Source organism: Roseivivax sp. GX 12232 (genome assembly GCF_021272185.1).
Lineage (GTDB): Bacteria > Pseudomonadota > Alphaproteobacteria > Rhodobacterales > Rhodobacteraceae > Roseivivax.
Genome location: NZ_JAJSEC010000005.1, coordinates 1 through 57,671, shown reverse-complemented (window position 1 = coordinate 57,671; position 57,671 = coordinate 1). Strand labels below are relative to the sequence as shown.

Genomic DNA, 57,671 nt, shown 5'->3' with positions numbered 1-57,671 from the left:
CCGGAATGGTGATCCCGCCGAGGTCAATGTTCTGGTAACGCAGCGCCACCGCCTGCAGAAGCCCGAAGAGCAGGCAGGCCATGAGCGCGTACCAGGGCCGCCACTTGGCGAAGATCAGCGCCGCCAGCGCGATGTAGCCCCGCCCCGCCGTCATGTCCTTCACGAAGCCCGCCTGCAGGCCGGTCGCCAGGTAAGAGCCCGCCAGCCCGCAGAGGAGCCCGCAGATCACGATCGCCGCGTAGCGCAGCCCGATGACCGAGACCCCGGCGGTGTCCACCGCCTCGGGCGCCTCGCCCACGGCGCGGAGCCGAAGCCCGAAGCGGGTGCGGAACAGCACCCAGTAGGTCGCAGGTACGCAGAGGAAGGCGACATAGACCAGGATCGAATGGCCCGAGATCAGCTCGGCGTAGATCGGCCCCAGCACCGGCACCGCGCGCAGGCTTTCCGCGAAGGGCAGGGTGATCGCCTCCCAGCGGCCGCCCGACATCAGCGACGGCGTGCGCCCGCCCTGGCTGAACCAGTCCTGCGCGATCAGCACCGTCAGGCCCGCCGCCAGGAAGTTCAGCGCCACGCCCGAGATCAGCTGGTTGCCCCGGAAGGTGATCGAGGCCAGCCCGTGCAGCCCCGAGAGCAGCATCGAGGAGACGATGCCCGCCAGGAGCCCCATCCAGACCGAGCCGGTGAGCGCGGCGATGGCGGCCGAGAAGAAGGCGGCGATCAGCATCTTGCCCTCGAGCCCGATGTCGATGACGCCCGAGCGTTCCGAGAAGAGCCCCGCGAGGCAGGCCAGGAGCAGCGGCGTGGCCAGGCGGACGGTCGAGTCGAGGACCTGGAGAAGGGTTGCGAAATCCATCAGGCGCGCTCCTTCCGGAAGGCGAGGAAGATCCGTTCAAGCGGCATCCGCACCATGTTGTCGAGCGCCCCGGTGAACAGGATCACCAGGGCCTGGATGACCACGATCAGCTCGCGCGGGATATTGGTCCAGAGCGCCAGCTCCGCGCCGCCCTGGTAGAGGAAGCCGAAGAGGATCGCCGCCAGGAACACCCCGATCGGGTGGTTGCGGCCCATGAGCGCCACGGCGATGCCGATGAAGCCCGCGCCCTCGGTGGCGTTCATCACCAGGCGTTCGGCCTCGCCCATGGCGGTGTTCACCGCCATCAGACCGGCCAGCCCGCCCGAGATCAGCATGGCCACCACGACGATCTTCACCGGCGAGATGCCGGCGTAGCGCGCAGCGCTTTCGGAATGGCCAAGCGCGCGGATCTCGTAGCCGAGCCGGGTGCGCCAGATCAGGAGCCAGACCAGCAGGCAGGCGAGGATCGCCACGAAGAAGGTTACATTGCCCGGCGCGCCGCGGAAGAGCGGCACCGCCTCGGTGGCGAACATGTCCTGGAAGGTCGGCAGATGCGTCGCGGGCGGGAAGACCGGCGAGGCCGGGTCCATCTGGCCCGCGGGCTTCAGAAGGTTCACCAGCACGTAGTTCAGCAGCGCCGCGGCGATGAAGTTGAACATGATCGTGGTGATCACGATGTGGCTGCCGCGCTTGGCCTGCAGATAGGCCGGGATCAGCGCCCAGAGCGCCCCGAAGGCCGCCGCTCCAAGGGCGGCGCCCACCAGCGCCAGCGACCAATGCGGCCAGGGGATGTAAAGGCAGATCAGCGCCACGCCGAGCCCGCCGACCGTGGCCTGCCCCTCGCCGCCGATGTTGAAGAGCTTGGCGTGGAAGGCGACCGAGACCGCGAGCCCGGTGAAGATGAAGTTGGTGGCGTAATAGAGCGTGTAGCCCCAGCCCGCCGAGCGCATCAGCGCGCCTTCGACCATGAGGTTGAAGGCCTCGACCGGGTTCTCGCCGATGGCGAGGATCACCAGCGCCGAGAGCAGCGCGGCCAGCAGGAGCGAGAAGAGCGGGACGAGGACCGCGTCGGCCCAGGCGGGCATCCTATCCATGACGGGCACCTCCGGCCTCGGGGCGGCGGGGTGACAGAGGGAAGGCTTGGGCGGGGGCCGCGGCACGCGGGCCCGCGTGGACGCCCGGAGGGGCGGGGTGTCTCTGTCGCAAGGGTAGGCTCATCTCGGTTCCCGATCGTTCAGAAGCGCGGAGGGGCTGCGGGGTCTCTCTCATTCGCCCGCCGCGCGGTGTTCCTTTTCGTCGAGGCTCTTGTCGACCGCGGCGATGGCATCGCCGCCCGGGTCCTCGGTCACGCCCGCCATGAGCAGGCCCAGCTCGCGCTGGTCGGTCTCTTCGGGGCTGCGTTCGCCCATGATCTGGCCGTCGAACATCACCGCGATGCGGTCCGACAGGGCGAAGATCTCGTCGAGCTCGACCGAGACCAGCAGGATCGCCTTGCCGAGGTCGCGCAGGCGCACGATTTCCTGGTGGATGAACTCGATCGCGCCGATGTCGACGCCGCGCGTCGGCTGGCCGATCAGCAGCACGTCGGGGTTGCGCTCGATCTCGCGCGCTAGGACGATCTTCTGCTGGTTGCCGCCCGAGAAGCTCTTGGCGGCGAGGTTCGGGTCCGGCGGGCGGACGTCGAAGCGCTCCATCTTGCCGGCGGCCTCGGCGCGGATCGCGGCATTGTTCATCAAGGCGCCGTTCTGGATCGCCGGGTCGTGGTGATAGCCGAAGACGGTGTTCTCCCAGGCGGTATAGGGCATGATCAGCCCTTCGCGCTGGCGGTCCTCGGGGACATGGCCGATGCCCGCCGCCCGGCGCGCGCGCCCGTCGGAGCCGGGGCCCCGGAGCGGCAGCGGCGCGCCGTTCAGCAGCACCTCGCCCTCGCCCTCGCGGTAGCCGCCGAGCACCTCGAGAAGCTCCGACTGGCCGTTGCCGGCGACGCCCGCGATGCCGAGGATCTCGCCCGCGCGCAGATCGAGGGAGATGCCGCGCAGCCGCTCCACCCCGTCGGCGTCGACGTGGCGCAGGTTCTTGACCGAAAGGACCGCCTCCTTGGGCTGGGCCGGGGCCTTGTCGACCCGTAGCAGCACCTTGCGGCCGACCATCAGCTCGGCCAGCTCCTGGGGGTTGGTCTCGGCGGTCTTCACGGTCGCGGTCATCTCGCCGCGGCGCATCACCGACACGGTGTCGGTGACCTCCATGATTTCGCGCAGCTTGTGGGTGATCAGGATGATCGTCTTCCCCTCAGCGCGCAGGTTGTCGAGGATGCGGAAGAGGTGGTCGGCCTCGGCCGGCGTCAGCACGCCGGTGGGCTCGTCGAGGATCAGGATGTCGGCCTGGCGGTAGAGCGCCTTCAGGATCTCGACCCGCTGCTGGTGGCCGACCGAGAGCGACTCGACCGGCATGTCGGGATCGACCGAGAGGCCGTATTCCTCGGAGAGGCGCTTGAGCACGCCGCGCGCCTTCGACAGCGAGGGCTTCAGGAGCCCGCCGTCCTCGGCGCCGAGGATGACGTTTTCCAGGACGGTGAAATTCTGCACCAGCTTGAAGTGCTGGAAGACCATGCCGATGCCCGCAGCGATGGCCGCCTGGCTGTCGGGGATCTCGGTTTTTTGGCCCTTGACGAAGATCTCGCCGCGGTCGGCCTTGTAGAAGCCGTAGAGGATCGACATCAGCGTCGATTTCCCGGCGCCGTTTTCGCCGATGATGCCGTGGATCGTGCCCGGCATCACCCGGATCGAGATATCCTTGTTGGCCTGGACGGGGCCGAAGGCCTTGGAGATGCCTTTCAGCTCGATGGCGGGAGCGGTGTCGGACATTTAGGGCAAGCCCCGGTCTGGTCTTTCGGAAGGGATCAGGGGCCGCGCTGGGCGGCCCCTGGGCAAAAAGCGGCGGTCAGCCGCCCACAGGTCGCGTCGGTGGGCTCAGAATTCGAGCGCCGGGCAGCTGTCGTCCGAGGTGTAGTCATGCACCGAGAGATCGCCGGCGATGATCTGCGCCTTGGCCTCTTCGACCGCGGCCTGCATGTCCTCGGTGATCAGCTCGGCGTTGTTCTCGTCCATGGCGTAGCCCACGCCGTCCTCGGCCAGCGTCAGGACCTCGACGCCGGTCTCGAGCTCGGGGCCGGCTTCCATGGATTCGAAGACCGCCACGTCGACGCGCTTGAGCATCGAGGTCAGCACTTCGCCGGGGTGCAGGTAGTTCTGGTTGCTGTCCACGCCGATCGACAGGATGCCCTCGTCGGCGGCGGTCTGCAGCACGCCGAGGCCGGTGCCGCCGGCCGCGGCGAAGACCACGTCGGAGCCCTGGCTGATCTGCGCCTGGGTCAGCTCGGAGCCCTTCACCGGGTCGTTCCAGGCCGCCGGCGTCGTGCCGGTCATGTTCGAGATCACGGTGGCGTCGGGGTTCACCGCCTTCACGCCCTGGGCGTAGCCGCAGGCGAACTTGCGGATCAGCGGGATGTCCATGCCGCCGACGAAGCTGACCGTGCCCGTCTCCGAGGCCATGGCCGCCAGCATGCCGACCAGGTAGGAGCCCTGGTGCTCGGCGAAGAGGATCGACTTCACGTTCGGGAAGGCCTCGGGGTCGACGAAGCCGTCGATGGTCACGAACTTGGTGTCGGGGTAGTCGCCGGCCACGTTGGAGATCGGCGTCGACATCGAGAAGCCGGTGGTCACGATCGGGTTGAAGCCGGCCTCGGCGAAGCGCCGCAGCGCCTGTTCACGCTGTGCCTCGGACTGCAGCTCGATGTCCCGATAGGAGCCGCCGGTCTCTTCGGCCCAGCGTTCGGCGCCGTTGTAGCCGGCCTCGTTGAACGACTTGTCGAACTTGCCGCCGAGGTCGTAGATCAGCGCCGGATCGGCCAGCGCGGCACCGGCCGTCAGGGCCAGCGCGGCGGCGCTGCCGAGAATGGATTTCATCAGGGTCATGTAGCTCTCCCAGTTGTGGCGCGGCGCGCTTCTTTGCCCCGCGGGGTCCGCGCGCCGTTGGATCGAGATGATCGCTGCAAGTAGGCCGAAGGTGGGAACGGGCGTCAACCGCTTTTCCGTGGCGCTTCGGGGGATCGCGCAACGTCACATATCAGGGCCCGGCGCGAGGTCGCGCGCCATGACCACGGCATCCGCCGTGCTGCCGTCGGGCAGGTGGTAATAGCCGCGTCTGAGCCCGGCCTCGGCATAGCCGCCCCGGGCGTAGAAGGCGCGCGCCGGGGCGTTGGGGGCGGCGACCTCGAGGAAGGCGCGGGTGCAGCCCCGGGCCTCGGCGCGGGCGTGGAAGTCCTTGAGGAGTGCACCGGCGAGGCCCTGCCGCTGGGCCTCGGGCGCGACGGCCAGCGCCAGGATCTCGGCCTCTCCGGCCAGCGCGCGCGCCAGGAGGAAGCCGGGGGCCGCGTCGCTCGGCGTCACCAGAAGCGCGCCGGGGCTCTCGCAGCTCGCCGCGATCTGGTCGGCGCGCCAGGGGGCCTGGTGGCGGTAGGCCGCCGCCATGATCTGCGCGAGCCGCTCGGGCGTCATGTCAGGATGACGGGGCCCGCCTCGCGCGAAGGCGCCGCATCGGCGGGGCGGACGTAGAGCGGGGCTGCCCGCGGGCCCGGCGCGCCCGTCGCGGCGCGCTGCGCGGCGATCCGGGCGAGCTCGGCGATGGCTTCGGGCCATGTCAGCTGCGCGTCATGGGCCGCGTGGCCCGCGCCCCAGGCGCGGGCGAGGGGCTCCGCCTCGGGGCCGAGCAGCGTCGCACCGGGTTCGGGCGGCGCCCGGCCCTCGCGCTCATAGAGCGGCGCGCCCTCGGGCAGACCGTTGCGGTAATCCTGCCAGTAGCGTCCGTCGCGGGGGCCCGGCAGATGCACCGCCAGAGCGCCCATCTCGGGCGCCCCGGCCAGCCCGCGCAAGACGTCGAAGCCCGAAACCCCGATCGCGTCGATCCCGCGCGCCAGCGCCAGCCCGCGCGCGGCGGCGACGGAAATGCGGATGCCGGTGAAATTGCCCGGCCCGGTGCCGACCCCCAGCGCGTCGAGGTCGCCCCAGCCGAGGCCCGCCTCGGTCAGCACTTCTTCGAGCAGCGGCATCAGCCGTTCGGCCTGGCCGCGGGCCATCTCATCGAAGGCCATGGCCCGGATCTGACCGCCCGACAGCAAAGCGGCCGCGCAATGCGCGGCCGATGTGTCGAAGGCAAGGAGGGTCGGGTCAGACCCCAACGGGGCGCACCTCGGTGACCTCGGGGATGTAGTGCCGCAGCAGGTTCTCGATGCCCATCTTCAGGGTGAGCGTCGAGGAGGGGCAGCCGGCGCAGGCGCCCTGCATGTGCAGGTAGACGACGCCGCGCTCGAAGCCGTGGAAGGTGATGTCGCCACCGTCCTGGGCCACGGCCGGGCGCACGCGGGTGTCGAGCAGGTCCTTGATCTGGCCGACGATCTCGGCGTCCTCGCCGTCATGCTCGGCATGGCCGGAGCCCTGCTGCATGGCCTCGTCCTTGAGGACCGGCTGGCCGGACTGGAAATGCTCCATGATGGCGCCGAGCACGGCGGGCTTGATGTGGTCCCATTCGACCGCGTCGCCCTTGGTCACGGTGACGAAATCATTGCCGAAGAACACGCCCTTGACGCCGTCCACGCCGAAGAGGCGGCTGGCCAGCGGGCTGTCGCCCGCGCCCTCGGGCGAGGGGAAATCCGCGGTGCCGGCCTCGAGCACGGTCTGGCCCGGCAGGAACTTGAGCGTCGCGGGATTCGGGGTCGATTCGGTCTGGATGAACATGGGCGGAGCCTTTCGTTCGAGTTGACCTTCTATATGCGGATTGGCCGCGCGAGGGTCAAGGTTTGGAACGGTTCTAAAGTTGGGGGTGGGGTGGGCAGATGCCGCTTGGATCGCCCGGGAGGCCCGGGCACCGCCCGGACCAAGCCAGCCAGGTGCACACTCCAGGGCGCGGCCGCGCCAACACCACCTCGAAACACGCCCACAATCCTCCTGCATAGCGCCCCACCCGCCACAAGCCCCCTCTCACCCCTCGCACCAGAGGGCGCGCACCGGACCGGGGGCCGGCGCTGCTGCCCTTCGAGCGAGGCGCTTTATCCATGCAAGGTCAGGACTAGGGGCGATCTATGCGCGCCACTCGTAGGAGCGCCGGCCCAAGGGGCCGGTCCGGCGCGCGCCCGGCACCTTCGGTGCTATTCGGGCGCAGGAGGGCGCTTGTCGGGGCCGGGGTGCGGCGGGTCTCAGGTCCGGGCCTTTTGCGGCGCAGGATGTGGTCTTCGGGTGAATTGGATTAAGAACGGTGGATTGGAATAGAATGAGTGGAAGGTGCCCGGTTGATTGCGCGGCGCGTTTTCTATGATCCGGCTTGCGCAGGTTTTAAGGTCCCGCTCGCGCAGGCTCTGAGCCCATAGGCCCACCACCCGCGCGGCCTCCGCGGCCAATACCCCACAAACCGCCCAAGCCCGGCCCGCGCCGCCCCTCAAGTAATCCCCTCCAGCTCCTCCTTCGAGAGGTCCCCCGGCACGATGGTGATCGGCACCGGCAGGCTGCCGGAGTTGCGGGTGAGCTGGGTCACCAGCGGCCCGGGCCCGCCCTTGCCGGAGCCCGCCCCCAGCACCAGCACGCCGATCTGCGGGTCGTCCTGCACCTGGGCGATGATCTGCGGCACCGGCTCGCCCTCGCGGATCACCAGTTCGGGCTCGATGCCCTGGCGGTCGCGCATCCACTTGGCGAAGACCTCGAAATGCGCCTCGATGCGCTCGCGGGCCTCCTCGCGCATGATGTCGCCGACGCCGACCCAATGCGAGAAGTCCTCGGGCGTGATCACCGAGAGGATCGTCACCCCGCCGCCGGTGTGCGCGGCGCGCATGGCGGCGAAGCGCATGGCGTTGAGGCATTCGCGGCTGTCGTCGAGCACGACCAGGAACTTGCGCATCGCGATCTCCCCCCTTCGCCGGGATCATGGCAGGGGGGCGCAGGCGGGGCAAGCGCGGGCGGAAAGGATGCCCTCAGGGTTGTGGCAGGGCAGGCGGGCGGGTGTCTGGGCAGGGCGCTGGGGGCGCGTGCCTTTAGTCGAGACGGCGGCAAAGCCTGCCGCCGATCCTGCCCGAAAGCCGCCGCGCCTCTCCTCAGAAAGGCCGCGGCCTCAAAGGCCCCTCAGCCCCTCACGAAGACCCAGCCTCACACCCCAGCCGAGGCCGCCCAGTCCCAGTAGATGTCGCGCGCGCGCCGGGTCACCGGGCCGAACTCGTATTGCACGTCCTCGAAGGCCGAGACCGGGGTCACCTTGTTGAGGTTGCCGGTCAGGAAGACCTCGTCGGCGGCCTCGAAATCGGCGAAGCTCAGCACCGTCTCTACGACCTCGACGCCATCGGCGCGCAGGTTCTCGATGTGGCGCGCGCGAGTGATGCCCGACAGGAAGGTGCCGTTCGGGATCGGCGTGAAGACCACCCCGTCCTTGACCATGAAGACATTGGAGGTCGCGGTCTCGGCGACATTGCCCATGGCGTCGCCCACCAGCGCATTGGTGAAGCCGCGCGCGTTGACCTCGGCCAGCATCCGCGAGTTGTTGGGGTAAAGGCAGCCCGCCTTGGCGTTGACCACGTTGTCCTCGAGCACCGGGCGGCGGAAGCGGGTGCGCCCGAGCGTCACCGTCTCGTCGCGGCCGAGCATCGGGAACTCCTCGAGGCAGAGCGCGAAGCCGGTCTCGGCCTTGCCGATCTTCGGCATGATCGCCGAGGGCTCGGAGTTCAGCGACCAGTACATCGGGCGGATGTAGACCTGCGCCTCGCGCGGGAAGGCCTTCAGCCCCTCGCGGGCGATCTCGAGGATCTCGGCGTCGCTGTGGGTCGGCTCGATCATCAGCGCCCGGGCGGAATGGTTGATCCGCGCGCAGTGCTTGTCGAGGTCCGGCGCCATGCCGTCGACGAAGCGCGCCCCGTCGAAGACGGTGGAGCCCAGCCAGGCGCCGTGGTCGGCGGCGCGCATCACCGCGACATCGCCCTGCTGCCAAGTGCCGTTGAAATAGGTGCGGATGTTGCGGCCCGTCGCCATGGCGGTCTCCTTCGTCGCGTCTCGGTCGGCTGGTCCCGTCGATAACGCCGGGGCGGGGGAAAGGCCAGACGGTCGGGGCGGGCCCGGTTGCGGGCCTCATATCGCACCCACCAAGACCGCCCGTTCCGCCGAGCCGCTCAGCCCGCCTCGGCCAGGAGCGCCTCGAGGTCGAGCGGCGCGTTCACCATGGCCAGCCCCCCGTCGCCGTCGCGCGGCCAGTCCTCGGGCGCGCGGTCGCGGTAGATCTCGATGCCGTTGCCGTCGGGATCGGAGAAATAGACCGCCTCGGAGACCCCGTGATCGGCGGCCCCTTCGATCTCGACGCCATACGCGTGGGCGCGCTTCAGCGCCGCGCCCAGGCTCGCGCGGTCGGGAAAGAGGAAGGCGGTGTGGAACAGCCCCGGCTGGCGCTTCGGCCCCGGCGTGGTGCCGCGGCTCATCCAGGTGTTGAGCCCGAGGTGGTGGTGATAGCCCCCGGCCGAGAGAAAGGCCGCCTCATCGCCGAAATACTGCGTGACCTCGAGCCCGATCACCGCCCGGTAGAAGGCGACGGACCGTGCCAGGTCCGAGACCTTCAGGTGGACATGGCCGATGCGGGTGTCGGGCGGGGCGCTGGACATTGGGGCTCTCCTTCGCGGGCTTGCCCTTCCAAGCTAAGCCTCGGGCGCCCACGCCGAACAGGCCGTTTCAGGCAGAGGATTTGTGCGAATTTGCCAAGGCTTCCGCGAAGGGCGCCAGGAGCGCCACGAGGTCGAGCCGCGCGCCGAGCCGCGCTGACAGGAGGTAGAGCCCCATGGCCTTGCGCTGGAGAAACAGCGCGTCGACCGGCGGGATCACCGCGAAATCGCGGTCGCGGGCCAGCGCCTCGCCCGCCTCGGCGAGCCGCGCCGCCAGCCGTTCGGAGCGGAAGTCGAAGGGTCCAGGCGCGCGCAGCGGCGCGGCGGCGATCTCCATGAGGTCGAGCACCTGCGCGGTCTGCGTCTCTTCGGTGTCGGCGCTGAGGTAGCCCACCCGCACCGCCGCCTGCCGCATCTCCGCGCGCCCGCCCGAAAGCACCGCGGTCAGAAGCGCGCGGAAATCCGCGATGCGCTCGGGCGCGAAATCCCGCACCGCGCCGAAGTCCAGAAGCAGGATCTCGCCCGTTTCCGGGTCGTAGCGGTAGTTGCCGAAGTTCGGGTCGGTCTGCATGGCGCCCAGCTCGAAGAGCTCGCGCAGCGCCAGGGTCAGGAGCCGCGCGGCGAGCCCGTCGCGGGTCGCCTGGTCGGCCTCGAAGGCGCTCTCTATCGGCCAGCCGCCGACGTCGTCCATGGCGAGGATGTCCGTGGTGCAGAAGGCCTCCTCGAGCCCCGGGACCCGCAGCCCCGGTTCCTCCGCGAGCCAATCACCGAAGCGGGCGAGCGCCCGGGCCTCGCGGGTGTAATCGGCCTCCTCGTGCAGCTGCTGGCGCGCCTCTTCGAGAAGCGGCGACAGGTCGAGGCCGCGCGGCAGCAGCCCCGACCAGCGCAAGAGGCTGCCGAGGTTGCGGATGTCGCTGTCGATCGAGGCGCGGATGCCGGGGTATTGCACCTTGATCGCCAACCGGCGGCCCGCGCGGGTCTCGGCGCGGTGCACCTGGCCGATCGAGGCGGCGGCGATCGGGCGCACGTCGAAGCGCCGGAAGCGGCGCTGGAAGTCGGCGCCCCAGTTCTCGGTCAGGACCTGCTTGAGCTGGGCGGGCGGCATGTAATGCGCCTCGGCCCGGAGCCGGGCGAGGATCTCGGCAAGCTCGGGCGGGAGCACTTCGCCCGCCTCCATGGAGAGGAGCTGGCCCAGCTTCATCGCCGCGCCGCGCATCTTGGAGAGCTCCTCGGCCAGCCGCGTCGCATTGGCGGGGCTGAGCACGAGGTCCGAAAGGCCCGGCCGCTGCCCGCTGGCATAGGCCCGCGCGCCATCGGCGGCCGCGCGGGAGAGGACCCCCGTCGCCAGCCGGCCCATGCGGCCCATCCGGGCCAGGCGGCCCGAGGGCACCGGGACCGCGCGGGGATCACGCTCGCTCATGGCGCGGGAGGTAGGGCGCAAGGCAGGGTGGGCGAGAGGGGCGAAGGCGGGGTGCGGCGTGGGGTCGCTTGGGGGGAGGAGGGGGACTGCGTGGGCGGGCGTTTTGTCCGGGGGCGGTCCTTCGCGCGGGCGGTTTGCTTTTGGGGCCTTCCGCGCGCTTGGGCACGTCCTAGCGCCCGAACGCGGGGCCCCCGGCGAGGCACAAGCCAAGCCCAACGGCAAAACACACCGCCCAGACCCAGCCCCCACGCCCCTCCGCCCTCTCACCCCTCGCACCAGAGGGCGCGCGCCGGACCGGGGGCCGGCGCTGCTGACCTCCGAGCGAGGCGCTTTATGGCAGCAAGGTCAGGGCTAGCGATGATCGGTGCACACCACCCACAAGAGCGCCGGCCCAAGGGGCCGGTCCGGCGCGCGCCCGGCACCTTCGGTGCTATTCGGGCGCAAGGAGGCGGGACGTGGAAGGGGAGGGGCCTGCGCTGGTTAGATGGTGTTTGCCGCGCCTTGGGATCGGGGGGCTGATTTCCGGCGGTCTCGTGGGCTTGGCCAAGACACGGTGCGTCGCAGGACTGTATGAGATCCGGCAGCTTCGCGCGCTTGGTCAAACCTTCGTCCTGCAAGGTCATTTGGTCTGACTTCCTGCAAGGTCATGTCGCCTGTTACTCGGCAGCCGCGCGCCCAGAGCGATACCTCTCCGGTTCACGATCATCCGTGCCCCCAACCCCCCACCTTTTCCACTGGCCCCGCCCACTCCCGCGCGGCTAGAGACACCCGCATGGATCAAGCGGACGACACATTCGAGCAGGAGGCGCTCGCCGCCGGTGCAAAGCGCGTGGCGGGGGTGGACGAAGTGGGCCGGGGGCCGCTCGCGGGCCCGGTGGTCGCGGCGGCGGTGGTCTTCGACCCCGCGCGGCTGCCGGAGGGGCTCGCCGACAGCAAGCGGCTCACCGCCAAGCGCCGCGAGGCCCTGGCGCTGGCCCTGCGCGAGACCGCCGAGCTCGGCATCGGCATGGCGAGCGTCGACGAGATCGACGAGATCAACATCCTGCGCGCCTCGCATCTGGCCATGCTGCGCGCCGTCGCGGCGCTGCCCGCGCCGCCCGAGGCGCTGCTGATCGACGGCAACATGATCCCCGAGGGCTGCCCGCATCCGGCCCGGGCCATCGTCAAGGGCGACGCCCGCTCGGTCAGCATCGCCGCCGCCTCGATCCTGGCGAAATCCGCGCGCGACGCGCTCATGCGGGATTTGGCGCAACAGTTTCCGGGCTACGGCTGGGAGACCAACGCGGGCTACCCGTCGAAAAGCCACAAGGCGGCGCTGCAAAATCTCGGTGTGACCCCACACCATAGGAAGTCCTTCGCGCCGGTCCACAAGATCTTGTGGCAAGGCAAAAAGGCAAGCCTCTGATTCAAAAAAGAAATTGACCGCGAATCGGGTTTGAATCAGTCTTTGTCCATCCATTTGAGAGCGCCTAAGCGCCGGTTTATTGGGGCAGAGAAAATGACGAAGATGACCGATCTGAAGAGCGCCCCGGCGCTCCCTCTCAACACGATTCTGGACGGCGATTGCATTGAGAGGATGCAAAGCCTGCCCGAGGCCTCGGTCGATCTGATCTTCGCCGACCCGCCGTACAACCTGCAGCTCCGCGGCGAGCTGCACCGTCCCGACAACAGCCGCGTCGACGCGGTCGACGACCATTGGGACCAGTTCCAGAGCTTCCAGGCCTATGACGCCTTCACCCGCGCCTGGCTGAAGGCCGCGCGGCGGCTTCTGAAGCCCAACGGCGCGATCTGGGTGATCGGCTCCTACCACAACATCTTCCGCGTCGGCGCGGCGCTGCAGGACGAGGGCTACTGGATCCTGAACGACGTGGTCTGGCGCAAGGCCAACCCGATGCCGAACTTCCGCGGCAAGCGCTTCACCAATGCCCATGAGACGATGATCTGGGCCTCGAAGGGTGAAGGCGCGAAATACACCTTCAACTACGAGGCGCTGAAGGCCCTGAACGACGGCGTGCAGATGCGCTCGGACTGGGTGCTGCCGATCTGCTCGGGCGGCGAGCGGCTGAAGACCGCCTCGGGCGAGAAGGCGCATCCGACGCAGAAGCCGGAGTCGCTCCTGCACCGGGTGCTGGTCGGGGCGACGAACCCCGGCGACGTGGTGCTCGACCCCTTCTTCGGCACCGGGACGACCGGCGCGGTGGCCAAGATGCTCGGCCGCGACTGGATCGGCATCGAGCGCGAGGCCGCCTACCGCGAGGTCGCCGAGGCGCGCATCGCCTCGGTGCGGAAATACGACAAGGCGGCGCTCGAGACGACGCGGGCCAAGCGCGCCGAGCCGCGCGTGCCCTTCGGCACCATCGTGGAGCGCGGGCTGTTGCGCCCCGGCGAGACGCTGGTCTCGCCCTCGGGCAAGAGCGCCCGGGTGCGCGCCGACGGGACGCTGGTCGGGCTCGACGTGAAGGGCTCGATCCACCAGGTCGGCGCCCATCTCGAGGGCGCGCCCTCCTGCAACGGCTGGACCTACTGGCACTTCAAGAAGGACGGCAAGACCGTGCCCATCGACGTCCTGCGCCAGCAGATCCGCGCGGAGATGGCCGAGAAGGGCTGAGGCCCCTCGGCGGGCGGCTAACCGGCGGTCGAGGCCGCCGATGCCCGCCGCACCGGTTCACCGAATGGCTTACCGCCTGCCCGTCGTGCCTGGCGCGGCGGGCCACTGACCCCGCCCGCCTTCGTGCCGGCGGGGCTTTTTGGTTCTCGGGTGAAGGGGCTGGGCTCGGGCCCTGGCCACAGCGCCCGGCCACAGCCTTGCACCCCGCGCAACCCCGGTTTCGCCTTGCCCTTCCCGCGCCCCCGCGTTCTGGTCGGCCCGGAAAGGAGCGGGCATGGACATTCGCGGCATTCTCATGGGGCTCGCCTTCGCGGCGATGTGGTCCTCGGCCTTCACCTCGGCGCGGGTCATCGTGCAGGCGGCGCCGCCGCTGACGACGCTGGCGCTGCGCTTCCTGATCTCCGGGATCATCGCCGTGGGCATCGCCCGGGCGCTGGGCCAGAGCTGGCGGCTGACCGCGGTGCAATGGCGCGCGGTCCTGGTCTTCGGGCTCTGCCAGAACGCCATCTACCTGGGCCTCAACTTCGTCGCCATGCAGGAAGTCCAGGCTTCGCTGGCGGCGATCATCGCCTCGGCCATGCCGCTGATCGTGGCGCTGCTCTCCTGGGCGGTGCTGCGCGAGCGGCTGCCGGCGCTGGGCATCGCGGGGCTCGTCGCGGGGGTCTTTGGTGTGACGCTGATCATGGGCGCGCGGCTCTCGGGCGGGGCGGATCTTTTCGGCGTGGCGCTCTGCGTGCTGGCGGCGCTGTCGCTCGCCGTGGCGACGCTCATGGTGCGCAACGCCACCTCGCGCGGCAATGTGCTCATGGTGGTCGGCCTGCAGATGTTCGTGGGCGCGGGCGCGCTGGTGCTGCCGGCGGCCTGGCTCGAGACCTGGGAGGTCACCTGGTCCCCGGCGCTGGTGGTGGCCTTCTGGTACACGGTGCTGGTGCCGGGGGTGCTGGCGACGCTGGTCTGGTTCCTGCTGGTCGACCGGATCGGCGCGACCAAGGCGGCGACCTTCCACTTCCTCAACCCCTTCTTCGGCGTGGTCATCGCCTGGGCGCTCCTGAACGAGGCGCTGACGCTCTGGGATGCGCTGGGCGTGGTGGTGATCGCCGGGGGCATCCTGGCCGTGCAACTCGCCCGGGCGAAGAAGGCGGGGTAGGGGACGCTAGGGCTTCTGCCTCAGGAAGCGCCACAGAGGGCCCGCGCCGGTCCGGCGGGCTGGCGCTGCTCGGTCTGAGGTCCGCGGTTTATCTTGCAAGGTCAGGACGAGTTCGACCCCTCGCTCCAGCGTTGAAAGAGCGCCAGTCCGACGGGGCCGGACCGGCGCGGGCCCGGCACCTTCGGTGCTGTTCGGGCCAAGAAGGGGGCGTTGGGCTGTGATGGCGGGCGCGGGGCGGTCTGTGGGCTGACTGGGCGGGGTGCTCTTGGAGTGTCACCCGAACTGTTCCAGGGACTGATATGTCAGGGTGACTTGAGGGCTTTGAGCATCCGTCGGGCTGCCTTGCCCTTCGATTCCACGAAAAGCCAACCGAGGGCCCGCGCCGGTCCGGCGGGCTGGCGCTGCTCGGTTTGGGGTCTGCGGTTTATCTTGCAAGGTCGGGAAGACCTCGCCCCCTCGCTCCAGCGTTGAAAGAGCGCCAGTCCGGGCGGGCCGGACCGGCGCGGGCCCGGCACCTTCGGTGCTATTCGGGCCAAGGAGAGGGCGCCACTCAAAAGAAAAAACCCCCGCGGTTCTCACCACGGGGGGCTCTCAGTCCAAGTGTGGGGCGGCTCCCGCCGGCTCCGGCGGTTTGCGATCTTGACGCCCGCGCCCCTCGGGCGGACTTGCGGTCGGGCGGCCCCGCGGCCTGTGCCGCGAAGACGCCCTAACCATGTCTCAGGCCACCAGCTTCGGGGCTTCCTGGCCCTTTCCCATGAAGGTGTCGTGCAGGATCTTCACGCAGGCGTCGCGGTCCTCGCGGTCGACGACGAACTGGGCGTCCACCGTGCGCGTGGTCTGATGCGCCGAGATGACGTCGATCTTGCCCTCGCGCAGCGCGGCGAGGCCGCGTTCCAGTACGTGCAGCCCGCGCAGGTCCCGGCCGATCACCGAGGCGATGGCGGTCGAGCGGATGTTGATGTCGGAGTTCGGATAGGCCTCCGACAGCTCGTTCTCGACCGAGCGCATGGCGCTCAGGGGCGCGTCCACGTAGTGCGTGATGGTATTGGCGTTCGAGGTTTTCGACACGATCCGCAGCCCGTGCTTGGTCAGCACCTGCAGCGTCTTGGCGTCGTAGCCCTTCACGCCGACCATGTCCTGCTCGAAGAGCTCGAGCGCGAAGACATCGACGCCGCAGACGATCTCGGCCACGCCCTTCTCGGCTTCGGCCTCGTCGATCAGCGTGCCGGGGTCATGCGGCTCGAAGGCATTGGTCACGCGCAGCGGCACCTCGGCCTGGCGCAGCGCCTTGGCGGCGGTCGGATGGATTGCCTCCATGCCCATGTTCGAGAGCTGGTCGGCCACGTCGTAGTTGGTGTGACCGAGCTTGCGCACGTTGTCCTCGCCGACGAGCTTGGGGTCGGCGGAGGAGAGGTGGAACTCCTTGTGGATGATCGCCTCGCGCGCCTTGGTCAGCGCCGCGATCTGGCTGAAGGTCACCTCGGAATAGCCGCGGTCGAACTTGTTCATCAGCCCTTCGGCGCATTGCGCGTAGCCGGTCACGATCGGCATCTCGCTGTCCACGTCCACATCGGTCAGCCCGTCGAGGATGCGCTCGTCGAGCGTCATCTCGCGCTCGTCGCGCCAGCCCGAGAGGTCCACGAAACGCGCGTTGATGCCGTGGCGGCGCAGCAGGAGCGAGGTGACATAGGCGGAATGCGCCTCACCCAGCCCCGAAAGCAGCTCGCGCGTCACCTGCATGTGCTGCGACAGGCGGAAATGCCCGTAGGAGCACAGCCGGTGCAGGTCGATCAGGCAGTTGCGCGCGCCCTCGATCCGCTCGCGGACGAAATCGTTGGCGTCGCTCTTGTCGGCGGCGTGGTCGAGCAGCGCGTCATGCGCCTCGCGCATCGCACGGTCCACCTTGGAGAGCGCGCCCATCCAGCCGTGCTCCTCGGTGTTCTCGGCGAACTGGGCGTAGACGCCCGCCTCGCCGGTCTTCTTGTGCTCGAGCAGCTGGTTGGTGATCCCGCCGAAGGCCGAGACCACGAAGATCCGGCCGTAATCCGGCGCATCCACCTTGAACAGCGGCTGCAGGAGCTCGTCGATCCGCGACATGGAGGTGCCGCCGATCTTCTCGACCGTGTGGTTCTTGAAATCGATGGAAGTCATCTGATGCCTCGAAATGGTTTAGGCCACCTCGTCCGGCGCGGCGTAGGAGCCATCCTCGCGATGAACCTCCTTGCCCGTCACCGGCGGGTTGAAACAGCAGGCGAAGGCGAAATCCTCTTCGCAGCGCAGGGTGTGCTTGTCGTGCTTGTCCAGCGCGTACATCACGCCCGGGGAGATCTCGTGGACCTCGCCGGTGGCGAGATCCTCGATCGTGCCCTTGCCCTTGATGCAGTAGACGCTCTCGAAGTGGTTCTTGTAGTGGAACGTGTGCTCCGAGCCGGCCTTGATGTGGGTGATGTGGAAGGAGAACCCCATCTGGTCGTCCGCCAGCAGCATCCGGACCGAGGTCCACTGGGCGTCGGACACCGCGCGGTCGGTGCCGAAGAGCTTGTTTTCGTCGCGAATGATCATACTGGTTACTCCGCTGCGATCTTGGTTTCGCCCGCCGCGTCGCGCGCGGCCTCGAGCAGGATGTCGAGCCCTTTCTGCAGGGTCTCGTTCGGCACGTTGAGCGCGACCAGCACCTTCACGACCTCGTCGTCGGCGCCGGAGGTCTCGATGATGAGGCCTTTCTCGAAGGCGCGGGCGCAGATGTCCGAGGCCAGCTCGCCGCCGCCCACGTCGACACCCTGCATCATGCCGCGGCCCTTGAGGCGCGCACCCGGGATCAGGTCGGCCACGGCCTGCAGACCGCTGGTCAGCAGCAGGGCCTTTTCCTGGATCTCCGACTGGAAGGCGTCGTCTTTCCAGTACTTCTCGAGCGCCACCCGGCCGGTCACGAAGGCATGGGTGTTGCCGCGGAAAGTGCCGTTGTGCTCGGCCGGCTTCCAGATGTCATGCGCCGACTTGATCAAGAGGCAGGCGAAGGGCAGGCCGAAGCCCGAGAGCGATTTCGCCTGGGTGATCATGTCGGGCTCGATGTCCATTCCCTCGAAGGAGAAATAGGTGCCCGAACGGCCGCAGCCGGACTGGATGTCGTCGATGATGATCATCGCGCCATGCTCGCGGGCGAGACGGGCGATGCCCTCGATCCATTCCTTGGAGGCGGCGTTCAGGCCGCCTTCGCCCTGGATCGGCTCGAAGATGAAGGCCGCGGGCTTGTCGACGCCCGAGGAGGTGTTGTTCAGCATCATCTCGATCTGGCTGAGCGTGTCGACGTCGTCGCCGAAGGCACCGTCGTAGGGCAGATGCGTCACGCCGCAGAGGCCGCCGCAGGAGTTGCCCGCGCCGGCGCGCTTGCCGGCGTTGCCGGTCAGCGAGAGCGCGCCCATGGTCATGCCGTGGAAGCCGTTGGTGAAGGAGATGATGTTGCGGCGGCCGGTGACCTTGCGGGCCAGCTTCATCGCCGCCTCGACGGCGTTGGTGCCGGTCGGGCCGGTCATCATGATCTTGTAGTCGTCCATGCCGCGCGGCTTGAGGATCAGGTCCTCGTAGGCCTCGAGCCACTTGGCCTTCTCGACCGAATACATGTCGAGGCCATGCGCGATACCGTCATCGGCGATATGCGCGACGAGCGCCTCTTTCATGTCGGGGTCGTTGTGGCCGTAGTTCAGCGAGGAACAGCCGGCGAGGAAGTCGATGTAGGTCTTGCCTTCGGTGTCGGTCATTTCCGAGCCCACGGCCTTGGTGAAGACCGTGTCGAAGTTGCGGCAGTAGGAGCGCGCCTCGGATTCGCGGCGTGCGAAGATGTCTTTCTTCGGGGTGGACATAGCTCGTCCTTTCGCTTGGGAGAGAGTCAGTTCGGTCGCGAGGATGCGCGCGGTTCAGGCCGCGTTCTGCGTGATCGCCTCGCGGAAGGTGATCGTGACCATGTGTTCGGTCGCGTGCTCACCGTTGAAGTGGGTGTCGCGGGTGAAATGCGCCTCGGATTCGAGGATCGCGTTGTTCTTGTTCGCGAACTTGGTGAAGAGGGCCCAGGACGCCTCGTTGTCGAGCGTGATGGTGGTCTTCATCCGCTTGCAGTCGGAGGCTTCCTCGCGCGCCATCAGCGCCGAGAGCATCCGCGTGCCGAGCCCGATGCCACGGGCCTTCGCGGAGACCGCGACCTGCCAGACGAACATCGAATCCGGGTCCTGCGGGGTGATATAGGCGGAGATCCAGCCGACGATGTCGCCGTCCAGCTCGGCCACCACGCAGGTGTCACGGAAGTGGTCTGCCTGCAGGAGGTTGGCATACATCGAGTTCTCGTCGAGCGGCTTGCACTCGCGGATGAGCTCCCATATCGCGGCGCCGTCCTCGCGGACGGGCTTGCGGAAGGTCACGGTGCCCTTGGTCTCGGTGTCTTGCAGTCTCTGCACGGGTCTGGCCCTCTGGTCTTTCGTCATTTGCTTAGTGTGGCTAAATATAGAGGGCCTGCCTCATACTTCAACCTGCTAAGTAATTTTCTTCGGAGGGCGCTGCGCACCCCTGTCGGACAGGCCAAAGCTGGCGTAGGGCAGCAAAAAATCGAGCTAAAAAGCGCCCGCGGAGCGATCACAAACCCGTGATAATAGGTTTTTTCAAAGATTGTCGGCGAAATCATCTTGTGGCAAAGCATAGTAAGCCTAACTAATTGTCATGTTCGATGAACCGGCAATGCAAACTATCGCGGGGCGCTGCACCTTGCTTGGACGCAAGGACAGGGGCCGCGGGACGAAGACGGAACTGACGATGGACCGCACCGACACGAGTCTCGTTGCTCTCAGGCGCATTCTGCGTGCGACCGAGCTTTACGGTCGCGACCTCGCGCGCGACGTGGGGCTGACCGCGGTGCAGCTCAGGGTCCTGCAGATTGTCGCCGAGAAGGGCAATTGCCATCCCTCCGAGATCGCCACGCGCATGGGCGTCAGCCAGGCGACGATCTCGGTCATCATCAAGAAGCTCGAGGCGCTGGGCGTCCTGGCCCGGCACCAGTCGGTCGGCGACCGCCGCCAGATCGACCTGACGGTGACGCCCGAGGGCGCCGAGCGGCTGACCTCCGCGCCGGACGCGCTGCAGCAGCGCTACGTGCAGAAGTTCGAGGCGATGCCCGACTGGGAGCAGTCGATGATCGTCTCGGTGCTGGAGCGCGTGGCGAACATGCTGGACGACGGCGAATACGACGCCTCGCCGGTGCTGGCCATGGGCGAGATCGCCCGGCACGACACCGCGCCGGCGCGGCGGAAGATCGCGAATAGCTGAGGGGTTTGCGGTGGGCCGCTGCGGGGCGCTGAGCGGGCAGGGGGAGCTTTGCCGCTGACAGGCCGCGTATCGCTGCGCGCTGACGCCGCAAGCCACACAGCCGAACATCAAACCAATCTCTGATAGCTGAGCGCAGAGGATGCGCGCCGAGAATGCCCGCCGCATCATGCGAGCACCGCGAGGCTTCGAGCTCCTTTTGCGCGACCACCCCCCTTGTGCGCGACCACCCCATCGAACAACGGCAACCACCCAAGCGCGGAGGGCGCGCGCCGGACCGGGGGCCGGCGCTGCCGACCTCCGAGCTATGCGCTTTATCCACGCAAGATCAGGGCTAGAGAACCGCTATGCGCGCCATCCCCAGGAGCGCCGGCCCAAGGTGCCGGTCCGGCGCGCGCCCGGCATCTGCGATGCTATTCGGGCGCAAGAGTGGCGTGGGTGGTTGCTGGATTTAAGAAGGGCCGAGCGGGTGGTGCTGTCTGCCGCGGGTCGTTTCCGCTCCTTTGGGCGCAAGGTGACGGCCTTCGGGCGCAGGGTTAGGGTCTTCCCGGGACGGGCAGGGGGGAGGGAGCAGGCCGCGCAGGTCTGGCAGATCGGGTAGGCGGCGGGCCGTGCAAGTCCGGCCTATCGCTCCCGCTATTCAGTCTGCTTCCGGCCCTCACCCCGACCAGTCCAAACCAACCCCAGCCCCCTCAATAATCCCGCTCGTAATACAGCCCCACGCCGGTGTTCCCGGTCGAGGACACCGTCCCCCGCGCGGTCACCGAGTCGGTGATCTCGAGGTTCAGGTTCACCTCGGTCTCCCCGGTGCTGTTCACCGTCACGTCGGTATAGGCGTTCTCGCCAATGTATTTCCCGACGCTGACCGCGGTGGAGCCGTCCTCGGAGGTCTGCAGGTCGAGGTTGTCGAGCCCGGTATTGGCCCGCAGCGTCTCGGTGATGCCGGGGCCCCCGCCCGAAAGCGTGTTGATCGCCGCGGCGATGCGCAGGGCCTGGAAGGCCGAAATCTCGGACAGGTCGCGGCCGAAGAGCAGCAGCGCCAGCACCTCTTCCTGCGGGCGGTCGGGCGTCGAGGCGAAGCTGACTTCGGGGTCCGAGGCCGCGCCCTCGATCGTCACGCTGATCTGGGTGTCGCCGCTCTGGGTCAGCGCCACAACCCGCACGAAGGGATTGAAGTCGCCCTCGAGCGAGACCGTCGCCTCGTCCAGCTCGATGCGCTGGCCCAGGATGTCGAGCCGCCCGCGGATCAGCTCGAAGCGGCCCTGCGGCACGACGTTTTGCGTGGTGCCGCCGACGCGCAGCTCGCCGCCGACCTCGGCGTCGAGCCCGCGGCCACGGATGAAGATCCGGCTCGGGGCCGAGATCACCAGGTCGAGCCCGTAGTTCAGCCCGCCGCCGCTCTGGGTCTGTTCCTCGGGGCGTTCCACGAGGCCCGCGCGTTCCAGCGTGCGGCGCACCTCGGGGTTGGCGTTGCGGTGCTCGATCGGGAAGTCGAGCGTCTGGATGCCGCCGCCCGAGGGGATGCGCACCTCGGTCTGGTCCAGCTCCACCCGGCCCGAGAGCGTCGCGGTCGAGGCCAGCGGACCGCTCAGGCGCAGCCTGCCGTCGAGGTCGGTCTGGTAGAGGCCCGGATCGGCGGCCACCACGTCGTCGAGGATGACGCTCAGATCGCCGTTGAAGGGCGCCGAGAGCGTCACCGGGCCGGTCACCCGGATATCGCCACCCGAGGAAACATCGCTCCGAAGGTCAATCTCGGCCCGGCCGCCGCCCAGGCGGATGTCGGCGTTGATGTCCTCGAGCGCGAGGTTCTGCGCGGGCACGGTGAACTGCGCGCCGCGGGTGCTGACAAGGCCCGAGACGGCCTCGAGCCCCGGTGCGCCGTTCACGCTGAGGTCGAAATTGGCGGTGCCGCCCACGAGGTTCGGCGCGAGGAAGGGATTGGCCAGCCCCAGCGGCGCGGCCCCGGTCACGTCCAGGTCGACCCGCGAGGCATCGGGCGCCAGGCTGCCCGAGACATTGGCCCGCGTGTCGCCCGGCGCGGTCAGCGCCGCGTCCACGCGCCAGTCGCCGCCCGAGGTCTCGGCGCTGCCGCGCGCGGTGGCCGGGCCGGTGAAATCGGGCACGAAGAGGCCGAGGTTCGCCAGCGCCAGGTCGTAGTCGATGCGCCCGCCATCGGCGCCATAGGTGCCGCTGGCATTGGCCTCGAGCTGCGGCGTGTCGAGATCCAGCCGCTCGATGCGGAAGTTGCCCTCGGCGGTGCGCCCGCCGGTGAAGGACAGATCCGTCACCCCGCCGCGCAGGAGCTGGTCGACCGGCGCGATGCCGGTGGCGAGGCTCGTCGCATCGGCGTCGAGCGTCAGATCGGCGGCCCCGGTCGTGAGGTCGTAACTCCCCGAGGCCTGCGCCTCGATCGCGCCGGACAGTGCCTGCCCGGTCAGCCCCGCATAGGGGCGCAGCGTGTTCACCCGCAGCGCCAGCTCGCCCATGACCGACTGCGGCACCAGGTCCTCGACCCGCGCGGTGCCGTCGAGATCGGCCACAAGCCCGCCCGGCCCGTCGGCGTCGAGCGTGAGGTCCCAGTCCTCGCCCCGCTGCCGCGCGCTGCCGCGCAGGGTCGCGGCGCCGGACATGGCGGGCAGCACGTCGCCCAGCTCGCTCAGCCGCAGGTCGAGGTCGAAGGCACTGTCGCTCTCGCGGTAGGCGCCCTCGGCGCTGGCGGTGATGCGCTCGCCCGCGATGCGCAGCTCCCGCAGAAGGATCGCCGCCTCGGAATAGGTGCCGTCGACGCTGAAGCGCGTGCGCCCTTCGAGCAGCCGGTCGGCCTCGGCCACGCCGGTCAGCGGGTCGGTCACCGCGCCCGAGGCGTTGAGGCTGAAGACCGTCTCGGTCAGATCGGCGCTGCCCTCGGCGGTCAGCTCCGCGGCGCCGCCCAGCTCGCGCCCGGCGATCCGGGAATAGGCCGAAAGGTCGTCCACATCGGCGGTCAGGCTGCCGCCCAGCGTGGTGAGCTGCCCCTCGACCAGCTTCAGCGCCGCGTCGACGACCGCCTCGGCGCCGCCGGGCCCCGCGAGGTCGCCGCTGATCTGCCAGTCCTCGCCGGCGTTGCGCGCGGTGCCGTCGAATTCCAGCGGACCGCTCAGCTCGGGCAGGATCTCGGAAATCTCGGCGATGCGCAGCGCCAGCTCGGCGTTGCCGGTCGCGCCGCCGAGCCGCCCGTTGGCCTCGAGGCTGGCCTCGGGCGCCGAAAGGTCCAGCGCGCGGATCAGGATGCCCGCCTCGTCGCGCCGGGCGCTGAGGCTGAGCGCGGTCTCCCCGTCAAGCAGCCGGTCGGCCTCGGGGATGCCGGTCACGAGGTCGGTGACCCGGGCGTCGAGATCGGCGTCGAAAGCGCCCGAGATCGGCTCGACCCGGCCTTCGACGCTGGCCCGCGCGCCGCCCGACAGCTCGCGCCCGGCCAGCGCGGAGAAGCGCGCGATATCGTCGGTCTCGACGTCGAGCGCGCCTTCGATGGCGATGTTCAGATCGTCGGTCAGCCCCGAGATGTCGAGCGCGCCCGCCAGCGCCAGCCCGGCGCCGTCGAGGTCGATCTCGGTCAGCCGCAGGGGCTCGTTCTCCTGGTAGGAGAAGCGCACCAGCCCCGAGAGCGTACTGCCCACGGCCTCGGCCAGCGAGGGATCGGCGAAGGCCAGCGCCTCGGCGCCCAGGTCGAAGCGCCCCTCGACCCGGCCGATGGCGCTGCCGTCGCCGCGCGCCAGCGTGCCGTCGCCGTCAAGGCGCAGGGCCTCCGCGGCCAGCGTCGGGCGGTCGAGTCCCGCGACCTGGATGTCGGCGCGCCAGCTTTCGCCCGCCTCGGCGTCGTATTGCACGTTCAGCTCGGCGCGGTCGACGCGGGTGACCTCGCCGGGGATCGGCAGCTGGATCGGCTGGCCGTCGCGCCCGGCGATGTCGCCGGTCAGGTCGATCAGGCGGGGCCATTTGTCGGGACCCAGCGCGATCTGCCCGTCGATGTTGATCGCCTCGGAGGCCAGCGACAGCGTGTCGATGTTGAGCGCGCCGCTTTCCAAGCTCTCGCCCGCCACCGCGAGGCTGAGGTCGGCGCCGAAGAAGGCGCGGTTCTCGGGCGTCAGGAGCGGGCGGATGTCGCCGGCCAGATCGACGGTGAAGCCGGTGCCCGGGGCCTCGCCCTCGAGCGCGCGCACCGCGACCCGACCCGAGAGCCGGTCCTGGCCTTCGGTGGCAAGCTGCAGGTCGGCGGCGAAATCCGACAGCGGGCCTTCGCCCTCGACCGAAAGCGCCAGCGCGGGCTCGCCCGGCAAGCCGATCAGCCCGGCGACGATGCCGCCTTCGGGCTCGTCCAGCGCGAGGTCGACCGAGAGGGTGTTGCTCTCGTTGGCGTAGGAGCCCTCGAGGGAGATCTCGCCCCCGCGGTCGAGCCTATCGACCGAGAGCGCCACCTCGCCTTCGCCGCCCGCGAGGCTTGCCGAGCCCTCGAGCGCGATGACCGCCGCGGTGCCCATGACCTCCGCGCCGAGTTCGACCCGCTCGGCGGCGATCCGTCCGATCTCGACCGAGACGGGCAGCTCGGGCAGGGAAAAGGGCTTGGCCTCGGCCTCGGGCAGCTCTTCGGCCGCCTCGCCGCCCTGGGGCAGGCGCGGCATGAGGATTTCCTCGGCCACCAGCTCCTCGACCGAGACCCGCCCGCGCAGAAGTGCCGCGCGGTTCCAGTCCAGCTCGACCCCGCGCAGGGTCAGCCAGGGGCCCTGGGCGTCCGAGATGATCAGCTCTTCCAGCGAGGCCACCGAGGAGAGCGCCCCCTCGAAGCCCACGATGTCGACGTTGAAGCCTTCGCCCGAGAGGTTGTCCTCGATCAGCGCCTCGAGGCGTCCGCGGTCGTCGGAGCCCTGGGCCATGAGCGGGGCAGGGGCGGCCAGGCCGAAGCCCGTCGCTGTGGCAAGGGTGAGGGCGGTCAGATGTCTCAAAAGGCTTGTCCGATCCCGATGTAGAATTGCACGCCGTCGCCGGTCTCTCCGCCGGCGGGGCCGGCCACGTCGAAGCGGATCGGGCCGATCCCGGTCTGGTAGCGCACGCCGATGCCGGCGCCCGCGTGCCATTGGCCCGAGCCGTCATAGGCGCTTTCCGCGCCGATGTAGCCGGTGTCGTAGAAGCCCACGAGGCCGAGGTTCTCGGTCACGTCGCGGCGGTATTCGGCCGAGAGGCCGAGGAAGCTGCGCCCGCCGATCTCGTCGCCGCCGCCAAGGTCCACGGTCAGCGAGCGGAAGGGCTGGCCGCGCACGGTGCCGCCGCCGCCCGAGGTATAGAGGAAGTCCGGCGGCGCGTCGGTCAGCTCGGGCCCGACCACCGAGCCGAGCTGGATGCGCAGCGCCGCGACATTGGGGTCGTCTTCGCCGAAGCCCCAGTAGCCGCGGGCGTCGATGTCGAACTTCACGCCGTTGTCGGTGCTGTTCAGCCCCAGGAAGGGCGTCGCCGAGGCGGTGACGTAATAGCCGCTCTTGGGGTTCAGCTCGTTCGAGCGGGTGTCATAGGTCAGCGTCCCGGGCAGGGTCAGCAGCAGGAACTCGCGGGTGCCGAGGTCGTCCTCGGTCTCGGAGTAGCGAAGCCCCAGGCCCAGTTCCGAGGTCAGCCGGTCCGACAGCCGCCGGGTCGCGCCGACGCCGAACTCGGCGCGGTTGGAGAGATAGGTCGGCTCGTCCTCGCGCGACAGCGAGGCGCGGATGTAGCCGTCGGTCTCGGCGCCGTAGACCGCCGGGATGTCGAGCCGCCCGGCGATGGAATAGTCGAGCCCGCTTTCGGCGCTGCCGATGTTGGAAATGTCGCCGTCGAAGCGCAGCCGCTCGGCGCCGCCGAAGATGTTGCGGTGCAGCCAGAAGGCGGTGAGCGCGCCGCCCTCCTGGGTCGAGAGCTCGGCGCCGAAGCCGATGCGGCGGGGTTTGCGGTCGCTGACCGCGAGCCGCATGTCGAGCCTGCCGTCGGCGCCGGGCGTCTCGGCCTCGGTCATGGTGACCGAGGAGAAGGCCCCGGTGCGGCGCAGCCGGTTGACCACCCGCTCGACGTCGTCGGGATCGAAGCGCGCGCCCTCGGGGAAGCCCGCGATGCGCCGGATCGCGGCCTGGCGCACGTTGCTGTCGGTGGTGACGACCATCCGCCCGAAGTTGAGCCGCGGGCCGGGGTCGATGCCCACCGCCACGTCGAGCCGGGCGATGTCGTGGAAGGCCACCGCGCGCTGGCTTTCGGTCCGCGCCTTGGCGTGGCCGCGCTGGCGCCAGCTTTCGATCGTGGCCGAGACCGCCTCGCGGATGACGCCGGTCTCGGCGGGCTGGCCGGGCGCGAAGCCCTCGGGCAGCTCGGTGCGGCTGTTGGTCGGGCTGATCTCTGCCTCGCGGAAGCGGAACTGCGGGCCGGTGTCGATGCGGATCACCGCCCGCGAGAAGCCCTGCGGCAGGTTCAGGAGCGCCAGCTCCGAGGCCTCCTGGCCGTCGAGCGCGATGCCCACGGTGCCGCTGTAATAGCCCGCGTCGTAGAGCGCCTGCACGGCGGTGCTGTAATCGGCCAGCGCCGCGGCGGCCACGTCCTGGGGCGCCTCGATGCCTTCGGAGACCGCGACGGTCAGGCGCGAGAGGTTGGAGATCGCCGTCTCGATCCGGGTCTCGACCTCCTCTGAGGGGCCCTCGACGCGGATCTCGACCTCCTCGAGCGCCGCCGCCGGCAGCGTCCAGAGCATCAGCCCCAGCCCCGAGACCGCGGCGCGTTTCACCCAATCCTGCACCAAGAGCACTCTCCCCCTCTGGGCCGGTCTGGCCCGGAATCGTCCCGAAGCCTATCGGCGCGGGCTCCGGGCTTCCAGCCTCGGGACCCGGCTCAGCGATCACATCTGGCTATGTGTCGCAGGGCAAGCTGGGGTTGGGAGGGGGCGCGGCAAGGGCGCGCGGCGTGGGAAAGTGACGCGGGGGGAGGTTGGGAGCGTGGTTTGAGGAGTGCTTGGTTACGAGCGATGGGGAAGGAGCTTGGGGCGAGCTGAGGGGTCCGGGAAAGGGGCGCTGGCTGGCTACGTGATGTCTTTATGTGGCGTCTGCGCTGTGGCTTTGAGTAGCGGCCGCGTGAAGGCATTGGGTAGAGACACTGGCCAAGGCTGACTAAGGACGCCGAAACAGAAGCATCGTGCGGGGCACACAAAGACCCCTTGCCCGAACCCATTCTACCTCCGAATAGAGCGCAACCTTCCCCAAAGCGCCCTTCTTGCGCCCGAATAGCACCGAAGGTGCCGGGCGCGCGCCGGACCGGCCCGATGGGCCGGCGCTCCTTGGGACGGCGTGCTCAGCTATCCTCTCGTCCTGACTTTGCGTGGATAAAGCGCGCAGCTCTGAGGTCGGCAGCGCCGGCCCCCGGTCCGGCGCGCGCCCTGGGTTCGGGAGGGGTGAGAGGGCGGCACAGCGGCAGGGGTCCGCGATCTCGGAAGCACCGACACCGGGCCAGTTGCGGCGCGCCAGCGGGTGGCTCGTTCAGGAACCAGGAGACCTGAGCTAGGAAGTCGAACCTCAGCCGATGCCCGCAGCAAAACTCAGCCGATGTCCGCTGCGAACCTCAGCCGATGCGCCAGCTGATGCCCCCAGCTGAGCGCACCGACCACCCCCAAACGCGCCCCAACCCCTTACGCCAGCAACCGCCGCGCGATGACCTGGGCCTGGATCTCCGCCGCGCCTTCGAAGATGTTCAGGATCCGCGCGTCGCAGAGGATGCGGCTGATCGCGTATTCCAGCGCGAAGCCGTTGCCGCCGTGGATCTGCAGCGCGTTGTCGGCCGCCGCCCAGGCGACCCGCGCGCCGAGGAGCTTCGCCATGCCGGCCTCGAGGTCGCAGCGCCGGCCCTCGTCCTTTTCCCGCGCGGAGAAATAGGTCAGCTGCCGCGCCACCATGATCTCCACCGCCATCATCGCGAGCTTCGAGGCGACGCGCGGGAAGGCCACCAGCGGCTTGCCGAACTGCTTGCGGTCCTCGGCGTAGCCCATGCCCTCGTCGAGCGCCGATTGCGCCACGCCGATGGCGCGGGCGGCGGTCTGGATGCGGGCGCTCTCGAAGGTCTCCATGAGCTGCTTGAAGCCGCGGCCCTCCTCGCCGCCGAGAAGGTTCTCTCCGGCCACGCGGAAGTCGTCGAAGTTGACGGTGTATTCCTTCATGCCGCGGTAGCCGAGCACCTCGATCTCGCCGCCCGAGATGCCCGGATCGACAAAGGGCGCCTCGTCGGTGCCGGGGGTCTTCTCGGCCAGGAACATCGACAGGCCGCGGTAATCGTCGGTGCCCGGGACCGAACGCGCCAGCACGGTCATCACATGGGTGCGGGCGGCATGGGTGATCCAGGTCTTGTTGCCGTTCAGCACCCAGTCGCCCTTGTCGTCCTTCTGCGCCTTGGTGCGCAGGCTGCCGAGGTCGGAGCCGGTGTTGGGCTCGGTGAAGACCGCGGTGGGCAGGATCTCGCCCGAGGCGAGGCCCGGCAGCCATTTCTCCTTCTGCGCGGGCGTGCCCCCGGCGATCACCAGCTCGGCGGCGATCTCCGAGCGGGTGCCGAGCGAGCCCACGCCGATATAGCCGCGCGACAGCTCTTCGGAGACCACGCACATCGAGGCCTTGGAGAGGCCCAGCCCGCCGAACTCCTCGGGGATGGTGAGCCCGAAGACGCCCATCTCGGAGAGCTCCTCGATCACCTCCATCGGGATCAGCGCGTCCTTGAGGTGCCAGTCGTGGGCATGAGGCGCGATCTTGTCGAGCGTGTAGCGGCGGAACTGCTCGCGGATCATCTCGAGCTCCTCGTCGAGCCCGGTCTTGCCCACGGTGATCTCGGCGTTGCGCTCGCGCATGAGCTGCACCAGCCGCTCGCGCGCGGCCTGGGTGTTGCCGCCCTGGGTCAGCGCCATGACCGGCTCTGCCATGAGGACGCGCATGTCCTCTTGCGACAGCCCGATGTCCTGCAGGCGCACCACCTCGCCCTGGTTCATCTGGATGCCACCGTAGATCTGCCAGAGGTATTCGCCGAAGGCGATCTGGTGGATCAGCGCCTCGACCTCGCCGAAGGCGCCCTCGGCGTCGAGCTTCTCGGCCCAGGCCTGCATCTGGCGCAGCGCCTCGACGTAGGTGGCGAGCCAGGCGAGCCCATGGGCGGCGGTCTGGTGTGCCTCGATCCGCGCGCCGGAGACACGCTCGCCCTCGGTGACAAGCGCGCGCAGCCGCTCGGTGGCCAGGCCCAGCACCTCCTCGGCGGGCGCCAGGGCGGCGCCGGTCAGCGCGAGAAGATCGGGCAGGGTGCTGCCCGCGGAGAGTGTCGGATCCTGACCGTCATGTGCCATGCTGCGCATCCCTTTCTGACTTCGGCCCCCGGCATAACCTCTTCGCAGGTGCAGCGCAACAAAGATACACGGGGATACCGCAAGTTGTTCAAATGTTGCGCAGCCGATTCCGCTGGTTGCCGCGCGCCTCTCTGGTAACACAGGGCCCATGGAGAGCTTCGTGGACCTTTTGTCACCCCTGGCCTGGGCGGGCGCGCTGGCCGTCACCCTGTTCGCCGGATTCGTCAAAGGCGTGGTCGGATTCGCCATGCCGATGATCATGATCTCGGGCCTCGGCTCGGTCCTGGCGCCCGAGCTGGCGCTGGCGGCGCTGATCCTGCCGACCTTGGTGTCGAACGGCATGCAGGCGCTGCGGCAGGGTCCCGCGGCGGCCTGGCAGTCGACCCGGAAGTTCCGCATCTTCCTGATCGTGGGCGGGGTGATGCTGGTGGCCTCGGCGCAGCTGGTGACGGTGATGCCGGTGGCGCTGATGCTGGCGCTGATCGGGGTGCCCATCGTGGCCTTCGCGCTGGCGCAGATCGCGGGCTGGGACGGGCGGCTGCCCGCCGGGCCCTCGCGCCGCTTCGAGGTGGGCATCGGCGCCTTCGCGGGCTTCATCGGCGGGTTCTCGGGGGTCTGGGGGCCGCCGACGGTGGCCTATCTCATGGCGCTCAACACCGAGAAGACCGAACAGATCCGCGTGCAGGGCGTGATCTACGGGCTGGGCGCGGTGCTGCTGACCGTGGCGCATATGGGCTCGGGCGTCTTGAACGCACAGACCGTCTGGCTGTCGCTGGCGATGATCCCGGCGGCGGTGGCGGGCATGTGGCTCGGCGGGCGGGTGCAGGACCGGTTCGACCAGCGGCTGTTCCGCCGGGCGACGCTCTGGGTGCTGCTGATCGCGGGGCTGAACCTGTTGCGCCGGGCGTTCTTCGCCTGAGGCAGGCCGGTCGGGGCCGCCCCTGCAACCTCTCGCGCGCTCAGGACAGAGGCAGCCCGCCGCAGACCGCCGCGATTTCGGGCGCCAGATCCGCCGGGACCACCTGGAAGCGCGCCTCGTAGAGCAGCTCTCCCTCCCGTTCGGCGCGGATGATCCAGAGGCCGGGCACCCGCTCCTCGGGCAGATCGAAGGTATAGGCGTTGATCGAGGTGCCGCTGCCGCCAAGCTCGGTCACATAGGCCTGGCGGGTATGGCCGCTTTCGCGGAAGGGCGGATGTTCGAGCGACAGGATCACCCCGTCGTAAAGCTGCCCGTCGATCGCGCTGCTTTTCACCCCGAAGCTCACGTCCGGCACGGCGGGCACGACGTCGGTCCGCCACTGGAACTCGGGCATGACGTCGAAAAGCTCGATCTTGCCCGCGGCGGTGCCGGGTGCGGCCACCTCTCCGACCGAAGGCACGTCGCAGAAGACGCCCTGTTCGATGGCAAAGCGCGCGGGGTCATAGGCCACCTCGGCCGCGAGGGGCGCGGGCAGGGGCGCAAGGCAGAGGCAGAGAAGGGCGGGGCGCATGGCAGTAATGGTGCGGCGCGCGGCGGGGCTGTCAATTGCCCGGGGGCTCAAAAGCGCGACACCCCGGCGGGGGCCGCCGGGGTGCCTGGGATCCGTCGAGAGACGTGGGCCTCAGCCGATCGCCACGGCTTTCACGTCGTCGTCGATGTAGGGCAGGTATTGCGCGAAGTTGTCGGCGAACATCTGCACCAGCTTCTCGGCCTGGGCGTCATAGGCGGCCTTGTCGTCCCAGGTGCGGCGCGGGTCGAGCAGGAGCTCGGCCACGCCCTCGACCTTGACCGGGACCTCGAAGCCGAAGTTCGGATCCTTGCGGTATTCGGCCGAGGAGAGTCGCCCCTCGAGCGCGGCCGACAGCAGCGACCGGGTCGCCTTGATCGGCATCCGCGAGCCCTGGCCGTAGGCGCCGCCGGTCCAGCCGGTGTTGACCAGCCAGCAGGTGGCGCCGTGCTTGGCGATCTTGTCGCGCAGGAGGTTGCCGTAGACCTCGGGGCGGCGCGGCATGAAGGGCGCGCCGAAGCAGGTCGAGAAGGTCGGCTGCGGCTCGGTCACACCCCGCTCGGTGCCGGCGACCTTGGCGGTGAAGCCCGACAGGAAGTGATACATCGCCTGCGCCGGCGTCAGCCGCGCGATCGGCGGCAGCACCCCGAAGGCGTCGCAGGTCAGCATGATGATGTTCTTCGGATGCCCGCCAAGCGCCGAGCTCGAGGCGTTGGAGATATACTCCAGCGGGTAGGCGCAGCGCATGTTGGCGGTCAGGCTGTCGTCGTCGAAATCCAGCTCCAGCGTCTCGGGATCGTGGATCATGTTCTCGATCACGGTGCCGAACTTGGTGGTGGTGGCGTAGATCTCGGGCTCGGCCTCGGCCGAGAGGTTGATCGTCTTGGCGTAGCAGCCGCCCTCGAAGTTGAAGGTGCCGCGCTCGGACCAGCCGTGTTCGTCGTCGCCGATCAGGATGCGGTCGGGGTCGGCCGAGAGCGTGGTCTTGCCGGTGCCCGAAAGCCCGAAGAAGATCGCCGTGTCCACCGGGTTGCCCTTGGCGTGGTTGGCCGAGCAATGCATCGGCATCACGCCCTTCTCGGGCAGCAGGTGGTTGAGCAGGGTGAAGACCGACTTCTTGTTCTCGCCGGCGTATTCGGTGTTGGCGATCAGGATCAGCTTGCGGTCGAAGTTCAGCGCGATCACCGTCTCGGAGCGGCAGCCGTGTTTCTTCGGGTCGGCCTTGAAGCTCGGGCAGTTGATGATGGTGAAATCGGCGGTGAAATCGTCGAGGCTCTCGGCGTCGGGACGGCGCAGCATGTGGCGGATGAACAGCCCGTGCCAGGCCAGTTCGGTGACCACCCGCACGTTGAGCTGATGCGTCGGATCGGCGCCGCCGAAGAGGTCCTGCACGAAGTATTCGCCGTCCTTCATGTGGGCGATCATGTCGTCGTAGAGCGCGTCGAAGCCCTCGGGCGACATGGCGGCGTTGTTCTCCCACCAGATCGCGTCCTCGACCGAGGGCGTGCGCACCACGTGCTTGTCCTTGGGCGAGCGGCCGGTGAACTTGCCGGTGGTGACCAGGAAGGCGCCGCCGCGGCCCAGGGTGCCCTCGCCACGGCGCAGCGCGGCGTCGATCAGGGCGGGCTCGAGCTGGTTGTAATAGACGTTGCCGAGACCTTCGATCCCCTGGTCCTCGAGGCGAAAGTTCGGGTTGACCCGTCCAGATGTCATGGCTTGGCTCCTCCGGCCATCTGCTGCGTGATGCATGGCGAGGCGCGCCGGCAGCGGCGCGCAGCCGGACGTCGGAGCGCCCGGTACAGATCGCATAACACGCGGTTTTCCGGGCCGGAAAGGTGCCAAAGTGTCCGTTAGCGCAACCAAAAGCGGTTTAGCGCAATCATCTTGCGCGGCCATCCACCCATCCTGGCAAACCGTGGCCATTAAGCCGCGCGTTACGAAAATTGCGGTGAAATTGTGACGGTGCCCGGGGTGATTCGCAGATTGGAATTGTTCCGCCGACCGGCGGTGCGCATAATGCGCAGAAAAAACGTGAGCAGTACAAGGATGTCTCCGATGAACAAGATCGCTCTTGTGGACGACGACCGCAACATCCTGACCTCGGTGTCGATGACGCTCGAGGCCGAGGGGTTCGAGGTCGAAACCTACAACGACGGGCAGCAGGCGCTCGACGCATTCAACAAGAAGATGCCCGACATGGCCGTCTTCGACATCAAGATGCCCCGCATGGACGGCATGGACCTGCTGCAGCGGGTGCGCCAGAAGTCCAAGATGCCGGTCATCTTCCTGACCTCCAAGGACGACGAGATCGACGAGGTGCTGGGCCTGCGCATGGGCGCGGACGACTACGTGAAGAAGCCCTTCTCGCAACGGCTGCTGGTCGAGCGCATCCGCGCGCTCCTGCGCCGCCAGGAGGCGCTGGCCACCAACACCGTCGGCGAGACCGAGGAAACCAAGCTGATGACCCGCGGGTCGCTGACCATGGACCCGCTGCGCCACTCGGTGACCTGGAAGGACCGCGACGTCTCGCTGACCGTGACCGAGTTCCTGCTGCTGCAGGCGCTGGCGCAGCGTCCGGGCTTCGTGAAGTCGCGCGACCAGCTGATGGACGTGGCCTATGACGACCAGGTCTATGTCGACGACCGCACCATCGACAGCCACATCAAGCGGCTCAGAAAGAAGATGCGCTCGGTCGACGATGATTTCTCCGCGATCGAAACGCTCTATGGTATCGGATACCGCTACAACGAAGAGTGACGCCTTATGGCGCTTGCCGAGCGTATAAATGCGGACGAGGAGTCGCGCGACCAGGGCCGGCACGACGATGAAGTCGTGCTGGGCGACGACTGGGTTGCGCCCGACGCCAACGTCGAGAAGGAGCTGCAGGAAAGCCGCGCGCGCCGCGGCCTTTTCGCGCTGAACCGGTCGCCCCTGACGCGGAAGATCATCATCTTCAACCTGATCGCGTTGAACATCCTCGTCGCGGGCATCCTCTATCTCAATTCCTCGCGCGACACGCTGGCGATCCAGCGCGCCTCGGCGATGGAATCCGAGGTCGAGCTGGTCGCCGATGTCTTCGAGGTGCAGCTCGCCGCCACAGGCACCGACGGCGCAGAGGCGCCGGGCATCGACGTCTCCGACACGCTCGCCGGGCTCGACCTGCGCGAGGGCGCGCGGCTCTTCGTCTTCGACACCGAACGCTTCCTGATCGGCGAGGCGCAGGGCAGCCTGCCGCTCAGCAACGCGCTGGCCGCCGAAAGCGCGCAGGAAAAGCCCACGGTGATCTCGGATTTCCTGGGCCGGGTCTGGCAGGCCATGGCCGGGGTCTTCAACATCCTCTCGGGCGATCCCGCCATCACCGAGGAGGACCGCGTCCGCCAGCTCATCGAGGCGCGCGGCCAGGACGGCACCCATGTGGTGCAGACCACCTCGGCGCAGGGCGAGACGCTCTTTACCGCGCTGACCCCGATCCAGAGCGGCGGGCAGGTGATCGGCACTTTGGGCCTCGTGTCCACCGCGCAGGAGATCGACACCGCGGTGCGGCTCGAACGCGACCGCGTGCTGCAGATGTTCGTGATCGCCACGCTGGTCTCGATCGGGCTCAGCCTGGTGCTGGCCTCGACCATCGCCAACCCGATCTCGGACCTTGCCGCCGCCGCCGAGATCGGCCGCGACCGCAACCGCCGCAGCGCCCAGCCGGGCCGCATCCGCATTCCCGACCTGACCGCCCGTCCCGACGAGATCGGGCGGCTCTCGGGCGCGCTGCGCGGCATGGTCGGCGCGCTCTACGACCGGATCGACAGCAACGAACAATTCGCCGCCGACGTCGCCCACGAGATCAAGAACCCGCTCGCCTCGCTGCGCTCGGCCATCGGCTCGCTCCGCATCGTCAAGAAGGACGAACACCGCGACAAGCTGCTCGACGTGATCGAGCATGACGTGCGCCGCCTCGACCGGCTGGTCTCGGACATCTCCAACGCCTCGCGGCTCGACAGCGAGCTGGTGAAAGAGGAAGAGCAGCAGTTCGACCTCCTGGAGATGGTCGGCAACTTGACCCAATACCTGGGCGAGGACGCGCGCCGGAAGGGGATCGAGTTCATCACAGACCTGCCGCCGCGGCCCATCGCGATTCACGGGCTCGAGGCGCGGCTGGCGCAGGTCTTCGTGAACCTGATCACCAATGCGATCTCCTTCTGCGAGGATGGCGACGCGATCCGTGTCTGGGCCCGCAAGCGTGACAACCGCGTGCTGGTCGTGGTCGAGGACACCGGGCCGGGCATCCCCGACCAGGCGCTCTCGAAGATCTTCAAGCGCTTCTACTCGCAGCGCCCCGAAGGCGACTTCGGCAACAACTCGGGCCTCGGGCTCGCGATCTCCAAGCAGATCGTAGAGGCCCATGGCGGCGTGATCTGGGCCGAGAACATTCGCCCGACCGAGGCCGACATCAGCTCCGAACCCCTGGGGGCGCGCTTCGTGGTCGGCCTGCCGATCTGAGGAGGTCGCCATGTGCGCCAGCCCGACCCCGGGCGCCCCGGACCAAGGCGACGCCGCTCAGGTGGTGCATGGCTCGGCCGTCGCTTTCGACGGGCGGGCCTGCCTGATCCTCGGCCCCTCGGGCAGCGGCAAGTCGGCCCTGGCGCTGGAGCTCTTGGCGCTGGGCGCGGGGCTCATCGCCGACGACCGGGTGATCCTGCGCCGCGACGGCCACGCGCTTCGAGCCGAGGCGCCCGCGGCCATCGCAGGGCTGATCGAGGCGCGGGGCGTCGGCCTCTTGAACGCCCCCGCCGCGCCGCCCGCGGCCCTGGCGCTGGTGGTCGACCTCGGCACGCCCGAGACCGACCGCCTGCCGCCCTTCCGCGAGCGCCACATCGCGGGCGTCACGCTGCCCTGCCTTCACAACATCTCGCGCGCGGTTTTCGCAGCGGCGATCCGGCAATATATGCTGCATGGCAGAAAGCACTGATCCCCGATGACCGACGACAGCCAGACCCCGCGCGTGATCCTTTTGACCGGCCCTTCGGGCGCCGGGCGCACCACCGCCATCAACGCGCTCGAGGATTTCGGCGTCGAGGCGATCGACAACATCCCGCTCTCGCTGATCCCCCGGCTTCTCGAGGCCCCGATCGGGGCGGGCGGCATCGCGCTGGGCGTGGACGTGCGGAACCGCGACTTCGCGGTGCCCGCGCTCCTCGACCTCGTGGCGGCGCTCCGGGCGCGGGAAGACGTGCGGCTCGAGCTGCTCTTCGTCGATTGCAGCCGCGAGGTGCTGATCCGGCGCTTCTCCGAGACCCGGCGGCGCCATCCGCTCTCGCCGGACGCCTCGCCCGAGGAGGGCATCGACGAGGAGCTCGCGCTGCTCGACCCGGTGCGCGCCGCCGCCGACAGCCTGATCGACACCAGCGCCACCAGCCCGCATGACCTGCGCGCCGAGGTGGCCCGCCGCTTCACCGCCCCCGAGGAGGCGCGGCTGACCGTGTCGCTGGTCTCCTTCTCCTACAAGCGCGGGCTGCCGCAGGGCGCCGACATGATCTTCGACTGCCGCTTCCTGCGCAATCCGCACTGGGACACGGCGCTGCGCTCGGCCACCGGGCTCTCGGCCCAGGTGCAGGACTACATCGCCGAGGACGCCCGCCTCGCGCCCTTCCTGGAACGCATCGGGGGGCTTCTGCGCTTCCTGCTCCCGGCCCATCGCGAGGAGGGCAAGACCCATGTCACCGTGGGGATCGGGTGTACCGGGGGGCAACACCGCTCGGTTGCCGTAACAGAAAGCCTGGCCGGCGCTCTTGCAGAGAGCGGGTGGCAGGTGTCAATTAGTCACCGTGAGCTGGAGCGCCGGGGCATCCTCACCCCGGGCCGCGACAGGCTCGCCGACGGCGGAAAGGATGGAAGCCAGCCTTGATCGGAATCGTCATCGTGGCGCATGGCGGATTGGCGCGGGAGTATCTCGCGGCGATCGTGCATGTCGTGGGCGAACAGCCGGGCATCCGGGCCATCGCGATCGAGGCCGACCATGACCGCTCCGCCAAGCAATCCGAGATTTGCGACGCCGCCGATGTGGTCGACCAGGGCCAGGGCGTGGTGATCGTCACCGACATGTTCGGCGGCTCGCCCTCGAACCTGTCGCTCCTGGCCTGCCAGCCCGACAACCGGCGGATCCTCTACGGGGCCAATCTGCCGATGCTGATCAAGCTGGCGAAGTCCCGCCATCTGGCGGTGCCGGATGCGGTGCGCATCGCGCTCGAGGCCGGGCGCAAGTATATCGACAGCCAGAACATCGGGCCGGGGGGCGTGGCGCCCGCCAAGACGGCCTGAGACAAAAGCCAGGGCAGGGCCGATGACCGACAGCGTGCGCCGCGAGATGAAGATCGTGAACGAAAAGGGCCTGCATGCGCGGGCCTCGGCCAAGCTGGTCGAGGTGGTCGAGGGCTTCGACGCCCGCGCCGAGGTCAGCCGCGACGGCATGTCGGCCGCCGGCGACAGCATCATGGGGCTGTTGATGCTGGCCGCCGCCAAGGGCGCCACGATCAACGTCGAGACCTCGGGGCCCGACGCGGCGCCCCTGGCCGACGCCATCGAGGCGCTGGTCTCGGACCGGTTCGGCGAGGGCAACTGACATGCGCCCCGACCTCTTCGAGGCGCCGGGGCGCACCGGCGATCCGCCCGAGCCCCCGGTCGAGGTCACGCCCGTCCAGGCCCCCTACGACAAGCGCAAGCTGAGCTACGCCAATACCTTCGCGAGCCCCTGGAAGCGCGGCACGATCCGCGCGCTGGAATGGCTGACCGGCAAGCTGACGCTTTTGCGCATGGTCCGCCGCTTCGAACGCATGGGCCTCGTCGAGGGCCAGGCCTTCTGGCAGCGCGCGCTCGACATCATGGGCATCGCGCTCGAGACCCCATCCGAGGAAATCGCCCGCATCCCCGCCAAGGGCCCGGTGATCGTGGTCGCCAACCACCCTCACGGGCTGGTCGACGGCATGGTCCTGGCCGAGCTGATCGGCCGGGTGCGCGACGACTACAAGATCCTCACCCGGTCGCTGCTGACCGGGGTCGACGAGGTTCAGCGCTTCATGATCCCGGTGCCCTTCCCGCATGAGCCTGACGCGCGCCAGCAAAGCCTGAAGATGCGCCGCGAGGCGATGGATCACCTGGCGGCGGGCGGGGTGATCGTGCTGTTTCCCTCGGGCGTGGTGGCCTCCTCCGACAGCGCCTTCGGGCCGGTGATCGAGCGCGACTGGAACCCCTTCACCGCCAAGATGGTGCTGCGCTCGGGCGCGACGGTGGTGCCGATCCGCTTCTCGGGGCAGAACTCGCGGGCCTACCAGGTGGCCAACCGGCTCTCCGCGACGCTGCGCCAGGGGCTCCTGATCCACGAGGTGGTGGCGGCCTGCGGGCGCCCCCAGGCGCCGATCGTCGGCGCGCCGCTCGGGCCCGAGGAGATCGCCGAGCTGGCCCCCGAGGGCCGCGAGTTGAGCGCCCGGCTCCGGGCGCTGACCATGGGGCTCAGCCGCTAGGGGGCGGCGGCGCGCGGTGCAGGGCAGGGCCTCGGGCCGCGCGCGCGGTCCAGCTTGCAGCGCCATTCTCAGAAAATGGAAATCTCGCCTCGGGGCCGGCCCGCGCCTCAGCCCGTTGGCACCGGGATCATCGTCCCGGTCAGAAGCGCCACATGCCGCTCCGCGCCCTCGGCGTCGACCGCGTGCACATCGGCTGCCACCACGATCAGCCGCCGCCCGGGTTTCACCACCCGCCCGCGAGCGATCAGCGTCACGCCCTTCGGCGCGGCGAGGTAGTGGATCTTCATCTCCGAGGTCACCACCTCCATCTCCTCGGACAGCGTGGTCAGCGCCGAATAACCCGCCGCGCTGTCGCCGATCGAGAAGGTCAGCCCGCCGTGCGCCAGCCCCTGCTGCTGCAGCACATGCGGCGCGAGCGGCACGGTGATCTCCACCGCGCCCGGAGCGACCCGCGCGAGCCGCGCGCCGAGCGTCGCCATCAGGCTTTGCCGGTCGAAGGAGGATTGGATGCGGTCCTGCATGGCGCGCATCAAGGCATGGGGCGCGCGCGCCCGCAAGCCCCTAGCGCGGCATCGGGATCGCCAGCGGGCGCGGCCCGGTCAGGATCGCCTGGGCATCCCGCGCCATAAGCCCGGTGAGCGCGGCATGCGAGGACCAGAGCCCCCCGGTATAGGCGCCGTAGGCCGGCAGGATCAGACGCGCCGCATCGACCAGGAAACAGGCCCGCGTGATCGACCGCCCGCGCAGCGCCATGCGCGCCTTGGGGTGGTAGTGGCCCGAGACCTCGCCCGCGCCCTCGGGCGTGGCGATATGGCGGAAGGTGAGCGGGCCGCGCCGGGCCTCGGCGGCATGGGTGCCGCCCACCGCGACGGGGCCCGGGTCGTGGTTGCCCTCGATCCAGAGCCAGCGCCGCCCGGCCTGCAGCCGCGCGATCCAGAGCTGCTGGTCCTCGGGCAGGGCGGCGCTGGCGCCCGCGTCGTCGAAACTGTCGCCAAGGCAGATCACCTCGCGCGCGCCGGTCGCGGCGAGGTCGGCGTCGAGCCGGCCCAGCGTCTCGAGCCCGTCGTAGGGCGGCAGCATGGCCCCGCCCTGTGACACCAGCCGCGCGCATTTGCCGAGATGCAGGTCGGAGACGACCAGCAGGTCCTCATCGGCCCAGTAGAGCGCCCCGGAGGGTAGAGCCGCGAGCCGCGCGCCGCGGAAGGTGAAACCATGGGTGTTCATGGCCTGTTCTTAGGCCCGCGATGCCGGCAGGCGCAACCCCGCGCGCGGCGTCACTGTGGGACCGGTCGGGCGCAGGCGCCGGGTGGCGCGGCGGGGCGGCGATGGGTGCAGAGGGGCTGCGATGCACGGCGCGACGGGGCTGCGACGCGCGGCGCGGCGCGGCGGTGGGGCAGTGCTTCACCCCTGCCGGTGCGGTGCAACGGCTGCGCTGGACGATCCCGCGCCGGGCACTTCGACACGCCTTGCCTCATCAGCGCCCTCCCGCCCCAGGCTACCAGGGCACCCGCCAGGCCGGCTTGGCCGAGGCGTCGACCTCGGCCAGGCCCGACTGGTCGAGAAGCCGCGTCACCTCCTCCTCGATCAGCCGGTCGTCGGCGCTGCCCCGGATCGGCACCCGCCCGGGCTCGAGGAAGAGCGGCGCCGCCAGCGGCGTCACCCGGCTCAGCCGGTGCAGGTCGATCCGGTCGCCGACCCGGTGACACATCTCGCGGATGCGGGCGAAATCGACGAGCCCGCGCATGGCCTCTTCGCGGGTGATCTGCAGCATCAGGTGGCCGGGGTCGTATTTCACCAGCGTGTCGTAGAGGATGTCCGAGGACATGGTCGCCTGCCGCCCGGACTTGCGCTGCCCGCCGACCTGCCGCTCGATCAGCCCCGCGATATTGGCCGAGGCGCGGAAGGTGCGCTTCATCACCGCGTTACCGGTCAGCCAGGTCTCGAGCCCCGCCTCCAGCCGCGCGATGTCAAACAGCGGCCGCGGGTCGGTCACCGCGTCGAGCCCCCAGATCAGCGTGGCGTAATCGGTGGCGACGAAGCCCATGGGCGCGAGGCCCTCTTCCTCCATGCGCTTGGTCAGCAGAAGCCCCAGCGTCTGCATGGCGTTGCGCCCGGCGAAGCCGTAGACCACCAGCTGCTCGCGCCCGTCGTGCGGGAAACTCTCGATCAGGAGCCGCCCGGGTTCCGGCAGCCGCGAGACCTCGGACTGCAGGCGCAGCCAGTCGGCGGTGTGATCGGGCAGGGCGGCCCAGTCCTTCTCGCGGAACATCCGCAGGATGCGCTCGGAGAGCTGCGTCGAGGTGGCGAACTTGGTGCCCATGAAGGTGGCGATCTTGGGCTTGCGCGCGGCGTCGCGGCTGACCTCTACGACCATCTCGCGCAGGCCCTCGTAGCGCACGATCTGCCCGCCGATCAGGAAGGTGTCGCCGGGCGTGAGCGAGGCGGCGAAGCCTTCCTCGATCTCGCCGAGCGGCTTGCCGCCGCGCCCGCGCATCCGCACCTTCAGCGTGTCGGTGTCCTGGATGGTGCCGATGTTCTGCCGGATCCGCGCCGCTGAGCGCGGGTCGCGCAGCTCCCAGAGGCCGTCGTCGCGCTGCCGGATGCGCCGCCACTGGTCGTAGGCCCGGAGCGCGTAGCCGCCGGTGGCGCAGAAATCGAGGCAGGCGTCGAATTCGGCCCGGGTCAGCCCCGCGTAGGGCCCGGCCGCCGACATCTCGGCAAAGAGCATGTCGGCGTCGAAGGGCCCCGCGGCGGCGGCGATCAGGATGTGCTGGCAGAGGACATCGCGCGGCCCCGGCCCGCGCGGCTCGCCGTCGAGGTCGCGGGCCCGCACCGCCTCGAGCGCGGCCAGGCATTCCACCACCTCGAAGCGGTTGGCGGGCACCAAGAGCGCCTTCGAGGGCGCGTTGTAGCGGTGGTTCGCCCGGCCGATTCGCTGCACCAGCCGCTTGACGTTCTTCGGCGCACCGACCTGGATCACCAGGTCCACATCGCCCCAGTCGATGCCGAGATCGAGGCTGCCGGTGCAGACGATGGCGCGCAGCTGGCCCGCGACCATGGCGGCCTCCACCCTTTCGCGCTGGGCGCGGTCGAGGCTGCCGTGGTGGATGCCGATCGGCAGGCTGTCCTCGTTGGCGAGCCACAGGTGGTGGAAGAAGATCTCGGCCTGCGCGCGGGTGTTGTGGAAGATCAGCGTGGTGCGGTGCTGCCGCACCGCCTCGAGGACCGCGGGGATGGCGTATTTCGCGCCGCCGCCGGACCAGGGCGGGGCCTCCTCGGTGCGCAGCATGGAGATGTCGGGCTCGGGGCCCGGGTCGGCCTCGAGGATCTCGCAGGGGTCGGGGTGGCGCGCGACCAGTTTCGCGATGGCCTCGGGGTCGTCCACCGTGGCCGAGAGCCCGACGCGCCGGAGCCCCGGCGCCAGCCGCTGCAGCCGCGCCAGCGCCAGCATGAGCTGGTCGCCGCGTTTCGATTCCGCCAGGGCATGGACCTCGTCGATGACCACCCGCTGGAGCCCCGCGAAGGTGCGCGCGGCGTCCTCGTAGGAGGTCAGGAGGGCGAGGCTCTCGGGCGTGGTCAGCAGGATATGCGGCGGGTCGGCGCGCTGGCGCTTCTTGGCGTGGGACGAGGTGTCGCCGGTGCGGTCCTCGATGCGGATCTCGAGGCCGGCCTCCTCGACCGGGCGGCGCAGGTTGCGCTTGATGTCCGAGGCCAGGGCCTTGAGCGGGCTGACGTAGAGCGTGTGCAGCCCCGGGCCGGGTGTTTCTCCGAGCTCGGCGAGGCTCGGCAGGAAACCCGCCAGCGTCTTGCCCCCGCCGGTCGGCGCGATGAGCAGGAGCGCGGGCGCGCTGGCCCGGTCGAGCATGGCGCGCTGGTGCGGGTGCATCTGCCAGCCCTGGGCGTCGAACCAGGTTTGGAGCGGGGCGGGGAGGTCGGTCATGGGAGAGATATCTGGGCCGGGAGGTCGGTGAGGGAAAGCGGTGCGGGGGGATTGGGGGGAGATTTTTTGGGTTTTGGGGGGGCTGGGGAGGGTTTCGCAGCTTGTGCCGTCGCTCAAGGGGCGCATCAACTAATCGCCCCCAATCGCACCGCGCACAATCGCCCGATCACCCGGCCCAGCCGCGACACCGGATATTTTACGCACACCGTAAAATCCCCGCGCCCCTTGCGCCCGAACAGCATCGAAGATGCCGGGCGCGCGCCGGACCGGCCCCTTGGGCCGGCGCTCTTGTGGGCGGTGTGCCTAGTTCGTCTCTAGTCCTGACCTGGCCGGGATAAAGCGCTTAGCTCCGAGGTTGGCGGCGCCGGCCCCCGGTCCGGCGCGCGCCCTCTGGTGGTGTGGGTTGATAGGGGGAGGGCGCAGGATAGCCATGAAGCACCCCGGACCGGCACGTTGGACAAGCGCTCTTGTGCGTGGCGCGTTGGGCTCAAGGTTTGCCCTGACCTGGCCGGGATGAAGCGCCAAACCCCATAGGTCCGCAGCACCACCCTCCGCTTCAGCAGCCCCCCTCTCCTGGCCCAACCGCCTCAGCCCCCGTAAGGATCCCTCGGGCCGCGGTCCTCGGAGAGGCTCTGCTGGCGGCGCGAGACCAGCGCCTCGATCGCATCGGCGAGATGGACCTCGGCGATGTTGTAATCGCCCCGCGCCACCCGGATGCGATGCGCCTCGATCATCACGTCGGCATGCGAACAGCCCATCGGCGGCTCGAAGCGATAGCAGGCCAGCTCGATCAACAGCCCCAGCGGGTCCTTGAAGTAGATCGAATCCATGAAGCCCCGGTCCTTGGGGCCCGAATGGGTGATGCCGCGCTCGTCGAGCCGCTCGACCACCTGCGACCAGACCGCCTTGGAGACGTTGAAGGCGATGTGATGCACGCAGCCCGCATCGGTCGGCGTGCGCGCATGCTGGGCCTTGCGCTTCTCGTTGGTGAAGATGGTGATCAGCCGCCCGTCGCCGGGATCGAAGTAGAGATGACCCTCGTCGGGATTGTCGAGATTGGGCTGGTCGAAGATGAAGGGCATGCCGAGGACGCCCTCCCAGAAGTCGATCGAGCTCTGCCGGTCCGCGCCGGTCAGGGTGATGTGATGCACGCCCTGTGCCTGGAGCTTGCGCATGGGGGCTCTCCTCGGTTGTCCTGCTCGGGGCATGATAGCGCGGCGGGTGGGGAAATCATCGGTTTGGTTTTTTGGAGTGGTGGCCCGGGGAGCGCGGCCCTTTCGGGCCGCGGCGGGGGCTCTGCCCCCGGACCCCCGGAGTATTTCCGGCCCGGCCATGCGCAAGAGGGGGCGTGTTGCGGGCGGCGGTTCGGTGGGGGTGCCGGTCTGGTGGTGGAGAGGGGCGCGCGTGGGCCAGTTTGGCGGGGCGCGCTGCTTTGGGGGCGTTTGGGTGTGTTGCTGAGTTGCGAAGCGCGGCCCTTTCGGGCCGCGGCGGGGGCTCTGCCCCCGGACCCCCGGAGTATTTCCGGCCCGGCCATGCGCAAGAGGGGGCTTGTTGCGGGCGGCGGTTCGGTGGGGGTGCCGGTCTGGAGGTGGAGAGGGGGACGCGTGGGCCAGTTCGGCGGGGCGCGCAGCTTTGGGGGCGGTAGTGTCGGGTGATGGTTTTTGGGTGGCGCGCGGTCGCGGGAGCCGGGGCTGCGGGTGGATCGGGAGCGCCGTGGCTTGCGGGTGGTTTAGGTAGGTGCCGCGGGCGCGGGCGAGCGCGCGGGCGGCCGAGTGGGCTGCCGCGCGCCCGGCACAAAAAAGCCCCGCGCGCCGGGTGGGGCACGCGGGGCCTCGATGCGCCGGGGCGAGGCCCCGGCCTTTCGGTCAGGCGGTCACCCTCAGTTCGGGATCTCGCCGGTCAGGCCTTCGACGTAGAAGTCCATGCCCAGGAGCGTGCCGTCGTCTGCGGTCTCGCCCTCGGCGAGCCAGACCGAGCCGTCCTGCTTGTTGATCGGGCCGGTGAAGGGGTGGTACTCGCCCGAGGCGATGCTTTCCTTCAGCGCCAGGGCCTCTTCCTTGACCTCGGCGGGCACGGCGTCGGAGATCTCGCCGATCTCGACCATGCCGGGCGCGATGCCGTCCCAGGTGTCGACCGATTCCCAGCTGCCGTCGATCACCGCCTGCACCCGGTCGATGTAATAAGGCGCCCAGTTGTCGATGATCGAGGAGACCCGCGGCTCGGGGCCGAATTCGGCCATGTCCGAGGCCTGGCCGAAGGTGATCACCCCGCCGGCTTCCTGCGCGGCCGCCTGCGGCGCGGTGGAATCGGTGTGCTGCAGGATCACGTCGGCGCCGTTCTCGATCAGCGCGCGGGCCGCGTCGGCCTCTTTCGCCGGGTCGAACCAGGTGTAGGCCCAGACGATCGAGAATTCGACCTCGGGGTTCACCTTCTTGGCGTGCAGATAGGCCGCGTTGATGCCGCGGATCACCTCGGGGATCGGGAAGGAGGCGATGTAGCCGATCTTGTTGGTCTCGGTCATCGAGCCCGCGATATGGCCCTGGATCGCCCGGCCCTCGTAGAAGCGCGCGGAATAGGTCGAGACGTTGTCGGCGCGCTTGTAGCCGGTGGCATGTTCGAACTTCACGTCCGGGAACTTCTCGGCCACCGCCATGGTCGGATCCATGTAGCCGAAGGAGGTGGTGAAGATCAGGTCCGCACCGGAGAGCGCCATCTGGGTGATCGCGCGCTCGGCGTCGGCGCCCTCGGGCACGCTTTCCTGGTAGACGGTCTCGACCTGGTCGCCGAAGTGCTCCTCGACGGCGAGGCGGCCCTCGTTGTGCTCATAGGTCCAGCCGCCGTCGCCGATCGGGCCGACGTAGATGAAGCCGACCTTGACCGGGTCGTCCTGGGCGAAGCCAGCGCCCGCGCTCATGGCGAGCGCCGCGGCCGAGGCCAGAAGGGTTCTGCGATACATTTTTGGTCTCCCTGTTGTGGTTGGATCTCGCCCCGGGCGTATCAGGCCGAGGCGTGGAAGGGGCGTCCCAGCGAGGCGGGCGCGCCATGGGCTCCCCGCGCCGAGATGATCACGAGCACGAGAATGGTTATCAGGTAGGGGGAGGCGGACAAGAGCGCGACCGGCACCGCGGCGCCGGCGGCCTGCAGGTTCAGCTGCAGCACCGTCACGCCGCCGAAAAGGTAGGCGCCGATCAGCACCCGGCCCGCGCGCCAGGAGGCGAAGACCACGATGGCCAGCGCGATCCAGCCGGCGCCGGCGGTCATGCCCTCGGTCCATTGCGGCACGCGCACGAGGCTCAGGTAGGCGCCGCCGAGCCCGGCGCAGGCGCCGCCGAAGGCGATCGCCATGAGCCGCACGCGCACCACCTTGTAGCCCAGCGCATGGGCGGCGTCGTGGCTTTCGCCCACCGCCCGCAGGATCAGCCCGGCGCGGGTGTATTTCAGGAAGGCCCAGACCGCCGCCACCAGCGCCAGCGAGAGATAGACCATGATGTCATGCGAGAAGACCATGCGCCCCAGGACCGGCAGGTCCGAGAGCGGCCCGAGGTCGAGCCGGGGCAGGGTCGGGGATTTCATCCCCTCGTAGGGTTTGCCGATCAGCGAGGAGAGCCCGAGGCCGACCAGCGTCAGCCCCAGCCCGGTCGCCACCTGGTTCGACAGGAAGACCTGGGTCAGGAGACCGAAGCTCAGCGACAGGATGGCCGAGGCCAGCGCCGCGGCCAGGAAGCCCGGCACCGGCGAGCCGGTGTTCACCGCCACGGCGAAGCCCACCACCGCGCCGGTGATCATCATGCCCTCGACGCCGAGGTTCAGCACGCCGGATTTCTCCACCACCAGTTCGCCGATGGCGGCCAGCAGGATCGGCGTGGCCGAGACCATGACCGAGGCGAGCAGCAGGACGGGCGAGATCGAGGAAAGGTCCATCAGGCTGCCACTCCCTGGCCGATGCGGATACGGTAATTGGTGAAGACGTCGACGCCCAGGAGGAAGAACAGCAGCATCCCCTGGAAGAGCTGGATCGAGGCGCCGGGCACCCCCAGCATGAGCTGCGCCAGCTCGCCGCCGATATAGGTCAGCGCCATCAGGAGCCCCGCGAGCAGGATGCCCACCGGGTGCAGCCGCCCGAGGAAGGCCACGATGATCGCGGTGAAGCCGTAGCCCGAGTTGAAGTCGATGGAGATCTGCCCGGCGGGGCCGGTGACCTCGAAGAGGCCGGCGAGGCCCGCCAGGGCGCCCGCGGTGCCGAGGCAGAAGATCACCACCCGCGCGGGGTTCACCCCCGAGAAGCGCGCCGCGCGCGGGGCCTCGCCCGAAAGGCGGATGTTGAAGCCCTGGATGTGGCGCGCCATCAGGACGTAGGCGCCGATCACCGCGATGAAGGCCGCGACCACGCCCCAGTGCATGCCGGTGTCGGCGAAGATCTCGAGGTTGGCCGCCGCCTCCCATTCGCGGAAGTTGCGGCTGCCCGGAAAGCCCATGCCCTCGGGGTTGCGCAGAAGGCCCGAGGAGACCGAGGCGAGGATCGATTCCGCCACATAGACCAGCATCAGGGAGACCAGGATCTCGTTGGTGCCGAAACGGGTTTTCAGGATCGCCGGGATCATCGCCCAGGCCCAGCCGCCGAGCGCGCCGGCCAGCACCATGAGCGGGAAGATCAGCGGGCTTTCCGACGGATAGAGCGCGAGGCCCGCGGCGGCGCCCGCGACCGCGCCCATGATGTATTGCCCCTCGGCGCCGATGTTCCAGATCCCCGCCCGGAAGCCGATCGACAGGCCGATGGCGATGAGGATCAGCGGCCCGGCCTTCACCAGGAGCTGCGGGCGCGAATAGGCGGCGAACTGCGGATTGAAGAGCGGGTCCCAGAAGATCGTGCGGATCGCCTCGAAGGGATCGGCGCCGAGCACCGCGAAGAGGAAGCCGCCGACCACCATGGTCAGCAGGACCGCCAGGATCGGCGACAGGAGCGTCCAGAGCCGCGAGGGCTGGGGGCGTTTCTCGAGCCGGATCATGCGCGGGCCTCCGTGGCGGCTTGGGTCAGGGCGGGCCGGGGGGCGCGCGGGGCGGCCCGGTGCGGGGGCAGGGACTCAGGGCTGCGCATCGGCCACCTCCATGTCATGGGCGCCGCCCATCATCAGGCCGATCTTTTCGATGGTCAGCTCGGCGACCGGGCGGGCCTCGCTCAGCCGGCCCTCGTTCAGCGCGGCGAAGCGGTCGGAGATTTCCAGAAGCTCGTCGAGGTCCTGGCTGATCACCAGGATGCCCGCGCCCTGGGCGGCGAGGTCGAGCAGCGCCTGGCGGATCGCGGCGGCGGCGGCGGCATCGACGCCCCAGGTCGGCTGGTTGACCACGAGAACCTCGGGGTTTTGCAGGATCTCGCGGCCGATCACGTATTTCTGCAGGTTGCCGCCCGAAAGCGCCCGGGCGGCGGTCTGCGCCGAGGGGGTGCGCACGTCGAAACGTTCGATCACCCGTTCGGAAAAGCGCGCGGCGCCGCTCCAGTCGATGAAGCCGTTGCGCACCAGCCCCTCGCGGCGGGCGGCGGTCAGGACGCCGTTCTCGACAAGGCTCATGTTCGGCGCGGCGGCATGGCCGAGCCGCTCTTCGGGGCCCGACAGCAGGCCCGCGTCGCGGCGCACCACCGGGCCCATGCGGCTGACGTCGCCGCCCTTGAAGAAGATCGTGCCGCGCGGCGCCAGCCGTTCGCCCGAGAGCGCGGCCAGCAGCTCGTCCTGGCCGTTGCCCGCGACCCCGCCGATGCCCAGCACCTCGCCCGCGCGCAGCGACAGCGAGACCGCGCGCAGCGGCGTGGCGAAGGCGTCGGGGGCGGGCAGGCTGAGCTGCCGGGTCTCGAGCAGCACCTCGCCGGGCGTGGTGGTCTTGGCGGCGGGCGTGGCGAAGCTCGAGCCGACCATCATCTCGGCCAGCTCCCGCGCGGTGGTCTCGGCCGGCGTGCAGGTGGCGACCTTCTGGCCGAGCCGCAGGATCGTCGCGGTGTCGCAGAGCGCGCGGATTTCCTCGAGCTTGTGGCTGATGTAGAGGATCGAGGTCCCTTCGGAGCGCAGCTTGCGCAGGGTCTCGAAGAGGATCTCGACCTCCTGCGGGGTCAGGACGCTCGTGGGCTCGTCCATGATCAGGAGGCGCGGGTCCTGCAGGAGGCAGCGGATGATCTCGACCCGCTGGCGCTCGCCCGCCGACAGCGTGCCGACGGTGCGATAGGGATCGAGCGGCAGCCCGTAGGCCTCCGAGACCTCGCGAATCTGCCGGGCCAGGTCGCGGGTCTTGGCCGGGGTCTCCATGCCGAGCGCGACGTTCTCGGCCACCGAGAGCGCGTCGAAAAGCGAGAAGTGCTGGAAGACCATGGCGACGCCGGCGCGGCGCGCCTCGGCGGGCTCGGAGGGGGCGAAGGCGCTGCCGGCCATCTCCATCTGCCCGGCGTCGGGCTTCACCAGCCCGTAGATCATCTTCACCAGGGTCGATTTGCCGGCGCCGTTTTCGCCGAGCAGCGCGTGAATCTCGCCACGGCCGATCTCGAAGGAGACGTCGTCATTGGCGACGACGCCGGGATAGGCCTTGGTCAGGCCCCGGAGGCTGAGAAGTGGCTGTCCCAATCGACATGTTTCCCTGTCTTTTCAGTGTGAAGTAGCTCCGCGGCGACGCCGAGCGCAATGGCCTGAGGGTGCTTGCCCAAGGATTTCTGCCCGATCGGGCAGCGGATGCGCGCGATTTCACCGTCGCCGTGGCCCAGACCGGAGAGCCGCTTGCGGAAGCGCGCCTTCTTGGTGGCCGAGCCGATCAGCCCGGCGCTGTCGAAGCCGCGCTGCAGAAGCGCGTGGCAGAGCGCCAGGTCGATCTCGTGGCTGTAGGTCAGGATCAGATGCGCGGCCTCGCGCGGGGCATTGGCTGCAAGCCGCGGCAGATCGGCGGCGGGCAGGGGTGTCACGCCCGGGGGGATGTCGTCGGGAAAACGTTCGGGCCCGGTGTCGGCCCAGAAGATCGCGAACTCGGGCAGGGGCGCCAGGACAGAGACCAGCGCCCGCCCGACATGGCCCGCGCCCCAGATCCAGAGCGGGCGGCGGGCCTCGGTCACGGGCTCGAGCATCCAGCCCTCGACCAGCCGGGGCGTTGGCGCGGCGCGCCCGGCGCGGATCTCGGAGAGCGCGCGCCGGACGGCAAGCGGCATGGGCTCGGCACCGCGGGCGAACAGGCCCTCTTCGGGCACTTCGGCGAGGTTCTCGGCGTCGAAATGTTCGGTCAGAAGCGTGACCCGCCCGCCGCAGCACTGGCCCATGTCGGGGCCGAGCGCGTGACGGCTGAGCCCGGAGCGGCCCGCGCGGGCGGCGCGGGCGGCCTCGTATTCGAGCGTGCCGCCGCCGATGGTGCCCGCCTGGCCCTCGGGCCAGACCAGCATGGCGGCGCCGGCCTCGCGCGGGGCCGATCCGGCGGTCTCGGCCACCACGACCCGGGCGATGCGCCCCTTCTCGGCCACCAGGCGGGCAAGATCGGCGCGCGCGAAGCTCACCCCCGGGCCCTCCGCACCGCCGCGAGCACCCGCTCGGGCGTCGCGGGCGCGTCGAGCGCGGGATAGTTCGGCCCGGCCGCCGCCACCGCGTCGGAGAGCGCGAAGAAGACCGACATGCCCAGCATGAAGGGCGGCTCGCCCACCGCCTTGGAGCGGTAGATGGTCTGGGCGGGGTTCTCCTCGTCCCAGAGTGCCACGTTGAAGACGTCGGGGCGGTCGGAACAGGCGGGGATCTTGTAGGTCGAGGGCGCATGGGTGCGCAGCCGGCCCTCTTCGTCCCAGACCAGCTCCTCGGTGGTCAGCCAGCCCGCGCCCTGGACGAAGCCGCCCTCGATCTGGCCCATGTCGATGGCCGGGTTCAGCGAGCGTCCGCAGTCGTGCAGGATGTCCGTGCGCAGGATCCGGTGCTCGCCGGTCAGCGTATCGATCACCACCTCGGAGCAGGCCGCGCCATGGGCGAAGTAGAAGAACGGCTTGCCCTGGCCCTTGATCCGGTCCCAGGCAAGGCCCGGCGTCTTGTAGTAGCCGGTCGAAGAGAGGCTTACCCGCCCCTCGTAACAGAGCTTCGCGGCCTCGGCGAAGTCCAGCGTCTCGCCGCCGACCGTGACCTGGCCGCCTTCGAAGCGCACGTCGCCCGGTTCGGCCTGGTTGCGCTCGGCCAGGAAGGCCGCCATGCGGTCGCGGATGGTCTCGGCGGCGGCCCGCGCCGCCATGCCGTTCAGGTCCGAGCCCGAGGAGGCCGCCGTGGCCGAGGTGTTCGGCACCTTGGAGGTATCCGTTGCGGTGATCTTCACCGCCCGGGCGTCGAGCCCGAAGGTCTCGGCGGTGACCTGTGCGACCTTCTGGAAGAGCCCCTGGCCCATTTCGGTGCCGCCGTGGTTCAAGGCCAGGCTGCCGTCCTGGTAGACATGCACCAGGGCGCCCGCCTGGTTGAGATGCGTCAGCGTGAAGGAGATGCCGAATTTCACCGGGGTCAGCGCGATGCCGCGCTTGAGATGCGGGCTCTCGGCGTTCCAGGCGGCGATGGCCTCGCGGCGCGCGGCGTAGTTGGCGCTCTCCTCGAGCCGCCGGGTCATGGCGCCCAGGACGAAATCCTCGACCGCCATGCCGTAGGGCGTGGTCTGCGCCCCGGGCGTCGGCGCGGGCGCGGGGCCGGGCGCGGCATTGCCGACCGCCCCGCGCGAGGCGAGATCGGCCTGCGTGTCGGCGGGCCGGGGCGCGGCCTCACCTGCGGTCTTCGCGGCTTGGGCTTCGGCGGGCCCGGGCGGCACCGCGCCCTCCGGCTTCTCGGCGTAGTAATTCCGCCGCCGCACCTCGAGCGGGTCGAGCCCCAGCTCATGCGCGATCTGGTCCATCACCCGCTCGATGCCCATCATGCCCTGCGGCCCGCCGAAGCCGCGGAAGGCGGTGGCGGACTGGGTGTTGGTCTTCAGCCGGTGGCTGTCGATCCGCGCGGTGGGCAGGAAATAGGCGTTGTCGGCATGCAGCATCGCCCGGTCGGCGACCGGCAGCGACAGGTCCTGCGCCCAGCCGCAGCGCACCAGGTGGGTGAATTCCACGCCCGCGAGCCGCCCCTCGGCGTCATAGCCCGCACGGTATTCGATGCGCAGGTCGTGGCGCTTGCCGGTGATCGTCATGTCGTCGTCGCGGTCGTAGCGCATCTTCACCGGGCGGCCGGTCTTGGCCGCCACGACGGCGCAGGCGACGGCCAGCGCGTTGCCCTGGCTTTCCTTGCCGCCGAAGCCGCCGCCCATGCGGCGGGTCTCGATGCGGACCGCATGCATCGGCAGGCCAAGCGCGTCGGCCACCTTGTGCTGGATCTCGGTGGGATGCTGGGTCGAGGCATGCACCACCATGTCGCCACCTTCCTGCGGCAGCGCCAGGGCGGCCTGGCCCTCGAGGTAGAAATGCTCCTGCCCGCCGATCTCGATCTCGCCCGAGACCTGATGCGGGGCGGCGTCGATGGCCTCGCCGGCGTCGCCCTTTTCCCAGACCCTTGGGCCTTCCTCGAAGCGGCTGTCACCCTCCAGCGCCTCGTCGACGGTGAAGATCGCGTCGCGCTTCTCGGTCTTGAAGACCGCGCGGCGCGCCGCCTTGCGGGCGTTCAGATGGCTGTCGGCGGCCACCACGAAGACCGGCTGGCCGAAGTAGCGCAGCGAATGGCCCGAGAGGAGCGGCTCGTCATGCGCCGAGGGCGAGCAATCGGCGGGCCGGTCGAGGTCGGAGGCCTCGAGGACCAGCGCGACGCCCGGGCTTTGCCGCACCGGCCCGAGGTCAAGCGCGGTGATCCGCCCGCGGGCGATGGGCGCCAGCCCGAAGGCCAAATGCAGCGTGTTCGCGGGCAGGGGGATGTCGTCGATGTAGCGCGCGGCGCCGGTCACATGCAGGGCCGCGGCGTCATGGGGCAGGGGTTTTGCAACGCTCATGCCGTCACCTCCAGCACCGACACCGGCTGGCCCTTGGTCTCGGCCAGGTAGCGGCGCAGCATGTTGCGCGCGGCCTCGAGCCGGTAGTCGGCCGAGGCGCGCATGTCGCTCATCGGGGTGAAATCCGTCTCGAAGGCTTCGAGCGCGGGGGCGATGCCCGCCTCGCTCCATTCCGCACCGATGAGCGCCTCCTCGACCGCGGCGGCGCGCTTCGGCACGCCGGCCATGCCGCCGAAGGCCACGCGGGCGGCGCTGACGCTGCCCTCGGACACGGTCACGTCGAAGGCGCCGCAGACCGCCGAGATGTCCTGGTCGAAGCGCTTCGAGAGCTTGTAGACCCGGAAGTCCGGCGCCGTCTTCGGGAAGCTCACCGCCTCCACGAATTCGCCGCGGGCGCGGTCCTGCTTGCCGTAGTCGAGGAAGAACTCCTCGAGCGGCATCTCGCGGCGGTTGTCGCCGGCGCGCAGGTGCAGCGTGGCGCCAAGCGCGATCAGCGCCGGCGGGTTGTCCCCGATGGGCGAGCCATTGGCGATATTGCCGCCGATGGTCGCCGCGGCGCGCACCTGCGCCGAGCCGTAGCGGCGGATCATCTCGGCGTAGGAGGGCAGGCTCGGCGCCACGGCCTGCATCACGCGGTCCATGCTGACGCCCGCGCCGATGCGGAAGTGGCTGTCGCTCTCCTCGATCTCGGCGAGGTCGGCGCAGCGGTTGAGGAAGATCACCTCTTCAAGCTCGCGCAGGTCCTTGGTCACCCAGAGGCCCACGTCGGTTGCCCCGGCGATCAGCGTCGCCTCGGGGTGGCGGGCATAGGTGGCGGCCAGCTCGTCGGCGGTCTCCGGCGCGAAGACGCGACCGCTCTCGGCGCCGGGCTCGACGCCCGCGCCGCCCGGGGCGGGCAGCGCCTCGGTCATCCAGTCGGGCACCGGGGCGCTGGCCGCGGCCTCGGCGGCGCGCACGATCGGCGCGTAGCCGGTGCAGCGGCAGAGGTTGCCCGCCAGTGCGTCGTCGTAATCGCTGGCGCCCTTGGCATGGGCCACCGCCATGGAGACCACGAAGCCCGGCGTGCAGAATCCGCACTGCGAGCCGTGGTGGTCGATCATCGCCTGCTGCACCGGGTGCAGCGCGCCATCGGGGCCGGAGATGCCCTCGACGGTGCGCACCGCGCGGCCGTTGAGCTGGGGCAGGAAGAGAATGCAGGCGTTCAGCGCCCGCGCGCCGGAGCGGTCGTCGGTGACCATCACCGTGCAGGCGCCGCAGTCGCCTTCGTTGCATCCCTCTTTCGTGCCGGTGAGGCCGCGCTCTTCGCGCAGCCAGTCGAGCAGCGTGACCGTCGGGTCCACGTCCCTCAGCTCGACACTCTCTCCATTCAGAAGAAAGCGGATATTCATGGTGAAACTCGCGCCGCGTTACTTCGCGCCCGTGGAATGCGCGCCCTCGATGCGGCGTAGAAGGCGGCGGGCCGGGTCGTGTCTTCGACCCCGGAGGCTAGGGGCGCGGGCGAGGTCTTGGCAAGAAAAATCGTGCCCCGCGCCGAGACGCGGGGGCCTGCCGCCCGAAGCTGCGGCGCTCAGTTGCCGCTGTTCTGCAGCGCCTCGCCGGTGTTCTCGATCGCGGTGCCGACGTTGTCCTGGGTCTCCTCGAGCGCGGCTTCGCCCTCGGGGCTGAGCTCGATGAAGCCGAAATAGAGAAGCACCGCGATGACGATCGCGACCAGGACGACAAGACCGATCAGACGGGACATGGCAGGCCACCTTTCCTTCCAGTTGCGGTCGGATAACGCGGCAAGGGGCGCTTGGGATCCGCCTTGGGCGGATTGTCCTCTTTCGTGGCTTTCGGGCCGGGCCCACGCAACATAGTGTGGGGGACATGGCCGATCCCCGATTCATCCACCTCCGCGTTCACACCGAATATTCCCTGCTCGAAGGGGCCGTGCGGCTGAAGAAGCTGCCCGGGCTCTGCGCCGGCATGGAGATGCCCGCGGTCGCCGTGACCGACACCAACAACCTGTTTGCCGCGCTGGAGTTCTCGGTGACGGCCTCGGGGGCGGGCATCCAGCCGATCATCGGCTGCCAGGTCGATCTGCGCTACGTCGAGCCGGGCACCGGCGAGCGTCCGAAGGATCCCGCGCCGGTGGTGCTGCTGGCGCAATCCGAGGTGGGCTACGAGAACCTGATGAAGCTCAACTCCTGTCTCTACCTTCGGGGCGACGGGGAGCTGGCGCATGTCACCGTGGAAGAGCTCGAGGCCCATTCCGAGGGGGTGATCTGCCTGACCGGCGGGCCGGACGGGCCGGTGGGCATGTTGCTCAGGCAGGGCAGCCGCGGCGCGGCCCAGGCGCTGCTGGTGCGGATGCACGCGATCTTCGGCGACAGGCTCTACGTCGAGCTGCAGCGCCACCCCGGCGAGGAGGGCGCCCCCGAGGCCGAGCGCATGACCGAACGCGGCTTCGTCGAGATGGCCTACGAGATGGGCGTGCCTCTGGTCGCCACCAACGACGTCTATTTCCCCAAGTCCGAGATGTACGAGGCGCATGACGCGCTGATCTGCATCGCCGACGGCGCCTATGTCGACCAGCAGGAGCCGCGCCGCCGGCTGACCCCGCAGCATTACTTCAAGTCGCCGCAGGAGATGGTGACGCTGTTCGCCGATCTGCCCGAGGCGATCGAGAACACCGTCGAAATCGCCAAGCGCTGCGCCTTCAAGGCCGAGAAGCGCGCCCCGATCCTGCCGCGCTTCGCCGACGACGAGGTCGAGGAACTGCGCCGCCAAGCCAACGAGGGCCTGCAGAAGCGCCTCGCGGTGATCCCCCATGCCGACAGCGTCGAGGCCTACCAGGAGCGGCTCGATTTCGAGCTGGGCATCATCGAGGGCATGGGCTTCCCGGGCTACTTCCTGATCGTGGCCGACTTCATCAAATGGGCCAAGGACCACGACATTCCGGTCGGGCCGGGGCGGGGCTCGGGCGCGGGCTCGCTCGTGGCCTATGCGCTGACCATCACCGACCTCGACCCGCTGCGCTACAAGCTCCTCTTCGAGCGCTTCCTCAACCCCGAGCGGGTCTCCATGCCCGACTTCGACATCGACTTCTGCATGGACCGCCGCGAGGAGGTGATCCGCTACGTCCAGGAGAAGTATGGCCGCGACAAGGTGGGCCAGATCATCACCTTCGGTGCGCTCCTGTCGAAGGCCGCGGTGCGCGACGTGGGCCGGGTCCTGCAGATGCCCTACGGCCAGGTCGACCGGCTGTCGAAGATGATCCCGGTCGAAGGGGTGAAGCCCGTCTCCATCGAGAAGGCGCTGACCGACGAGCCGCGCCTGCGCGAGGAGGCCCGCGCCGAGGAGGTCGTCGACCGGCTCCTGACCTACGGCCAGCAGGTCGAGGGGCTGCTCAGGAACGCCTCCACCCACGCGGCGGGCGTGGTGATCGGCGACCGCCCGCTCGATCACCTGGTGCCGCTATACCAGGATCCGCGCTCGGACATGCCGGCGACCCAGTTCAACATGAAATGGGTGGAACAGGCGGGCCTGGTGAAGTTCGACTTCCTCGGCCTGAAGACGCTGACGGTGATCCAGAACGCGGTGGACCTGATCCACAAGTCCGGCCGCGACCTGCACATCGGCGCCGACGGCGCCACCATCTACGAGCCCTTCGAGGGCGCCGAGAACGACATCGGGCAGATCCCGCTCGACGACGAGGTGACCTACCGGCTCTATTCCCGCGCCAAGACGGTCGCGGTCTTCCAGGTGGAAAGCTCGGGCATGATGGATGCGCTGAAGCGCATGAAGCCCACCTGCATCGAGGACATCGTGGCGCTGGTGGCGCTGTATCGGCCCGGCCCGATGGAGAACATCCCGGTCTACTGCGAGGTCAAGAACGGCCAGCGCGAGCGCGCCGGCATTCACCCCTCGATCGACCATATCCTCGACGAGACCCAGGGCATCATCGTCTACCAGGAACAGGTGATGCAGATCGCCCAGGAGATGGCGGGCTATTCGCTTGGCGGCGCCGACCTGTTGCGCCGCGCCATGGGCAAGAAGATCCAGGAGGCGATGGACGCCGAGAAGCCCAAGTTCATCGAGGGCGCCAAGAAGAACGGCGTCGACGACGACAAGGCGGTCGAGGTCTGGAACCTGCTCGACAAGTTCGCCAACTACGGCTTCAACAAGTCGCACGCGGCGGCCTATGCGGTGGTCAGCTACCAGACCGCCTGGCTCAAGGCGAACCACCCGGTGGAGTTCATGGCCGGGGTGATGAACTGCGACATCCATCTCACCGACAAGCTGGCGATCTACTTCGAGGAGGTGAAGAAGGGCCTCGAACTGCCCTGGGTGCCGCCCTGCGTGAACCGCAGCCAGGCCGCCTTCGACGTGCAGGACGGCAAGCTGATCTACGCCCTCGGCGCGCTGAAGAACGTCGGCCTCGAGGCGATGCGCCTGGTGGTCGAGGCACGCCTGGATGAGAACGGCCGCGACAAGCCCTTCGCCACGCTCTACGACCTGGCGCGGCGGGTGGACCTCAAGCGCGTTGGCAAGCGCCCGCTCGAGATGATGGCCCGCGCCGGGGCCTTCGACGTGCTCGACAAGAACCGTCGCCGGGTCTTCGACAGCCTCGACGCGCTGGTCGCCTATTCGGCGGCGGTGCACGAGCAGAAGAACTCCAACCAGGTGTCGCTCTTCGGCGAGGCGGGCGACGACCTGCCCGAGCCGCGGCTCGCGCCGGTCAACGACTGGCTGCCCGCCGAACGGCTGGCCGAGGAGTTCAAGGCCATCGGCTTCTACCTCTCGGGCCACCCGCTCGACGACTACCTCGCGGCGCTGAAGCGCAAGGGGGTGCTGACCCTCGAAGAGGTCACCCGCAAGGCCGAGGGCGGCGCGCTGGTCGCCAAGCTCGCCGGCAGCGTCGCCGGCCGGCAGGAGCGCAAGTCCGCCCGCGGCAACCGCTTCGCCTTCTGTCAGCTCTCCGATCCGACCGGCGCCTACGAGGTGACGCTGTTCTCCGAGACGCTGGAGAAGTCGCGCGAACACCTCGAGACCGGCGCCAAGGTGGTGATCACCGTCGAGGCCACCATGGAGAGCGACCAGCTGAAGCTGCTCGGCCGCTCGGTCGCGCCGGTCGACGTGGCGGTGGCCGACGCCGGAACCTCGGGGCTGCGGATCTACATCGAGGACCAGGGCGCCATCGCGCAGATCGCCTCGGTCCTGAGCCGCGCCTCGGAGCAGCTGCCCAAGGCCGGGCGCGGGCCGGTGCACCTCTGCCTCGCCCACGACGGGCTGCCCGGCGAGGTGGAGATCGGCCTCGAGGAGCAATTCCCGGTGACGCCCGAGATCAAGGGGGCGATCAAGTCGCTCTCGGGGATCATGGACGTGGTGGACTTCTGAGGCGGTTTTTGCGGGTTTAGCGGCATGTTTGGTGGGGTCCGG

45 protein-coding genes (1 of these 45 running past the window's edge) are annotated in these 57,671 nt (G+C 69.4%); 13 read left to right on the top strand and 32 right to left on the bottom strand.

Annotation, left to right across the window (positions count from 1 at the left end):
• From LR948_RS10385 to LR948_RS10335, 11 genes are all read right to left on the bottom strand, one after another.
• Nucleotides 1–853, bottom strand: partial view of an ABC transporter permease gene (locus LR948_RS10385; protein WP_232753950.1) — the 5' portion only. It extends 113 nt beyond the left edge of the window; only the first 853 of its 966 coding nucleotides appear in the window; the start codon lies at nt 851–853; the stop codon falls past the left edge of the window.
• On the bottom strand, nt 853–1,947 hold the full coding sequence (locus tag LR948_RS10380) for an ABC transporter permease (RefSeq protein WP_232753949.1): 1,095 nt from the start codon (nt 1,945–1,947) through the stop codon (nt 853–855). Before LR948_RS10380 ends, LR948_RS10385 begins: the two co-directional genes overlap by 1 nt.
• A 171-nt stretch (nt 1,948–2,118) precedes the next feature.
• Complete coding sequence (locus tag LR948_RS10375) at nt 2,119–3,717, bottom strand: ABC transporter ATP-binding protein (RefSeq protein WP_232753948.1); 1,599 nt, start codon at nt 3,715–3,717, stop codon at nt 2,119–2,121.
• 105 nt (nt 3,718–3,822) lie between these two features.
• A complete protein-coding gene (locus tag LR948_RS10370) occupies nt 3,823–4,827 on the bottom strand; it encodes a BMP family protein (protein WP_232753947.1) in 1,005 nt (334 codons plus the stop codon).
• A 144-nt stretch (nt 4,828–4,971) separates the two neighbouring features.
• On the bottom strand, nt 4,972–5,409 hold the full coding sequence (rimI, locus tag LR948_RS10365; protein WP_232753946.1) for a ribosomal protein S18-alanine N-acetyltransferase: 438 nt from the start codon (nt 5,407–5,409) through the stop codon (nt 4,972–4,974).
• Nucleotides 5,406–6,089 (bottom strand): tRNA (adenosine(37)-N6)-threonylcarbamoyltransferase complex dimerization subunit type 1 TsaB, encoded by a 684-nt coding sequence (tsaB, locus tag LR948_RS10360; RefSeq protein WP_232753945.1) that lies wholly within the window; start codon nt 6,087–6,089, stop codon nt 5,406–5,408. The genes rimI and tsaB overlap by 4 nt, the downstream gene beginning before the upstream one ends.
• Nucleotides 6,079–6,645 (bottom strand): NifU family protein, encoded by a 567-nt coding sequence (locus LR948_RS10355; RefSeq protein ID WP_232753944.1) that lies wholly within the window; start codon nt 6,643–6,645, stop codon nt 6,079–6,081. The genes tsaB and LR948_RS10355 overlap by 11 nt, the downstream gene beginning before the upstream one ends.
• A gap of 697 nt (nt 6,646–7,342) precedes the next feature.
• Nucleotides 7,343–7,798: a universal stress protein gene (locus tag LR948_RS10350; RefSeq protein ID WP_232753943.1), complete on the bottom strand. Its 456-nt coding sequence runs from the start codon at nt 7,796–7,798 to the stop codon at nt 7,343–7,345.
• Nucleotides 7,799–8,043: 245 nt separating this feature from the next.
• Nucleotides 8,044–8,916, bottom strand: a complete 873-nt coding sequence (locus tag LR948_RS10345) for a branched-chain amino acid aminotransferase (RefSeq protein ID WP_232753942.1) — start codon at nt 8,914–8,916, stop codon at nt 8,044–8,046.
• 137 nt (nt 8,917–9,053) lie between these two features.
• Nucleotides 9,054–9,536: a VOC family protein gene (locus LR948_RS10340; RefSeq protein ID WP_232753941.1), complete on the bottom strand. Its 483-nt coding sequence runs from the start codon at nt 9,534–9,536 to the stop codon at nt 9,054–9,056.
• 67 nt (nt 9,537–9,603) lie between these two features.
• Nucleotides 9,604–10,953: an AarF/ABC1/UbiB kinase family protein gene (locus tag LR948_RS10335; RefSeq protein ID WP_232753940.1), complete on the bottom strand. Its 1,350-nt coding sequence runs from the start codon at nt 10,951–10,953 to the stop codon at nt 9,604–9,606.
• Between the two features lie 772 nt (nt 10,954–11,725).
• Here LR948_RS10335 and LR948_RS10330 point away from each other — a divergent pair.
• The 3 genes from LR948_RS10330 (at nt 11,726) to LR948_RS10320 (ending at nt 14,708) form a co-directional block, all read left to right on the top strand.
• Nucleotides 11,726–12,358, top strand: coding sequence for a ribonuclease HII (locus LR948_RS10330; protein WP_232753939.1), 633 nt, complete (start codon nt 11,726–11,728; stop codon nt 12,356–12,358).
• Nucleotides 12,359–12,451: 93 nt separating this feature from the next.
• Nucleotides 12,452–13,561 (top strand): site-specific DNA-methyltransferase, encoded by a 1,110-nt coding sequence (locus tag LR948_RS10325; RefSeq protein ID WP_370634932.1) that lies wholly within the window; start codon nt 12,452–12,454, stop codon nt 13,559–13,561.
• Nucleotides 13,562–13,835: 274 nt separating this feature from the next.
• On the top strand, nt 13,836–14,708 hold the full coding sequence (locus LR948_RS10320; RefSeq protein ID WP_232753937.1) for a DMT family transporter: 873 nt from the start codon (nt 13,836–13,838) through the stop codon (nt 14,706–14,708).
• A 717-nt stretch (nt 14,709–15,425) separates the two neighbouring features.
• Here the strand turns inward: LR948_RS10320 and LR948_RS10315 are convergent.
• The 4 genes from LR948_RS10315 to ectA are packed head-to-tail and all read right to left on the bottom strand — an operon-like array spanning nt 15,426 to nt 19,156.
• On the bottom strand, nt 15,426–16,859 hold the full coding sequence (locus LR948_RS10315; RefSeq protein WP_232753936.1) for an aspartate kinase: 1,434 nt from the start codon (nt 16,857–16,859) through the stop codon (nt 15,426–15,428).
• 18 nt (nt 16,860–16,877) lie between these two features.
• Entirely contained in the window at nt 16,878–17,270 is a 393-nt protein-coding gene (locus LR948_RS10310) for an ectoine synthase (protein ID WP_232753935.1), read from the bottom strand.
• 5 nt (nt 17,271–17,275) lie between these two features.
• Nucleotides 17,276–18,568, bottom strand: a complete 1,293-nt coding sequence (gene ectB / locus LR948_RS10305; protein WP_232753934.1) for a diaminobutyrate--2-oxoglutarate transaminase — start codon at nt 18,566–18,568, stop codon at nt 17,276–17,278.
• 54 nt (nt 18,569–18,622) lie between these two features.
• Entirely contained in the window at nt 18,623–19,156 is a 534-nt protein-coding gene (gene ectA, locus LR948_RS10300; protein ID WP_370634931.1) for a diaminobutyrate acetyltransferase, read from the bottom strand.
• A 352-nt stretch (nt 19,157–19,508) separates the two neighbouring features.
• Here ectA and LR948_RS10295 point away from each other — a divergent pair, with 352 nt between their 5' ends.
• Nucleotides 19,509–20,018 (top strand): MarR family winged helix-turn-helix transcriptional regulator, encoded by a 510-nt coding sequence (locus LR948_RS10295; RefSeq protein ID WP_232753933.1) that lies wholly within the window; start codon nt 19,509–19,511, stop codon nt 20,016–20,018.
• Nucleotides 20,019–20,707: 689 nt separating this feature from the next.
• Here LR948_RS10295 and LR948_RS10290 read toward each other — a convergent pair.
• From LR948_RS10290 to LR948_RS10280, 3 genes are all read right to left on the bottom strand, one after another.
• The gene (locus LR948_RS10290; protein WP_232753932.1) at nt 20,708–24,994 is read right to left on the bottom strand and encodes a translocation/assembly module TamB domain-containing protein; all 4,287 of its coding nucleotides are present in this window, start codon (nt 24,992–24,994) and stop codon (nt 20,708–20,710) included.
• Nucleotides 24,991–26,799 carry a BamA/TamA family outer membrane protein gene (locus tag LR948_RS10285; RefSeq protein ID WP_232753931.1) on the bottom strand — a complete coding sequence of 603 codons (1,809 nt, stop codon included), beginning with the start codon at nt 26,797–26,799 and terminating at the stop codon, nt 24,991–24,993. Before LR948_RS10285 ends, LR948_RS10290 begins: the two co-directional genes overlap by 4 nt.
• Nucleotides 26,800–27,681: 882 nt before the next feature.
• Nucleotides 27,682–29,370 (bottom strand): acyl-CoA dehydrogenase family protein, encoded by a 1,689-nt coding sequence (locus LR948_RS10280; protein ID WP_232753930.1) that lies wholly within the window; start codon nt 29,368–29,370, stop codon nt 27,682–27,684.
• 148 nt (nt 29,371–29,518) lie between these two features.
• Between LR948_RS10280 and LR948_RS10275 the strand changes: the two genes are divergently transcribed.
• Nucleotides 29,519–30,289 carry a sulfite exporter TauE/SafE family protein gene (locus LR948_RS10275; RefSeq protein ID WP_232753929.1) on the top strand — a complete coding sequence of 257 codons (771 nt, stop codon included), beginning with the start codon at nt 29,519–29,521 and terminating at the stop codon, nt 30,287–30,289.
• A gap of 40 nt (nt 30,290–30,329) precedes the next feature.
• Here LR948_RS10275 and LR948_RS10270 read toward each other — a convergent pair whose 3' ends face one another.
• A complete protein-coding gene (locus tag LR948_RS10270) occupies nt 30,330–30,860 on the bottom strand; it encodes a DUF3859 domain-containing protein (protein ID WP_232753928.1) in 531 nt (176 codons plus the stop codon).
• 111 nt (nt 30,861–30,971) lie between these two features.
• On the bottom strand, nt 30,972–32,570 hold the full coding sequence (locus LR948_RS10265) for a phosphoenolpyruvate carboxykinase (RefSeq protein WP_232753927.1): 1,599 nt from the start codon (nt 32,568–32,570) through the stop codon (nt 30,972–30,974).
• 342 nt (nt 32,571–32,912) lie between these two features.
• On the opposite strand from LR948_RS10265, the gene LR948_RS10260 reads away from it, so the two are divergent.
• The 7 genes from LR948_RS10260 to LR948_RS10230 are packed head-to-tail and all read left to right on the top strand — an operon-like array spanning nt 32,913 to nt 38,368.
• Nucleotides 32,913–33,614, top strand: coding sequence for a response regulator transcription factor (locus tag LR948_RS10260; RefSeq protein ID WP_232753926.1), 702 nt, complete (start codon nt 32,913–32,915; stop codon nt 33,612–33,614).
• 6 nt (nt 33,615–33,620) lie between these two features.
• Nucleotides 33,621–35,351, top strand: coding sequence for a sensor histidine kinase (locus LR948_RS10255; protein WP_232753925.1), 1,731 nt, complete (start codon nt 33,621–33,623; stop codon nt 35,349–35,351).
• 10 nt (nt 35,352–35,361) lie between these two features.
• Entirely contained in the window at nt 35,362–35,820 is a 459-nt protein-coding gene (locus LR948_RS10250; RefSeq protein ID WP_232753924.1) for an HPr kinase/phosphorylase, read from the top strand.
• Between the two features lie 6 nt (nt 35,821–35,826).
• Nucleotides 35,827–36,756 carry an RNase adapter RapZ gene (gene rapZ / locus LR948_RS10245; protein WP_232753923.1) on the top strand — a complete coding sequence of 310 codons (930 nt, stop codon included), beginning with the start codon at nt 35,827–35,829 and terminating at the stop codon, nt 36,754–36,756.
• Nucleotides 36,753–37,169 carry a PTS sugar transporter subunit IIA gene (locus tag LR948_RS10240; protein ID WP_232753922.1) on the top strand — a complete coding sequence of 139 codons (417 nt, stop codon included), beginning with the start codon at nt 36,753–36,755 and terminating at the stop codon, nt 37,167–37,169. The genes rapZ and LR948_RS10240 overlap by 4 nt, the downstream gene beginning before the upstream one ends.
• A gap of 22 nt (nt 37,170–37,191) precedes the next feature.
• On the top strand, nt 37,192–37,470 hold the full coding sequence (locus LR948_RS10235; protein ID WP_232753921.1) for an HPr family phosphocarrier protein: 279 nt from the start codon (nt 37,192–37,194) through the stop codon (nt 37,468–37,470).
• A 1-nt stretch (nt 37,471) separates the two neighbouring features.
• Entirely contained in the window at nt 37,472–38,368 is an 897-nt protein-coding gene (locus tag LR948_RS10230; RefSeq protein WP_232753920.1) for a lysophospholipid acyltransferase family protein, read from the top strand.
• A gap of 107 nt (nt 38,369–38,475) precedes the next feature.
• Here the strand turns inward: LR948_RS10230 and LR948_RS10225 are convergent, their stop codons facing one another.
• From LR948_RS10225 to LR948_RS10170, 12 genes are all read right to left on the bottom strand, one after another.
• A complete protein-coding gene (locus LR948_RS10225) occupies nt 38,476–38,889 on the bottom strand; it encodes a PaaI family thioesterase (protein WP_370634929.1) in 414 nt (137 codons plus the stop codon).
• 40 nt (nt 38,890–38,929) lie between these two features.
• Nucleotides 38,930–39,592, bottom strand: a complete 663-nt coding sequence (gene pdeM, locus LR948_RS10220) for a ligase-associated DNA damage response endonuclease PdeM (protein ID WP_232753918.1) — start codon at nt 39,590–39,592, stop codon at nt 38,930–38,932.
• 271 nt (nt 39,593–39,863) lie between these two features.
• A complete protein-coding gene (locus tag LR948_RS10215; protein WP_232753917.1) occupies nt 39,864–42,308 on the bottom strand; it encodes a ligase-associated DNA damage response DEXH box helicase in 2,445 nt (814 codons plus the stop codon).
• A 587-nt stretch (nt 42,309–42,895) separates the two neighbouring features.
• The gene (locus tag LR948_RS10210) at nt 42,896–43,483 is read right to left on the bottom strand and encodes a VOC family protein (RefSeq protein ID WP_232753916.1); all 588 of its coding nucleotides are present in this window, start codon (nt 43,481–43,483) and stop codon (nt 42,896–42,898) included.
• Nucleotides 43,484–44,187: 704 nt separating this feature from the next.
• Nucleotides 44,188–45,264, bottom strand: coding sequence for a BMP family ABC transporter substrate-binding protein (locus LR948_RS10205; protein ID WP_232753915.1), 1,077 nt, complete (start codon nt 45,262–45,264; stop codon nt 44,188–44,190).
• Nucleotides 45,265–45,305: 41 nt separating this feature from the next.
• Nucleotides 45,306–46,229, bottom strand: a complete 924-nt coding sequence (locus LR948_RS10200; protein WP_232753914.1) for an ABC transporter permease — start codon at nt 46,227–46,229, stop codon at nt 45,306–45,308.
• Entirely contained in the window at nt 46,229–47,314 is a 1,086-nt protein-coding gene (locus LR948_RS10195; protein ID WP_232753913.1) for an ABC transporter permease, read from the bottom strand. The genes LR948_RS10200 and LR948_RS10195 overlap by 1 nt, the downstream gene beginning before the upstream one ends.
• 75 nt (nt 47,315–47,389) lie before the next feature.
• A complete protein-coding gene (locus tag LR948_RS10190; protein WP_232753912.1) occupies nt 47,390–48,913 on the bottom strand; it encodes an ABC transporter ATP-binding protein in 1,524 nt (507 codons plus the stop codon).
• Nucleotides 48,880–49,824, bottom strand: coding sequence for a xanthine dehydrogenase accessory protein XdhC (gene xdhC / locus LR948_RS10185; protein ID WP_232753911.1), 945 nt, complete (start codon nt 49,822–49,824; stop codon nt 48,880–48,882). The genes LR948_RS10190 and xdhC overlap by 34 nt, the downstream gene beginning before the upstream one ends.
• Nucleotides 49,821–52,250, bottom strand: a complete 2,430-nt coding sequence (gene xdhB / locus LR948_RS10180; RefSeq protein ID WP_232753910.1) for a xanthine dehydrogenase molybdopterin binding subunit — start codon at nt 52,248–52,250, stop codon at nt 49,821–49,823. The genes xdhC and xdhB overlap by 4 nt, the downstream gene beginning before the upstream one ends.
• Entirely contained in the window at nt 52,247–53,638 is a 1,392-nt protein-coding gene (gene xdhA / locus LR948_RS10175) for a xanthine dehydrogenase small subunit (RefSeq protein ID WP_232753909.1), read from the bottom strand. Before xdhA ends, xdhB begins: the two co-directional genes overlap by 4 nt.
• Before the next feature lie 179 nt (nt 53,639–53,817).
• A complete protein-coding gene (locus tag LR948_RS10170) occupies nt 53,818–53,991 on the bottom strand; it encodes a hypothetical protein (protein ID WP_232753908.1) in 174 nt (57 codons plus the stop codon).
• Between the two features lie 125 nt (nt 53,992–54,116).
• Between LR948_RS10170 and dnaE the strand changes: the two genes are divergently transcribed.
• Nucleotides 54,117–57,629: a DNA polymerase III subunit alpha gene (gene dnaE, locus LR948_RS10165; protein ID WP_232753907.1), complete on the top strand. Its 3,513-nt coding sequence runs from the start codon at nt 54,117–54,119 to the stop codon at nt 57,627–57,629.
• Nucleotides 57,630–57,671 lie beyond the last annotated feature (42 nt).

Bases quoted from the DNA above. Each gene is read 5' to 3' on its own strand.
- xdhA (WP_232753909.1), bottom strand. From the start codon at position 53,638: ATGAATATCCGCTTTCTTCTGAATGGAGAGAGTGTCGAGCTGAGGGAC.
- LR948_RS10375 (WP_232753948.1), bottom strand. From the start codon at position 3,717: ATGTCCGACACCGCTCCCGCCATCGAGCTGAAAGGCATCTCCAAGGCC.
- LR948_RS10205 (WP_232753915.1), bottom strand. From the start codon at position 45,264: ATGTATCGCAGAACCCTTCTGGCCTCGGCCGCGGCGCTCGCCATGAGC.
- LR948_RS10310 (WP_232753935.1), bottom strand. From the start codon at position 17,270: ATGATCATTCGCGACGAAAACAAGCTCTTCGGCACCGACCGCGCGGTG.
- LR948_RS10210 (WP_232753916.1), bottom strand. From the start codon at position 43,483: ATGCGCAAGCTCCAGGCACAGGGCGTGCATCACATCACCCTGACCGGC.
- LR948_RS10345 (WP_232753942.1), bottom strand. From the start codon at position 8,916: ATGGCGACGGGCCGCAACATCCGCACCTATTTCAACGGCACTTGGCAG.
- xdhB (WP_232753910.1), bottom strand. From the start codon at position 52,250: ATGAGCGTTGCAAAACCCCTGCCCCATGACGCCGCGGCCCTGCATGTG.
- rimI (WP_232753946.1), bottom strand. From the start codon at position 5,409: ATGACGCCCGAGCGGCTCGCGCAGATCATGGCGGCGGCCTACCGCCAC.
- LR948_RS10200 (WP_232753914.1), bottom strand. From the start codon at position 46,229: ATGGACCTTTCCTCGATCTCGCCCGTCCTGCTGCTCGCCTCGGTCATG.
- ectB (WP_232753934.1), bottom strand. From the start codon at position 18,568: ATGTCCACCCCGAAGAAAGACATCTTCGCACGCCGCGAATCCGAGGCG.
- LR948_RS10260 (WP_232753926.1), top strand. From the start codon at position 32,913: ATGAACAAGATCGCTCTTGTGGACGACGACCGCAACATCCTGACCTCG.
- LR948_RS10230 (WP_232753920.1), top strand. From the start codon at position 37,472: ATGCGCCCCGACCTCTTCGAGGCGCCGGGGCGCACCGGCGATCCGCCC.
- LR948_RS10215 (WP_232753917.1), bottom strand. From the start codon at position 42,308: ATGACCGACCTCCCCGCCCCGCTCCAAACCTGGTTCGACGCCCAGGGC.
- LR948_RS10325 (WP_370634932.1), top strand. From the start codon at position 12,452: ATGACGAAGATGACCGATCTGAAGAGCGCCCCGGCGCTCCCTCTCAAC.
- LR948_RS10380 (WP_232753949.1), bottom strand. From the start codon at position 1,947: ATGGATAGGATGCCCGCCTGGGCCGACGCGGTCCTCGTCCCGCTCTTC.
- LR948_RS10270 (WP_232753928.1), bottom strand. From the start codon at position 30,860: ATGCGCCCCGCCCTTCTCTGCCTCTGCCTTGCGCCCCTGCCCGCGCCC.
- LR948_RS10170 (WP_232753908.1), bottom strand. From the start codon at position 53,991: ATGTCCCGTCTGATCGGTCTTGTCGTCCTGGTCGCGATCGTCATCGCG.
- pdeM (WP_232753918.1), bottom strand. From the start codon at position 39,592: ATGAACACCCATGGTTTCACCTTCCGCGGCGCGCGGCTCGCGGCTCTA.
- LR948_RS10335 (WP_232753940.1), bottom strand. From the start codon at position 10,953: ATGAGCGAGCGTGATCCCCGCGCGGTCCCGGTGCCCTCGGGCCGCCTG.
- LR948_RS10250 (WP_232753924.1), top strand. From the start codon at position 35,362: ATGTGCGCCAGCCCGACCCCGGGCGCCCCGGACCAAGGCGACGCCGCT.
- LR948_RS10315 (WP_232753936.1), bottom strand. From the start codon at position 16,859: ATGACTTCCATCGATTTCAAGAACCACACGGTCGAGAAGATCGGCGGC.
- LR948_RS10330 (WP_232753939.1), top strand. From the start codon at position 11,726: ATGGATCAAGCGGACGACACATTCGAGCAGGAGGCGCTCGCCGCCGGT.
- LR948_RS10255 (WP_232753925.1), top strand. From the start codon at position 33,621: ATGGCGCTTGCCGAGCGTATAAATGCGGACGAGGAGTCGCGCGACCAG.
- LR948_RS10340 (WP_232753941.1), bottom strand. From the start codon at position 9,536: ATGTCCAGCGCCCCGCCCGACACCCGCATCGGCCATGTCCACCTGAAG.
- LR948_RS10295 (WP_232753933.1), top strand. From the start codon at position 19,509: ATGGACCGCACCGACACGAGTCTCGTTGCTCTCAGGCGCATTCTGCGT.
- LR948_RS10355 (WP_232753944.1), bottom strand. From the start codon at position 6,645: ATGTTCATCCAGACCGAATCGACCCCGAATCCCGCGACGCTCAAGTTC.
- LR948_RS10235 (WP_232753921.1), top strand. From the start codon at position 37,192: ATGACCGACAGCGTGCGCCGCGAGATGAAGATCGTGAACGAAAAGGGC.
- LR948_RS10370 (WP_232753947.1), bottom strand. From the start codon at position 4,827: ATGACCCTGATGAAATCCATTCTCGGCAGCGCCGCCGCGCTGGCCCTG.
- LR948_RS10265 (WP_232753927.1), bottom strand. From the start codon at position 32,570: ATGACATCTGGACGGGTCAACCCGAACTTTCGCCTCGAGGACCAGGGG.
- rapZ (WP_232753923.1), top strand. From the start codon at position 35,827: ATGACCGACGACAGCCAGACCCCGCGCGTGATCCTTTTGACCGGCCCT.
- LR948_RS10275 (WP_232753929.1), top strand. From the start codon at position 29,519: ATGGAGAGCTTCGTGGACCTTTTGTCACCCCTGGCCTGGGCGGGCGCG.
- dnaE (WP_232753907.1), top strand. From the start codon at position 54,117: ATGGCCGATCCCCGATTCATCCACCTCCGCGTTCACACCGAATATTCC.
- LR948_RS10350 (WP_232753943.1), bottom strand. From the start codon at position 7,798: ATGCGCAAGTTCCTGGTCGTGCTCGACGACAGCCGCGAATGCCTCAAC.
- LR948_RS10195 (WP_232753913.1), bottom strand. From the start codon at position 47,314: ATGATCCGGCTCGAGAAACGCCCCCAGCCCTCGCGGCTCTGGACGCTC.
- LR948_RS10320 (WP_232753937.1), top strand. From the start codon at position 13,836: ATGGACATTCGCGGCATTCTCATGGGGCTCGCCTTCGCGGCGATGTGG.
- LR948_RS10280 (WP_232753930.1), bottom strand. From the start codon at position 29,370: ATGGCACATGACGGTCAGGATCCGACACTCTCCGCGGGCAGCACCCTG.
- LR948_RS10225 (WP_370634929.1), bottom strand. From the start codon at position 38,889: ATGCAGGACCGCATCCAATCCTCCTTCGACCGGCAAAGCCTGATGGCG.